This window comes from Ruegeria sp. K11, from assembly GCF_056531905.1.
In genome coordinates, this window is the sequence record NZ_JBQFMP010000003.1 from 285,129 (window position 1) to 340,301 (window position 55,173).

General features: G+C 58.7%; 62 protein-coding genes and 1 pseudogene (2 of these 63 running past the window's edge). 36 read left to right on the forward strand and 27 right to left on the reverse strand.

What is annotated here, in order from left to right:
* On the forward strand, positions 1–588 hold the 3' portion of the coding sequence (locus ACR0K4_RS06440) for a DMT family transporter (protein WP_480853292.1). The gene continues 327 nt to the left of window position 1, outside the view; 588 of the gene's 915 nt are visible here — the last part of the coding sequence; its start codon lies off the left edge, out of view; the stop codon is at positions 586–588.
* Here ACR0K4_RS06440 and ACR0K4_RS06445 read toward each other — a convergent pair.
* Entirely contained in the window at positions 533–1,240 is a 708-nt protein-coding gene (locus ACR0K4_RS06445; protein ID WP_480853293.1) for a thiamine diphosphokinase, read from the reverse strand. The two genes, ACR0K4_RS06440 and ACR0K4_RS06445, sit on opposite strands and share 56 nt — an antisense overlap.
* Positions 1,241–1,362: 122 nt before the next feature.
* Here ACR0K4_RS06445 and ACR0K4_RS06450 point away from each other — a divergent pair, with 122 nt between their 5' ends.
* Together ACR0K4_RS06450 and ACR0K4_RS06455 are read left to right on the forward strand one after the other, a co-directional pair.
* Positions 1,363–3,237, forward strand: coding sequence for a hypothetical protein (locus ACR0K4_RS06450; protein ID WP_480853294.1), 1,875 nt, complete (start codon positions 1,363–1,365; stop codon positions 3,235–3,237).
* 224 nt (positions 3,238–3,461) lie between these two features.
* Entirely contained in the window at positions 3,462–4,004 is a 543-nt protein-coding gene (locus ACR0K4_RS06455; protein WP_480853295.1) for a GNAT family N-acetyltransferase, read from the forward strand.
* Between the two features lie 191 nt (positions 4,005–4,195).
* Here ACR0K4_RS06455 and ACR0K4_RS06460 read toward each other — a convergent pair whose 3' ends face one another.
* The 5 genes from ACR0K4_RS06460 to nthA all read right to left on the reverse strand — a co-directional run bounded on the left by ACR0K4_RS06460 (position 4,196) and on the right by nthA (position 7,566).
* Positions 4,196–4,438, reverse strand: coding sequence for a DUF2842 domain-containing protein (locus ACR0K4_RS06460; protein WP_480853296.1), 243 nt, complete (start codon positions 4,436–4,438; stop codon positions 4,196–4,198).
* Entirely contained in the window at positions 4,438–5,730 is a 1,293-nt protein-coding gene (locus tag ACR0K4_RS06465) for an adenylosuccinate synthase (protein ID WP_480853297.1), read from the reverse strand. The genes ACR0K4_RS06460 and ACR0K4_RS06465 overlap by 1 nt, the downstream gene beginning before the upstream one ends.
* Positions 5,731–5,945: 215 nt before the next feature.
* On the reverse strand, positions 5,946–6,281 hold the full coding sequence (locus ACR0K4_RS06470) for a nitrile hydratase accessory protein (RefSeq protein WP_480853298.1): 336 nt from the start codon (positions 6,279–6,281) through the stop codon (positions 5,946–5,948).
* Positions 6,278–6,955, reverse strand: a complete 678-nt coding sequence (gene nthB / locus ACR0K4_RS06475) for a nitrile hydratase subunit beta (protein WP_480853299.1) — start codon at positions 6,953–6,955, stop codon at positions 6,278–6,280. The genes ACR0K4_RS06470 and nthB overlap by 4 nt, the downstream gene beginning before the upstream one ends.
* Complete coding sequence (gene nthA, locus ACR0K4_RS06480) at positions 6,952–7,566, reverse strand: nitrile hydratase subunit alpha (RefSeq protein ID WP_480853300.1); 615 nt, start codon at positions 7,564–7,566, stop codon at positions 6,952–6,954. Before nthA ends, nthB begins: the two co-directional genes overlap by 4 nt.
* A gap of 151 nt (positions 7,567–7,717) precedes the next feature.
* Between nthA and secG the strand changes: the two genes are divergently transcribed.
* The 11 genes from secG to ACR0K4_RS06535 all read left to right on the forward strand — a co-directional run bounded on the left by secG (position 7,718) and on the right by ACR0K4_RS06535 (position 16,250).
* Positions 7,718–8,083: a preprotein translocase subunit SecG gene (gene secG / locus ACR0K4_RS06485; protein ID WP_480516066.1), complete on the forward strand. Its 366-nt coding sequence runs from the start codon at positions 7,718–7,720 to the stop codon at positions 8,081–8,083.
* Between the two features lie 159 nt (positions 8,084–8,242).
* The gene (locus tag ACR0K4_RS06490; protein WP_480853301.1) at positions 8,243–9,886 is read left to right on the forward strand and encodes a CTP synthase; all 1,644 of its coding nucleotides are present in this window, start codon (positions 8,243–8,245) and stop codon (positions 9,884–9,886) included.
* A gap of 92 nt (positions 9,887–9,978) precedes the next feature.
* A complete protein-coding gene (locus ACR0K4_RS06495) occupies positions 9,979–10,755 on the forward strand; it encodes an isocitrate lyase/PEP mutase family protein (protein WP_480853302.1) in 777 nt (258 codons plus the stop codon).
* Between the two features lie 73 nt (positions 10,756–10,828).
* Positions 10,829–11,122: a DUF1330 domain-containing protein gene (locus tag ACR0K4_RS06500; RefSeq protein WP_480516063.1), complete on the forward strand. Its 294-nt coding sequence runs from the start codon at positions 10,829–10,831 to the stop codon at positions 11,120–11,122.
* Positions 11,123–11,163: 41 nt separating this feature from the next.
* On the forward strand, positions 11,164–11,613 hold the full coding sequence (locus tag ACR0K4_RS06505; protein WP_480853303.1) for a tellurite resistance TerB family protein: 450 nt from the start codon (positions 11,164–11,166) through the stop codon (positions 11,611–11,613).
* 21 nt (positions 11,614–11,634) lie between these two features.
* Positions 11,635–12,072: a tellurite resistance TerB family protein gene (locus ACR0K4_RS06510; protein ID WP_480853304.1), complete on the forward strand. Its 438-nt coding sequence runs from the start codon at positions 11,635–11,637 to the stop codon at positions 12,070–12,072.
* A 5-nt stretch (positions 12,073–12,077) separates the two neighbouring features.
* On the forward strand, positions 12,078–12,821 hold the full coding sequence (locus ACR0K4_RS06515) for a phosphate/phosphite/phosphonate ABC transporter substrate-binding protein (RefSeq protein ID WP_480853404.1): 744 nt from the start codon (positions 12,078–12,080) through the stop codon (positions 12,819–12,821).
* 125 nt (positions 12,822–12,946) lie between these two features.
* Complete coding sequence (locus ACR0K4_RS06520; protein ID WP_480853306.1) at positions 12,947–13,723, forward strand: ABC transporter ATP-binding protein; 777 nt, start codon at positions 12,947–12,949, stop codon at positions 13,721–13,723.
* A gap of 31 nt (positions 13,724–13,754) precedes the next feature.
* Positions 13,755–14,504 carry a transporter substrate-binding domain-containing protein gene (locus ACR0K4_RS06525; protein WP_480516059.1) on the forward strand — a complete coding sequence of 250 codons (750 nt, stop codon included), beginning with the start codon at positions 13,755–13,757 and terminating at the stop codon, positions 14,502–14,504.
* A 55-nt stretch (positions 14,505–14,559) separates the two neighbouring features.
* The gene (locus ACR0K4_RS06530; RefSeq protein WP_480853307.1) at positions 14,560–15,447 is read left to right on the forward strand and encodes an ABC transporter permease; all 888 of its coding nucleotides are present in this window, start codon (positions 14,560–14,562) and stop codon (positions 15,445–15,447) included.
* Complete coding sequence (locus ACR0K4_RS06535; RefSeq protein WP_480516057.1) at positions 15,444–16,250, forward strand: ABC transporter permease; 807 nt, start codon at positions 15,444–15,446, stop codon at positions 16,248–16,250. Before ACR0K4_RS06530 ends, ACR0K4_RS06535 begins: the two co-directional genes overlap by 4 nt.
* 97 nt (positions 16,251–16,347) lie before the next feature.
* Here ACR0K4_RS06535 and ACR0K4_RS06540 read toward each other — a convergent pair whose 3' ends face one another.
* A complete protein-coding gene (locus ACR0K4_RS06540; protein ID WP_480853308.1) occupies positions 16,348–17,235 on the reverse strand; it encodes a M90 family metallopeptidase in 888 nt (295 codons plus the stop codon).
* 50 nt (positions 17,236–17,285) lie between these two features.
* Here ACR0K4_RS06540 and ACR0K4_RS06545 point away from each other — a divergent pair, with 50 nt between their 5' ends.
* The 5 genes from ACR0K4_RS06545 (at position 17,286) to ACR0K4_RS06565 (ending at position 23,342) form a co-directional block, all read left to right on the forward strand.
* A complete protein-coding gene (locus tag ACR0K4_RS06545; RefSeq protein ID WP_480516055.1) occupies positions 17,286–18,605 on the forward strand; it encodes a glutamine synthetase family protein in 1,320 nt (439 codons plus the stop codon).
* A 58-nt stretch (positions 18,606–18,663) separates the two neighbouring features.
* Positions 18,664–19,344 carry a type 1 glutamine amidotransferase gene (locus ACR0K4_RS06550; RefSeq protein WP_480853309.1) on the forward strand — a complete coding sequence of 227 codons (681 nt, stop codon included), beginning with the start codon at positions 18,664–18,666 and terminating at the stop codon, positions 19,342–19,344.
* The gene (locus tag ACR0K4_RS06555) at positions 19,344–20,702 is read left to right on the forward strand and encodes a glutamine synthetase family protein (RefSeq protein WP_480853310.1); all 1,359 of its coding nucleotides are present in this window, start codon (positions 19,344–19,346) and stop codon (positions 20,700–20,702) included. The genes ACR0K4_RS06550 and ACR0K4_RS06555 overlap by 1 nt, the downstream gene beginning before the upstream one ends.
* An 8-nt stretch (positions 20,703–20,710) precedes the next feature.
* Entirely contained in the window at positions 20,711–22,015 is a 1,305-nt protein-coding gene (locus tag ACR0K4_RS06560) for an NAD(P)/FAD-dependent oxidoreductase (RefSeq protein WP_480853312.1), read from the forward strand.
* Positions 22,016–22,127: 112 nt separating this feature from the next.
* Positions 22,128–23,342 carry a DegT/DnrJ/EryC1/StrS family aminotransferase gene (locus tag ACR0K4_RS06565; RefSeq protein ID WP_480853313.1) on the forward strand — a complete coding sequence of 405 codons (1,215 nt, stop codon included), beginning with the start codon at positions 22,128–22,130 and terminating at the stop codon, positions 23,340–23,342.
* A 3-nt stretch (positions 23,343–23,345) separates the two neighbouring features.
* Here ACR0K4_RS06565 and ACR0K4_RS06570 read toward each other — a convergent pair whose 3' ends face one another.
* From ACR0K4_RS06570 to ACR0K4_RS06585, 4 genes are all read right to left on the reverse strand, one after another.
* Positions 23,346–24,104, reverse strand: coding sequence for a trypsin-like serine peptidase (locus tag ACR0K4_RS06570; RefSeq protein ID WP_480853314.1), 759 nt, complete (start codon positions 24,102–24,104; stop codon positions 23,346–23,348).
* Positions 24,105–24,113: 9 nt separating this feature from the next.
* Positions 24,114–24,668 carry a polyhydroxyalkanoate synthesis repressor PhaR gene (phaR, locus tag ACR0K4_RS06575; protein ID WP_480516049.1) on the reverse strand — a complete coding sequence of 185 codons (555 nt, stop codon included), beginning with the start codon at positions 24,666–24,668 and terminating at the stop codon, positions 24,114–24,116.
* Positions 24,669–24,804: 136 nt separating this feature from the next.
* Positions 24,805–25,251, reverse strand: a complete 447-nt coding sequence (locus ACR0K4_RS06580) for a phasin family protein (protein ID WP_480516048.1) — start codon at positions 25,249–25,251, stop codon at positions 24,805–24,807.
* Positions 25,252–25,381: 130 nt separating this feature from the next.
* Positions 25,382–27,184 (reverse strand): PHA/PHB synthase family protein, encoded by a 1,803-nt coding sequence (locus ACR0K4_RS06585; RefSeq protein WP_480853316.1) that lies wholly within the window; start codon positions 27,182–27,184, stop codon positions 25,382–25,384.
* Positions 27,185–27,295: 111 nt separating this feature from the next.
* Between ACR0K4_RS06585 and phaZ the strand changes: the two genes are divergently transcribed.
* Positions 27,296–28,567, forward strand: a complete 1,272-nt coding sequence (gene phaZ / locus ACR0K4_RS06590) for a polyhydroxyalkanoate depolymerase (protein ID WP_480853317.1) — start codon at positions 27,296–27,298, stop codon at positions 28,565–28,567.
* 125 nt (positions 28,568–28,692) lie between these two features.
* Positions 28,693–29,166: pseudogene (locus ACR0K4_RS06595) on the forward strand (DUF6151 family protein); the annotation flags it as partial.
* Between the two features lie 33 nt (positions 29,167–29,199).
* Here the strand turns inward: ACR0K4_RS06595 and ACR0K4_RS06600 are convergent.
* The 3 genes from ACR0K4_RS06600 to ACR0K4_RS06610 are packed head-to-tail and all read right to left on the reverse strand — an operon-like array spanning position 29,200 to position 31,598.
* A complete protein-coding gene (locus tag ACR0K4_RS06600; RefSeq protein WP_480853405.1) occupies positions 29,200–29,814 on the reverse strand; it encodes a hypothetical protein in 615 nt (204 codons plus the stop codon).
* Between the two features lie 42 nt (positions 29,815–29,856).
* Positions 29,857–30,849 carry an alpha/beta hydrolase gene (locus tag ACR0K4_RS06605; RefSeq protein ID WP_480853318.1) on the reverse strand — a complete coding sequence of 331 codons (993 nt, stop codon included), beginning with the start codon at positions 30,847–30,849 and terminating at the stop codon, positions 29,857–29,859.
* Positions 30,849–31,598 (reverse strand): alpha/beta fold hydrolase, encoded by a 750-nt coding sequence (locus ACR0K4_RS06610; protein WP_480853319.1) that lies wholly within the window; start codon positions 31,596–31,598, stop codon positions 30,849–30,851. The genes ACR0K4_RS06605 and ACR0K4_RS06610 overlap by 1 nt, the downstream gene beginning before the upstream one ends.
* Before the next feature lie 219 nt (positions 31,599–31,817).
* Here ACR0K4_RS06610 and thrS point away from each other — a divergent pair, with 219 nt between their 5' ends.
* The 5 genes from thrS to ACR0K4_RS06635 all read left to right on the forward strand — a co-directional run bounded on the left by thrS (position 31,818) and on the right by ACR0K4_RS06635 (position 36,535).
* The gene (thrS, locus tag ACR0K4_RS06615; RefSeq protein ID WP_480853320.1) at positions 31,818–33,809 is read left to right on the forward strand and encodes a threonine--tRNA ligase; all 1,992 of its coding nucleotides are present in this window, start codon (positions 31,818–31,820) and stop codon (positions 33,807–33,809) included.
* A gap of 222 nt (positions 33,810–34,031) precedes the next feature.
* Positions 34,032–34,334, forward strand: coding sequence for a BufA1 family periplasmic bufferin-type metallophore (locus tag ACR0K4_RS06620; protein ID WP_480516041.1), 303 nt, complete (start codon positions 34,032–34,034; stop codon positions 34,332–34,334).
* A 70-nt stretch (positions 34,335–34,404) separates the two neighbouring features.
* Complete coding sequence (bufB, locus tag ACR0K4_RS06625; RefSeq protein ID WP_480516040.1) at positions 34,405–35,262, forward strand: MNIO family bufferin maturase; 858 nt, start codon at positions 34,405–34,407, stop codon at positions 35,260–35,262.
* Positions 35,259–36,020, forward strand: a complete 762-nt coding sequence (locus ACR0K4_RS06630; RefSeq protein WP_480853321.1) for an HvfC/BufC family peptide modification chaperone — start codon at positions 35,259–35,261, stop codon at positions 36,018–36,020. The genes bufB and ACR0K4_RS06630 overlap by 4 nt, the downstream gene beginning before the upstream one ends.
* A complete protein-coding gene (locus ACR0K4_RS06635) occupies positions 36,017–36,535 on the forward strand; it encodes a hypothetical protein (RefSeq protein ID WP_480516038.1) in 519 nt (172 codons plus the stop codon). The genes ACR0K4_RS06630 and ACR0K4_RS06635 overlap by 4 nt, the downstream gene beginning before the upstream one ends.
* A 1-nt stretch (position 36,536) precedes the next feature.
* On the opposite strand, the gene ACR0K4_RS06640 is transcribed toward ACR0K4_RS06635, so the two are convergent.
* Positions 36,537–36,905, reverse strand: coding sequence for a hypothetical protein (locus ACR0K4_RS06640; protein ID WP_480853322.1), 369 nt, complete (start codon positions 36,903–36,905; stop codon positions 36,537–36,539).
* 42 nt (positions 36,906–36,947) lie between these two features.
* Positions 36,948–37,265: an ArsC/Spx/MgsR family protein gene (locus ACR0K4_RS06645; RefSeq protein ID WP_480853323.1), complete on the reverse strand. Its 318-nt coding sequence runs from the start codon at positions 37,263–37,265 to the stop codon at positions 36,948–36,950.
* 214 nt (positions 37,266–37,479) lie between these two features.
* On the opposite strand from ACR0K4_RS06645, the gene ACR0K4_RS06650 reads away from it, so the two are divergent.
* On the forward strand, positions 37,480–37,686 hold the full coding sequence (locus ACR0K4_RS06650; protein WP_170652516.1) for a cold-shock protein: 207 nt from the start codon (positions 37,480–37,482) through the stop codon (positions 37,684–37,686).
* A 417-nt stretch (positions 37,687–38,103) separates the two neighbouring features.
* Here the strand turns inward: ACR0K4_RS06650 and thyX are convergent, their stop codons facing one another.
* Entirely contained in the window at positions 38,104–39,015 is a 912-nt protein-coding gene (gene thyX, locus ACR0K4_RS06655; protein WP_480516035.1) for an FAD-dependent thymidylate synthase, read from the reverse strand.
* 191 nt (positions 39,016–39,206) lie between these two features.
* Between thyX and ACR0K4_RS06660 the strand changes: the two genes are divergently transcribed.
* The 3 genes from ACR0K4_RS06660 to ACR0K4_RS06670 are packed head-to-tail and all read left to right on the forward strand — an operon-like array spanning position 39,207 to position 41,052.
* Complete coding sequence (locus ACR0K4_RS06660) at positions 39,207–39,635, forward strand: VOC family protein (protein ID WP_480853324.1); 429 nt, start codon at positions 39,207–39,209, stop codon at positions 39,633–39,635.
* Positions 39,632–40,336, forward strand: a complete 705-nt coding sequence (locus ACR0K4_RS06665; RefSeq protein ID WP_480853325.1) for a DUF1194 domain-containing protein — start codon at positions 39,632–39,634, stop codon at positions 40,334–40,336. The genes ACR0K4_RS06660 and ACR0K4_RS06665 overlap by 4 nt, the downstream gene beginning before the upstream one ends.
* Positions 40,333–41,052 (forward strand): DUF1194 domain-containing protein, encoded by a 720-nt coding sequence (locus tag ACR0K4_RS06670; protein ID WP_480853326.1) that lies wholly within the window; start codon positions 40,333–40,335, stop codon positions 41,050–41,052. The genes ACR0K4_RS06665 and ACR0K4_RS06670 overlap by 4 nt, the downstream gene beginning before the upstream one ends.
* Here ACR0K4_RS06670 and ACR0K4_RS06675 read toward each other — a convergent pair.
* The 3 genes from ACR0K4_RS06675 to ACR0K4_RS06685 form a co-directional block, all read right to left on the reverse strand.
* Positions 41,046–41,543, reverse strand: coding sequence for a MarR family winged helix-turn-helix transcriptional regulator (locus ACR0K4_RS06675; protein WP_480516031.1), 498 nt, complete (start codon positions 41,541–41,543; stop codon positions 41,046–41,048). The two genes, ACR0K4_RS06670 and ACR0K4_RS06675, sit on opposite strands and share 7 nt — an antisense overlap.
* Before the next feature lie 78 nt (positions 41,544–41,621).
* Positions 41,622–41,879 carry a succinate dehydrogenase assembly factor 2 gene (locus ACR0K4_RS06680; protein ID WP_480853327.1) on the reverse strand — a complete coding sequence of 86 codons (258 nt, stop codon included), beginning with the start codon at positions 41,877–41,879 and terminating at the stop codon, positions 41,622–41,624.
* Positions 41,876–42,268, reverse strand: a complete 393-nt coding sequence (locus tag ACR0K4_RS06685) for a helix-turn-helix domain-containing protein (protein WP_480516029.1) — start codon at positions 42,266–42,268, stop codon at positions 41,876–41,878. Before ACR0K4_RS06685 ends, ACR0K4_RS06680 begins: the two co-directional genes overlap by 4 nt.
* A 90-nt stretch (positions 42,269–42,358) precedes the next feature.
* On the opposite strand from ACR0K4_RS06685, the gene ACR0K4_RS06690 reads away from it, so the two are divergent.
* Both ACR0K4_RS06690 and ACR0K4_RS06695 read left to right on the forward strand, forming a co-directional pair.
* Entirely contained in the window at positions 42,359–43,561 is a 1,203-nt protein-coding gene (locus ACR0K4_RS06690) for a pyridoxal phosphate-dependent aminotransferase (RefSeq protein ID WP_480853406.1), read from the forward strand.
* 13 nt (positions 43,562–43,574) lie between these two features.
* A complete protein-coding gene (locus tag ACR0K4_RS06695; protein ID WP_480853328.1) occupies positions 43,575–43,973 on the forward strand; it encodes a hypothetical protein in 399 nt (132 codons plus the stop codon).
* Between the two features lie 2 nt (positions 43,974–43,975).
* Here ACR0K4_RS06695 and ACR0K4_RS06700 read toward each other — a convergent pair whose 3' ends face one another.
* Complete coding sequence (locus ACR0K4_RS06700; protein ID WP_480516027.1) at positions 43,976–45,340, reverse strand: MATE family efflux transporter; 1,365 nt, start codon at positions 45,338–45,340, stop codon at positions 43,976–43,978.
* A 125-nt stretch (positions 45,341–45,465) separates the two neighbouring features.
* On the reverse strand, positions 45,466–46,395 hold the full coding sequence (ppk2, locus tag ACR0K4_RS06705; RefSeq protein ID WP_480516026.1) for a polyphosphate kinase 2: 930 nt from the start codon (positions 46,393–46,395) through the stop codon (positions 45,466–45,468).
* A gap of 127 nt (positions 46,396–46,522) precedes the next feature.
* Between ppk2 and ACR0K4_RS06710 the strand changes: the two genes are divergently transcribed.
* Positions 46,523–47,395, forward strand: a complete 873-nt coding sequence (locus tag ACR0K4_RS06710) for an alpha/beta fold hydrolase (RefSeq protein ID WP_480853407.1) — start codon at positions 46,523–46,525, stop codon at positions 47,393–47,395.
* 65 nt (positions 47,396–47,460) lie between these two features.
* Here ACR0K4_RS06710 and ACR0K4_RS06715 read toward each other — a convergent pair whose 3' ends face one another.
* Complete coding sequence (locus ACR0K4_RS06715; protein ID WP_480853330.1) at positions 47,461–48,069, reverse strand: carboxymuconolactone decarboxylase family protein; 609 nt, start codon at positions 48,067–48,069, stop codon at positions 47,461–47,463.
* A 154-nt stretch (positions 48,070–48,223) separates the two neighbouring features.
* On the opposite strand from ACR0K4_RS06715, the gene parE reads away from it, so the two are divergent.
* The 3 genes from parE to ACR0K4_RS06730 all read left to right on the forward strand — a co-directional run bounded on the left by parE (position 48,224) and on the right by ACR0K4_RS06730 (position 51,569).
* Complete coding sequence (parE, locus tag ACR0K4_RS06720; protein ID WP_480853331.1) at positions 48,224–50,182, forward strand: DNA topoisomerase IV subunit B; 1,959 nt, start codon at positions 48,224–48,226, stop codon at positions 50,180–50,182.
* A gap of 158 nt (positions 50,183–50,340) precedes the next feature.
* Positions 50,341–51,000 carry a hypothetical protein gene (locus ACR0K4_RS06725; RefSeq protein ID WP_480853332.1) on the forward strand — a complete coding sequence of 220 codons (660 nt, stop codon included), beginning with the start codon at positions 50,341–50,343 and terminating at the stop codon, positions 50,998–51,000.
* Between the two features lie 287 nt (positions 51,001–51,287).
* A complete protein-coding gene (locus tag ACR0K4_RS06730) occupies positions 51,288–51,569 on the forward strand; it encodes a DUF1496 domain-containing protein (protein WP_170652487.1) in 282 nt (93 codons plus the stop codon).
* 13 nt (positions 51,570–51,582) lie between these two features.
* On the opposite strand, the gene ACR0K4_RS06735 is transcribed toward ACR0K4_RS06730, so the two are convergent.
* The 4 genes from ACR0K4_RS06735 to ACR0K4_RS06750 all read right to left on the reverse strand — a co-directional run.
* On the reverse strand, positions 51,583–52,353 hold the full coding sequence (locus ACR0K4_RS06735) for an alpha/beta hydrolase (RefSeq protein WP_480516023.1): 771 nt from the start codon (positions 52,351–52,353) through the stop codon (positions 51,583–51,585).
* A gap of 58 nt (positions 52,354–52,411) precedes the next feature.
* The gene (locus ACR0K4_RS06740; protein ID WP_480853333.1) at positions 52,412–53,557 is read right to left on the reverse strand and encodes an iron-containing alcohol dehydrogenase; all 1,146 of its coding nucleotides are present in this window, start codon (positions 53,555–53,557) and stop codon (positions 52,412–52,414) included.
* A 67-nt stretch (positions 53,558–53,624) separates the two neighbouring features.
* On the reverse strand, positions 53,625–55,007 hold the full coding sequence (locus ACR0K4_RS06745) for an aldehyde dehydrogenase family protein (RefSeq protein ID WP_480853334.1): 1,383 nt from the start codon (positions 55,005–55,007) through the stop codon (positions 53,625–53,627).
* Positions 55,008–55,100: 93 nt separating this feature from the next.
* On the reverse strand, positions 55,101–55,173 hold the 3' portion of the coding sequence (locus tag ACR0K4_RS06750; protein ID WP_480853335.1) for a glutamine synthetase family protein. 1,280 nt of this gene lie beyond the right edge of the window; the window shows 73 of its 1,353 coding nt (coding positions 1,281–1,353); its start codon lies beyond the right edge, outside the window — the gene reads right to left on this strand; its stop codon occupies positions 55,101–55,103.

The window sequence follows — 55,173 nt, forward strand, 5'->3', positions numbered from 1 at the left end:
CTTCTGCTGGGTCGCTTCGTGCTGGGCGAACAGGTCGGCCCTCGCCGTCTGAGCGCCTGTATCGTCGGCTTCATCGGCACTTTGCTGGTGATCCAGCCCAGCTTTGCCGAAGTCGGAGCCCCCGCCCTGTTGCCGCTGATCGTTGCCGTGGTGTTCGCCCTATTCATGCTGGTCACGCGGCAGATCGCGAAAGAAACCGATCCGGTCGCGCTGCAAGCGGTTTCCGGCGGAATGGCAACGGTCATCCTGCTGCCGATCCTTCTGATCGGCAGCAGTGCCGGGATTGATCAGTTGTCCTTCGTTGCGCCCAGCAGGCAAACACTGTGGCTACTCTGTGCCATCGGCGTTCTGGGCACGGTGGCTCATTTGTTGATGACGTGGTCCTTGCGCTATGCGCCTTCGGCCACTCTGGCTCCGATGCAGTATCTTGAAATTCCGGTTGCCACCCTGATCGGCTGGTTCATCTTCCGAGACTTGCCCAACGGCCTCGCCGCGATCGGTATCATGATCACCATCGCCGCGGGGCTTTATGTCATTCTGCACGAGCGGGCCAACGCCCGGTCCGGCCCGACAGAAACGCCCGCATGACCTGATCCAGGGCTGTGCGCGGCACCAACACCACCATGCCCGGCCCATCCATTTCAAGCCTCACTTCAGCCACCGCTCGGTTCGAGGTTCCGACCTGCCCATCGGGCGCGAATATCAGATCATCAATCGGCCATTCCAGCCCCGCGCTGCGACCGGTTACATGCCGAAATGGAAACAATGACACGGTCGCTCCCGCTGTCAGTTTCAGACGTAACCTGGGCGGAGCGTGAAAGACCACCTCGTGCTGCCCGAGCAACACGCAAGGCCGGTCTGGCAGTCGGACCAGGCTGTTGAAAACGGCAAGTTGATGATCAACCCGTGCCCCCAGAAATCCTGCACCCAGAACCACAGGGGCCTGAATGTGCCGCAAAGCCTTGTCGAAATCCGTGGTGCTTTGTTCGGCAATTGGAAACAAACGATCTGCCGGAATTCGGACACGCTGGTCGGATTCAAGCGAATCGAAATCCCCGATAACCGCGTCAGGAATGTGGCCCGAATCGAGCAAACGGGCCGCTCCGCCATCTGCCGCCACGATCAAACTGGCGCGATCCAGCACCAGATTCACATCCTGCGGATCCAATTCCCCCCCGCCAAACAAGGCGATAGGCGATTCCGAATGAACAATCGGCTCATTTTTCTTAAGATTGACCATTTTTTCCGGTTTTGGACATATTCAGACCACAAAATGATAGACTCATAGCAACAGTTACGAGTCGCATGCCGTGGTCCAGCCCCGGCAACACGACCTGGTAGTTTGTAAAGGACGTGCGTCTGATGGTACAGAACAACAAAGTATTAACCGTTTCATACGGGACCTTTTCCTGCACATTGGAAGGCTTCGACGATTCATTTGAAACGATGAAGGCTATTGCCGAGTACTTTCGCGATCTCGCCGCAGATGACCGTTATTTCGGGTCCGAGCCTCCACAGCCGGACGCCGAAATGCTGACCCGCATCGCCCAGCGTGATATCGCACGCAAGGTCGAGGCCAGCCAGAACGATAGCGGACTGTTGCTGCGTGCCACGGAAGAGACCCCCGCCGTGGCCGCGACCCCTGTTGCGGCGATGCAGCCGCAAGCGGTGCAACCTGCGTCCGTGCAACCCGAGGTGCCGGACATGCCCATTGAAACACCCAACCTCGGCGCTGCTGCCCCCTCGGCAGCGCCACAGCCAACCGACGACAGCATAGCCGCAAAACTGCAGCGCATTCGCGCCGTCGTCTCTCATAATGACGAGGCCCCGGCCCGTCTGGCAGACGAAGAAGACGAAGAAAACGGTTTTCTTGCGACGGCCAAGCCCAAGGTCGATGCGATTTCCGCCGCCTTTGAGGCCGGTGCGCTCAGCCCCGCTGACCTGCAGGACCAGCCAGCGCCGGCGCCGCAGACCGAGGTTGAGGGGACACCGTCTCAAGAAACATTCGTCGAACCGCAACCTGTGGCAGACTCTGCGCCGCTGACGGACGTCGAAACCCCGGTTGACCCCAGCCCGGTGGTCGAGGCGGAACCGTTTGCCGAAGCACAGGACATCTCCGAACCGGAACCTTTGAGCGAGCCGCCGTTTGATGTCGATGACATGCCGGAAGCTCTTGAGTTTACCGTCGATGAACAGGCAACCGAGGACGAACCTGCCGAGGTGCAAGACCTTGATGAGGCCCTGCCGCCGCTTGTTCTGAGCGCTACTGTGCAAGATGACGACTCCGACAGTGCACCGGAAATGGACGCAGAATTGGATGTTTCAACCAATGACGTGCTGTTCTCGGAGGTCGATGACCAACCGGATGCCGATATCGATCTGGATGAAATCCAGAACATCCTGGACGCGGACGAGACGGATATGTCTGATGCGCAGGATGACGATGCGGACGCGCCGAAATTCGCGCGCAACGTCCTGAGTGTTGAAGACGAAGCCTTGCTGCTCGACGAGATCGCGCTGGTCGAAGCGGAATTGACCGCACGCGATTCAGACGAAACTCAGGACTCCACCGAAGAGCCTGCCGCCGAAGATCAGGATATTTCGCGCCTGATGGATACGGCCGGGGCGCGTATGGAAGACCCGGACACTGCGGATCAGCTGAAAACCTATTCGCATCTGCGTGCCGCAGTCGCCGCCACTCAAGCAGAGCGCGCGGACAGTGCGGGCAAGCCCGAGCAGCCCGCAGATCATCAATATCGTGGCGATCTTGAATCGGTGGTCAGCCCCCGCCGCCCCGAGGTGCACGTGACCAGTGATCGCCCGCAATCCGCGATCACGGCCCCGTTGAAACTTGTGGCGGAACAGCGCATCGATCCTGAAACCAACGATACCGCCCCGGTGATGCCGCGCCGTGTCAAGCAAGCCGAAGAAGACATGGCCGACGACGAAGGCGGGTTTGCCCATTTTGCCAAGGAACAAGGTGCGCAATCCCTTCCGGACCTGCTGGAAGCCGCTGCTGCGTATTTGTCTTTCATCGAAGGACAGGAGCAGTTTTCGCGCCCGCAATTGATGAATAAGGTCCGGTCTTTGAAGCAGGATGAGTTCAATCGCGAGGAAAGCCTGCGGTCTTTCGGTCAGTTGCTTCGTGACGGCAAGATCGAAAAGGCCGGCGGCGGTCGGTTCGCTGCATCGACGGATATCGGCTTTCGCCCCAACGACAAACGCGCTGCGGGTTAGCGCCCAAGCGCACAACACCCCCCTCGAAAATTGACAGGGCCGGAGGTGACTCCGGCCCTTTCTTTGCCGCTCAAATGAGCAAGGCAAGGCAGGAAATACACTTGGTGCCGCCACTGACGTCACGTCGTTTATGCCGCACCGCAGAATTGCGCTAGAATTACCGCACAGACCAAATGCATCGGCCTGATGGTAAAGCCCCCCGATTTTGATCTGAGGTAGCCGTTATGAATGACCTTGCGATTCGGAGACTGCGTGTGTTCGACAAATCCCTTGTTGCAACACATTTTCAGAATCTCGAACCCGAGACATTGCGATCCAGATTTGGGACAGATGTCCCGGCAGAGTATCTGAAACACTATGTCTCGACCCTGCTCGACGATGCGTCGTTGATTTACGGTGCTTTCCCGGATGCCTGTCTGCGCGGCATGGCCGAGCTGCGGTCACTTGGCGACAACCATCCCCGCATTGCCGAGGCCGCCTTCACCGTCGAAGCCCCCTGGCAGAACCGTGGCATCGGTGATGCACTGCTGTCACGCATCATTGCCGGAGCCCGCAACCGGGGTATTCGCGAAGTTCACATGCTTTGTCTGGCAACCAATCAACGAATGCGCCATCTGGCCACCAAACACAGCGCCAACCTGGACATGATGACTGGTGAGGTGGCGGCAAAATTCACCCCGTCCTGGCCCACGCCGTTCACCGTGGCGCAAGAGATTACCGGAGAATATCACGCATTCGCTCGTGCCGTATTCAGCTGGTCTGACTAGAGATTCAACACCGCTGCGAGGTTTGGGTGCGTTAAGATCAGATCAAACGCGCCAAGTCATTGACCTGCTTGTGCGCGACCAACAAGGCCAGTCACTGCCAGAGCTTTGTGTCTCATGAGCAGCTCAAACCGGTTGGCACCGAGGATGATCCGCACCCTTCTCCAAAACACGCCCCAGCGCCCTCGCCAAACTCAGTCCTGATCCTGGCCTGGATCTTCCTTTCCAACCCCACGAAACACAAACTTGAACGGCAAGGCCCAGAGAATACCCAGTGCCACATAAACCAGAAGTTCCAGCCAGATCGGTGGTCGATCCAGCCAGTTCACCACGGTCACAACCGCAACAATGTAAACCGGCAGGCCCACCAGAAGCAGCACCAGCGACCAGCGTCGCCGCGCCTTGTAGCTGAGGCCCGGTTTATCTTCCCCAGCCATCAGTCTGCGAACGGGTCAGTGACCAGAATGGTATCCTCCCGCTCCGGGCTGGTGGACAACAGCGCGACGGGGCATTCGATCAGCTCCTCTACCCGGCGCACATATTTGATCGCATTGGCGGGCAGATCGGCCCAGCTGCGCGCGCCCTCGGTAGATTCACTCCACCCCGGCATCTCTTCATAGATCGGCGTACAGCGCGCCTGCTGGTCGGCGGCGGTCGGCAGATAATCCAGGCGGCTGCCGCCCAGCTCATAGCCGACGCAAATCTTCAGCGTCTCGAACCCGTCTAGCACATCCAGCTTGGTCAGCGAAATGCCGTTCACACCGCTGGTTGCGCAGGTCTGGCGCACCAGACAGGCGTCGAACCAGCCGCACCGGCGTTTCCGTCCGGTGGTGGTGCCAAACTCGTGCCCGCGCTCACCCAGACGCTGGCCATCTGCGTCATCCAGCTCGGTCGGAAACGGACCCTCACCCACACGGGTGGTATAGGCCTTGACGATGCCGAGTACGAAATCAATGGAACCCGGCCCGATCCCCACACCAGTCGAGGCCTGCCCTGCGATGACATTGGAAGAGGTCACAAACGGATAGGTCCCGAAATCAATATCCAGCAACGCGCCCTGCGCGCCCTCAAACAAAATACGCTTACCCGCCTTGCGCTTTTCGTTCAGCACCTTCCACACAGGTGCCGCAAACGGTAGAATTTCAGGCGCGATTTCTTTCAGCTGCGCGATCAATCCATCCCGGTCAATCGGCTCCAGCCCCAGCCCGTTGCGCAATGCGTTGTGATGGACCAAAGCCCGATCCACCCGCAACGCCAGCGTCGCGTCATCCGCCAGATCAGCCACGCGGATCACCCGACGCCCCACCTTGTCCTCATAACACGGCCCGATCCCACGGCCTGTGGTGCCGATCTTGGCCACCGAATTCTGGCTCTCGCGCGCCCGGTCCAACTCACCGTGGAACGGCAGAATCAACGGTGTATTCTCGGCAATCATCAGCGTCGCGGGGGTGATATCCACACCTTGCGCCCGGATCGTCCCGATCTCCTTGATCAAATGCCACGGGTCCAGCACGACACCATTGCCGATCACACTCAGCTTGCCACCGCGCACCACACCCGAGGGCAACGCGTGCAGCTTGTAAACTTCGCCATCGATCACCAGCGTATGCCCGGCATTATGCCCGCCCTGGAAACGCGCGATGACGTCCGCCCGTTCGCTGAGCCAGTCCACGATCTTGCCTTTTCCTTCGTCACCCCATTGGGCGCCGACAACAACCACGTTGGCCATATCCGGTCCTTTTACGCTGAGTGTTCAAACCCGGCTCGTATAGCGAGGCTCAGACGGCAGGGAAACCGATAATTCGCCGCAGATCAGAACCGCGCGTGCCGCGCGGTGCCTCCGGCGGGGATATTTATAGCCAGATGAAGATCGGATCCCCTGCTTCACCTTTTTTCAAATACTCCGGGGGAGTCGCCCAAAGGGCGGCGGGGGCAGAGCCCCCTCTAACTTTCCGACAAGCGCACGGGTTTGCCGTGGGGCGTGGTCAGATACGCCTCTTCCCAAGCATTGCGCAGGGCCGCGATGTCGTCAGGGGCAGCATCGCCCTGCTCGGTCAGAAGCGACTCGAGCGTTTCAAGCCAAGCGTGAAAGTAGTCGTCACCGCCATCCAGCTCTTTGTTCAACCCATTGCGTTTCAGCGTCTGCGAAAAACGCGCGGCCCATTCGGGCCAGTCAAGACGGCCCGCTTCGTTCAGCGCCACGGTGACGGCAAAGACCTGCGCGTGCCAGGGTTCAGCAAAGACCGGCTCGGGCGCGGAATGGGTGATACACTCGCTCATGCCGGTTCCAGATAGGATTGCCACAGGTCCAGCACGACCTCATCGCGGGGGTGTTCCGGATCGGCCCAAAGCTCGGACGCGGGGAATACCACCGCGTAAAGCGGCTCGGGCGCTTCGCCCAGCCCGTGCGCGTTGGAATCGGGCAGCACATGGGTGCCGTGCAGTCGCAGGATGCGGCCCGTTGCGCCGGCGGCATAGATCGGCAGGCGGGTATGGCCGCCCTCGACCAGCCGGTTCGCGGTGGGGCGCACGGTGCGAACGGTTTGCCCGGCCTCAAACTGCACCGCGACATTCGACGGGCGATCGGCCGGGCCGCCTTTGGCCAGCGCGGTCGCCACGTTCTCGGCCCGGAGCTTGCGCGAGGCCAACGGGTGATCTGCATCCGCGGTTTCTCCACGAAGGTCATCCAGCGTCAGTACACCCTGCTGCACCAGCAGGTCCGCCAACCCGGCCATCCATTTCTCGTAGTAGGAAAACCGGGCGTAGTCCTTTGGCGACAAGCATTCGCGCGCATGGCGCGAGGCGTCGATGTTCCATTGCCCCAAAAAGCCCGAGGCCAGCGTCACCGCCAGCGCCCGTGCGTGCCAGTCTTCCGCAAAGATCGGGGCATCTTCGGCTTCGGGGTTGATCGGAGCATCGCCAAACCGTCCGCCCATATCGTGAACCCGGGTCATGAGGGCACCTTGGCCAGACCGGTGCCGATCATGCTGTCGCGGCTGACCAGCGCGGCCAGTTCATCTTCGCCCAGCCCCTCGGTGCCTTCAGGACGCATCGGAAGAACGAGGTAGCGCATCTCGGCAGTCGAATCCCAGACCCGAACCGAAGTCTCTTCCGGCAGCGTCACGCCAAACTCGGCCAGCACCTTCCGCGGCTCGCGAACCACACGAGCGCGGTAGGCATCGGACTTGTACCAACCCGGAGGAATACCAAGCAGCGGCCATGGGTAACAACTGCACAAGGTGCAAACCACCATATTGTGCTGTTCGGGCGTGTTCTCGACCACCATAATATGCTCGCCCTGACGCCCGAAATAACCCAGATCGGCAACAAGCGGCGTCGCGTCCTCTAGCAGAGCAGCCTTGAACGCAGGATCGCTCCACGCCTTGGCAACAACGCGCGCGCCGTTCTGAGGGCCGATCTTGTTCTGATAAGTGTCGATGATCTCATCCAGCGCCGCCGGATCGATCAGCCCCTTGCGGGTCAGAATCGTCTCGAGCGCTTTGACACGAAGCGCGGGTTCGGGCGGCAACAGGGCGTGCGGGTGGTCGTGATCGTCATGTGGCATAAGCCACAGCCTGCGACACGGATCACCGCTCTGTCCAGTCCCCTTAACGTGATGTGCAACATCACCAACAGTGATGCCAACTCGTCCCTTGCCCCCGGAACCAAACTTGCATAAGTACCACGCGATACACGCCACGCTGTACGGGACACCCATGGAAAACGTCGTTCTCATCATCCATCTTCTTCTGGCTCTGGGCCTGATCGCCGTCGTTCTGATGCAGCGGTCCGAAGGTGGCGGTCTTGGCATGGGCGGTGGCGGTGGCGGTGCCATGACCGGGCGCGCAGCAGCAACCGCATTGGGCAAGGTCACATGGATCCTGGCTGCGTGCTTTATCGTCACCTCGATCACGCTGACCATTTTGGCGGCGCAGAAATCTTCGGGCAGTTCGGTTATCGACCGTCTGGGCGTTCCCGCCCCGGCATCGACCGAGGAAAGCGCACCCGCGGTTCCGTCCGCGGATGACTTGCTTCCGCCAGCGCAGGGCGACAACGCGCCGCTGATCCCGCAAGCCGACTAAGCCACTACACTTAGAAACCCAAAAGAGAACTGCAACAGCATCTTGCGGTTCTCTTGCGCTTTGGGCGCGAATCCTTTATAAGTGAAGTCCCGTGGTGCAGCGGTTTTTTCGAGCCGCCGGGCAGCTGATTTTGACGTCTCACGGGAGCAGCCGAAAAACATGGCGCGATTTATTTTCATCACCGGTGGTGTGGTCTCATCCTTGGGCAAAGGACTGGCTTCGGCGGCTTTGGGCGCGCTGTTGCAGGCCCGTGGATACTCGGTGCGGCTGCGCAAGCTGGACCCTTACCTGAACGTCGACCCCGGCACCATGTCGCCGTTTGAACATGGCGAGGTTTTCGTCACAGATGATGGCGCCGAAACCGATCTGGATCTTGGTCACTATGAGCGCTTCACTGGCGTCGCTGCCCGCAAGACCGACTCGGTCAGCTCCGGGCGGATTTATTCCAATGTGCTGGAGAAAGAACGGCGCGGCGATTACCTCGGCAAGACCATTCAGGTGATCCCCCACGTCACCAACGAGATCAAGGATTTCATCGCCATTGGCGAGGATGAGGTCGATTTCATGCTCTGCGAAATCGGCGGCACCGTCGGGGACATCGAGGGCCTGCCCTTCTTTGAAGCGATCCGTCAGTTCAGCCAGGACAAACCGCGCGGTCAGTGCATGTTCATGCACCTGACGCTGCTGCCCTATATCAAGGCGAGCGGAGAGTTGAAAACCAAGCCGACCCAGCACTCAGTCAAGGAGTTGCGCTCCATCGGTCTGGCCCCCGACATTCTGGTCTGCCGGTCCGAAGGGCCGATTCCCAAGAAAGAGCGTGAAAAGCTGGCCCTGTTCTGCAACGTCCGGCCCGACAGCGTGATCGCGGCGCAGGATCTTTCCACCATCTACGACGCCCCACTGGCCTATCACCGCGAAGGTCTGGATCAGGCGGTACTGGACGCGTTCCAGATCAGTCCGGCACCGAAACCCGACCTGGCAAAATGGGAAGACGTCAGCGACCGCATCCACAATGCCGAAGGCGAGGTCAAGGTGGCCATTGTTGGCAAATACACCCAACTGGAAGACGCGTATAAGTCGATTGCCGAGGCCCTGACCCATGGCGGCATGGCCAACCGCGTCCGCGTCAAGATCGAATGGGTGGACGCCGAGGTGTTCGATACCGAAGACGCCGCCCCCTATCTGGAAGGGTTCCACGCGATCCTCGTCCCCGGCGGGTTCGGCGAGCGCGGGACAGAGGGCAAGATCAAGGCCGCCCAATATGCGCGCGAGCATAAAGTGCCCTATCTGGGCATCTGCCTTGGAATGCAGATGGCGGTGATCGAAGCAGCCCGGAATGCGGCTGGCATCACCGAGGCGGGTTCGGAAGAATTCGACCACGAAGCCGGGAAAAAGCGTTTTGAACCGGTGGTTTACCACCTCAAGGAATGGGTGCAGGGCAACCACAAGGTTGAACGCAAGGTCGGTGACGACAAGGGCGGAACCATGCGTCTGGGCGCTTATGATGCGGTTCTGGCCGATGGCTCGAAAGTGGCCGAGGTCTATGGCGGCACCGCGATCGAGGAACGCCACCGTCACCGGTACGAGGTCGATATCAAATACCGCGACAAGCTGGAAAAGGCTGGTCTGAACTTCTCGGGCATGTCGCCCGATGGTCGCCTGCCTGAGATCGTCGAATGGTCCGACCACCCGTGGTTTATCGGTGTTCAGTACCACCCGGAACTGAAATCCAAACCCTTTGAACCGCACCCACTGTTCCGCGAATTCGTGCGCGCCGCGAAAGAGACCTCGCGACTGGTTTAAGTCATCGCAAATTGAGGGCTGCTGCGAAAAAAACTGTACGCGGCGGCCCCGGACACGGTTAACTGTCAGTAACAACTGACAGGAGACCGGCCATGACGAACCAAATCACGCAGGCAGAGACCTTTGCCGCCCTTCACAAGAAAGGCGATCCGGTCGTTCTGTATAACATCTGGGACGCCGGCAGCGCCGGTGCGGTGCGTGATGCAGGGGCAAAGGCGATTGCCACCGGCAGCGCCCCGGTTGCCATGGCGCAGGGCTTCACCGACGGCCAAAACGTGCCAATGGATGCTGCGTTGGACAATGCCCGCCGGATCGTCGAGGCGGTCGACCTGCCGGTGACGCTGGATTTCGAAGGTGGTTACGCTGAATCTCCGGTCGATATCGCGACCAACGTGCAGCGCGCGCTGGAAACCGGGGTGATCGGCTTCAACTTCGAAGACCAGATCGTTGGAACCAAAGAGCTTTATGACATCGAAACCCAGGCCGCCCGCGTCGCCGCCCTGCGTGAAGGCTGCAATGTCGCGGGTGTACCAGCCTTCATCAATGCCCGCACCGACATCTTCCTCAAGGCCCATCCCGACACACATGACGAGGCGATGCTGGACGACGCCATGGCCCGCGCGCAGGCCTATGCCGACGCCGGAGCCAGTGGTTTCTTCGCGCCGGGCCTGAAAGATGAGACGATGATCAAACGCCTCTGCGACGCGACCAGCCTGCCGGTCAACATCATCGCCCTGCCCGGCACCCCCGATACGGCCACGCTGGCCGGGCTGGGCGTCGCGCGGATCAGCTATGGCCCGGTTCCTTACAGGCAAATGCTCGCCTGGCTACAGGACAAGGCCCGCGAGGCGCTGCAAAGCGGGGCCTGATCCACTTTTAGGGGATTGCATTCTGAGACATTCCTCCGCACCTTGCGTTTTGTGAACGCTGGAAGGATGCCTCATGGCCAAAGGATATTGGGTCGCCCATGTCGATGTGGACGACATTGAGACCTACAAGACCTACATCGCCGCCAATGCTGCCCCCTTTGCCGAATATGGCGGGACCTTCCTTGTGCGCGGCGGCGAGCGGGCCGAGGTCGAAGGTCAGGCCCGCGCCCGTACTGTCGTGATCGAATTCCCAAGTTACGAACAGGCGCTGGCCTGTTATGAAAGCGAGGGATATCAGGCGGCAAAAGCCCTGCGTGATCCCGTTTCGACCGGCGATCTTGTGATCATTCAAGGCTATGACGGTTAGCCGCGCTTGGCGCGCCGCAAAATACGGAATATTCTGACCACATGTTGAAAAAGTTCTTTCAGGCTCTGCGCCCGCCACAGCATGACAAGCTGCCCGACCCGGATGCAGAACTTGCGCTGGGGGCGCTGATGGTGCGCGTGGCACAGGCGGATCGCGATTATAAGCTGGAAGAAATCAGTCTGATCGACCGTATCCTTGCCCGCCTTTATCAGCATAACGCCATCGAGGCCGCCAAGGTCCGCGCCACTTGCGAGAAACTGCATGCCGCCGCCCCCGAGACCGACACGTTCGGCAAGCTGATCCGCGAGACCACCGATCTGCAGGAACGCCTGGCCGCGCTGGACGCCCTTTGGGAGGTGGTTCTGGCCGACGGCAACTCGGACGAAGGCGAAATAAAGATCGTCGAAGAAGCCCGCGCCGCGATGGGGTTGAGCTTCAACGACAGCAAAGCTGCGCGCGAACGGGTGCAAAGCAACTTGGAAGCCAACTAAGCCCCGACTATATCTGTGTTCATGTTCAGTGATTTCCTGTCCCGGCTGACAAAGCCGCAGCCCGATCCGCTTGCCGAAAACGATGCCCGCCTGGCCCTGACAGCCTTGTTGGTGCGTATTGCCCGGTCCGATAATGACTATGCCGACAGTGAAATGACCCGAATCGACCGGATTTCCGCTCAGCGCTACGGCTTGTCACCGTTCGAAGCCGCCGCACTGCGCGCCCGCGCCGAAGACCTTGAGGCCGAGGCCCCCGACACCGTGCGCTTTACCCGCGCCATCAAGGAGGCCGTCGCTTATGATGACCGCCTCGCAGTGGTGCAGGCCATGTGGTCGGTTGCGCTGGCCGACGGGCAACGCACCGGCGAAGAGGATTCTCTGCTGCGGCTGGTGGTCAGCCTGTTGGGCGTCAGCGATGTCGATTCAGCACGAGCCCGTCAAAAGGCCGCCAGATCGTGACTGCGATGTTGGGCATGTATGACATGCCCGCGCTGCAACCGGTCAATGATCGGTTCTGGACCTTGATTCGGGGCCATCTGGGTTTCGGCCCCCCGACTCTGACCCGCAACCGCGACGTCTGGGATATCTGGCAGGATCCGGCCCTTGTTCTGGCCCAGACCTGCGGGATGCCTTACCGTACACGGCTGCATGGCAAAGTCCGGCTGGTCGCCACCCCAGACTATGACCTGCCCGGTTGTCCACCGGGTCACTACCGCTCGGTTTTTGTAGCCCGCAAACAGGACGATCGCGATCTAACCGATCTGTGCAGGGGCACATTCGCCTATAACGAAGCCTTGTCTCAGTCCGGCTGGGCCGCGGCCATCACTCATCTTGCAGCGCGTTCCCTGCAACCGATCAAGCTGCTGAAAACAGGCTCACATGCTGCATCGGCGCAGGCTGTTTGTGAGGGGTTGGCGGACTATGCATCGCTGGATGCGCTCACCTGGCTTTTGCTGCAGGACACGACCAATCTGGGCCAGTCTTTGCGCATCGTTGACAGAACCGATCCCACACCGGCGCTGCCTTACATCACAGCAATGGACAACAGCCCGGTCCGGGTTTTGAATGCTCTGGCCCTTGCGGTGACCGATCTTGATGCTACGGATCGTCAGGCTCTGCATCTGCGCGGGGTGATCCATGTCCCGGAATATGAATACCTGAAGATTCCCAACCCGCCTGCGCCGCAGACAATCCGGGCGGCAAACTGACGGTTTTGATCAGGTCGTCTGGTCAAATTGATGATTTCCGGTCCTGAACTTGTCATTTGCGCATTGCATTGATGCGATTTTTCAGCCCTAGTACCGCATCAACACCAACCACTCCTGGACCGCCCGTGACAGATACCGCACCCGTCATCGAGATCAGAAACCTCCACAAAAGCTTTGGGCAGCTCGAAGTTCTGAAAGGTGTGGATATCACGGCCCATCGAGGTGACGTTGTTTCCCTGATCGGGTCGTCAGGTTCCGGTAAATCCACGCTGTTGAGATGCTGCAATCTTCTGGAAGACAGCCAACAGGGCGAGATCGTTTTCAAGGGTGAGCCTGTGCGCTGGAGCGGCAGCCAACACAGCCGCCGCCCCGCCGATCCCAAGCAGGTGCTGCGCATCCGCACCAACCTGTCGATGGTGTTCCAGCAGTTTAACTTGTGGGCTCATATGACCATCCTGCAAAACGTGATGGAAGCCCCCGTGACCGTGCTGGGCCGCGACCGGGCTGAGGTCGAAGAAAGCGCGCGCAAATACCTGGACAAGGTCGGCATCGGAGACAAATGCGACGTCTATCCGGCACAGTTGTCGGGTGGCCAGCAACAACGCGCCGCAATCGCGCGCGGGCTGTGCATGGAGCCTGAGGCGCTGTTGTTTGACGAACCCACCTCGGCGCTCGATCCAGAACTGGAACAGGAAGTGATCCGGGTGATCAAGGATCTGGCCGCCGAAGGCCGCACCATGATCATCGTGACCCATGACATGAAAATGGCGGCGGATATCTCCAGCCATGTCGTGTTCCTGCATCAAGGCCTGATCGAAGAAGAGGGCACGCCCGAAGACATCTTCACCACCCCTGAATCCAAGCGGCTTCAGGGATTTCTCTCCGCCACTCAGGCGGCATAATCAACGGACAGAACCAATAAGGGGAGCAAAAATGAAAAACCTGATTCTGACCACTGCAGCACTGGCCCTGACCGCCGGTATCGCTATGGCCGACACCGTTCGCATGGGGACCGAAGGTGCCTACCCTCCGTATAACTTCATCAACGACGCCGGCGAGATCGATGGCTTCGAGCGCGAAGTGGGCGATGAGCTGTGCAAGCGCGCCGGGCTTGAGTGCGAGTGGGTCAAGAACGACTGGGATTCGATCATTCCGAACCTGGTCTCGGGGAACTACGACACCATCATCGCGGGCATGTCGATCACCGACGAACGCGATGAGGTCATCGACTTCACGCAGAACTACTATCCGCCGACCGCCTCGGCCTATGTTGCCGCCGCCGAAGGCACTGACGTCGCCGGTGGCATCGTCGCCGCGCAGACCGCCACGATTCAGGCCGGATACGTGGCTGAAACCGGGGCAACCCTGGTCGAATTCGCCAGCCCCGAAGAAACCATCGCCGCCGTGCGCAACGGCGAGGCGGATGCGGTTCTGGCCGACTATGACTTCCTGGTCCCGATTGTCGAAGAATCGAATGGCGAGCTGGTCTTTGTCGGCGAGCTGGTTCCGCTGGGTGGTGGCATCGGCATCGGCGTGCGTGAAAGCGACGCGGAACTGCGCGGCAAATTCGACGCGGCCATTGGCTCGATGAAAGCGGATGGCACCCTGAACGAGATGCTGGTCAAATGGTTCGGCGAAGGTATCTCGACCTATAATGCTGACGGCACGGTTGTAACCAACTAAGCCCCATATCCAACGGTCCGGCGCGGCAACGCGCCGGACGCTCGAAAGACGCCTGATGTTCTCGTACTGCGCTGATCCTGACACGCTGGGCACGTTCCGCTGGTTATCGTGCTATCTGACCAACGGCGTCCACTGGTCGTTTTACGCCTCATTCCTCAAGGTGCTGGCCCTGCTGGCCGTCACCGCCCCCGTGGCGCTTGGCTTCGGCTTTGCCGGGGCCATGGCCGCGCGGTCGCATTTTCCGCCGCTCAGTTGGTTGGGAAAAGGGTATATCGCCATCGTACGCGGCGTGCCCGACATCGCGTTCTTCCTGTTCTTCGTCATCGCGCTGGATCAGGGGTTCGAATGGCTGCGCCACAAGGTCCTGTGCCCGGACTGGACCGACCCGATCCGGCAGGGCAACGATTTCATCGTCTGTCAGGCCGCCAAGCTGCCGCTCGGCACCGCCCCCGAATGGGTGCATGAAACCTACGGCTTCTTCCTTGCGGTCATCACCTTTTCCATCGTGTTCGGCGCTTTTGCTGCCAACGTCCTGTTCGGCGGTATGCGCGCCGTGCCCCACGCCCAGCTTGAGACGGCCGAAGCGTATGGCATGACCCGCCGCCAGACCTTCTGGCGCATCCTCGTGCCGCAGATGTGGGTTTACGCTCTGCCCGGCCTTTCCAACCTGTGGATGGTCCTGATCAAGGCCACGCCCCTGCTGTTCCTGTTGGGGATCGAAGATATCGTCTATTGGGCGCGCGAACTGGGGGGCACCAAAACCTCGCGCTTTACATCTTATCCGCATGGCGACTGGCGCATGTGGTATTTCCTGGCGCTGCTGATCTTCTACCTCGGCATGACCCGCGTCTCGGAGCTTGGGCTTGAGAAGCTGATGCGCCGCCTGTCCCACGGTCAGGCCACATCCGGCGGAGAGCTTTTGCGCAAGGAGACCACCGCATGAGCTGCCTCCAGACCATTCAGGATTACGGCCTGCGCTCCTTGGGTTATGGCGAACGCCTGCTGCCCAAGACCGACTTCACCCTGTGCGAGCATTTCACGCTGATCGGCTCGGGCATGATCTGGAATATCTATTTCGGCATCATGGCGATGGTCACCGGTTTTTTTCTGGCCACCGCGCTGGCGGTCGGGAAGGCATCACCGAACAAATGGCTGCGCAAACCGGCTGAGTGGTTCATTTTTCTGTTCCGAGGCTCGCCGCTGTTTATCCAGTTCTTCTTTGCCTATTTCTTCTTCCTGTCGCTGAAAAAGCCTTATCCGATGTTCGACGCCTTCACCTCGGCCTGGTTGGGGGCGCTGATTGTTCTGTTCCTGAACACCTCGGCCTATTCGGGTGAGATTTTCTATGGCGCGCTCCGGTCCATCCCCAAAGGCGATATCGAGGCTGCGGACGCTTATGGCATGTCCGGTTGGGCGCGCTTTCGGCGGATCATCTGGCCCACCATGCTGCGGCTGGCATGGCCCGCCTATACGAACGAGGCGATCTTTGTATTCCAGTCCACCACGCTGGTCTTCTTCTCGGCCTTCCCGGCCTGGCAACAACGCGGCGATGCGCTGTATTACGCTAGCTACTTTGCGGACAAGACGTTTAACCCCTTCGTCCCATACCCGATTCTGGCCTTCTATTTCATCCTTCTGACGCTGGTGATTGTATGGGGCTTCGGCATGGTCAACAAACGCCTGAACCGCCACTTGCCAGCCGAACGGAAGGCCAGGATAAAATTTCGTTTGAACGTGGCGCGCTAAGGCAATTTGATTTTTAACAGGGACAATAGCATCGAAAAGCACGTTCGACCGAACGGAGAAGCAGCGTCTCTTGATTCAAAGTGAAAGCAAAGCTGCTCTAAGCCCACGCGACCGGATTCAGGCGGAACAGCTTTGAGAGCTGCTCATAGACCTCCGGCACGTCCTGCTTCAACGCCCTCGGACGCTCGAAAAACACCTCGACCGAGACGGCAAAAAACTCTTCATGCCCCGTTGCACCATAAGGATCAATGACAGTGGGTCGTCCGTTTTCAACGGCGCTGACATGGGCGTCGTAAGCGGTCAGAAACACCTTCTCCCACTCGGCAAAGCTCTGCCCTTCGCTCAGGATCGGTACGCCGTTGGTGCCACCCGACAGGTCGTCGATCTGATGAGCGAACTCATGCAGCACCACGTTCTGCCCGTCGCGATCATCCAATGCGCCCTGCTGGCTGTGCGCCCATGACAGGATGACCGGCCCACGATCCCAGCTTTCACCGGTTCGCACGATCTCTTTCTCGGTAACGACATAACCCGAATGCCGCTGTTGCTTAGACTTGAATGCGTTGGGATAGATCAGGATCGTCGTCAAGTTGTCGTACCAAATGTCGCTGTTGATCACCAGCAGGCAGGCCTGTGCCGCAATCGAAAGCTCCATCTCCTCGGTCACTTCCAGACCGTCGCAGCCGTAGAAACTCACCTGATCCAGAAACAGGTTCACCTTGCCATCCAGATGCGCACGCAGCCCTGTCGGCAGACGCCGGATAATGGGCACCTGTCTGTCAATCACCACCCGCTGGTGGGCGCTTAGCGGGGTCGCAAGCAGCGCCGCCCGGGCCTGCTTTTTCGACCAGAAAAAATAGGCCAAACTGCCTGCGAGTATCAGAACTATGGTCAGGAAGATGAACATGGAAGGAATATAGACGCGAACCGGGTGGGCACAATCACCTGTCGCAAACTTGCCGAATTTGATCAAATTTGGTGACAAGGCACAAAGCCTCCTTTAAACCTGCAGCAACATGACCAACGGAGCCTGAAATGGACCTGAGCGCCCTGCACACCTTCCGCGTCGCCGCCTGCGATCTGAACGGTCAGATGCGCGGTAAACGCGTGCCGCCGTCCTACGCTGACAAGCTGGACAAAGGCGCGGTACGGATGCCGTTTTCGGCGCTTAATGTGGACCTGTGGGGGGCCGACATCGAGGGCAGCCCACTGGTCTTTGACAGCGGGGACGCCGACGGAGTTCTGCGCCCGACCGAGCGGGGCGCGGTTCCGATGCCTTGGCTGGATACTCCGACCGCGTTGGTCCCGATGTGTCTGTATGACGATGAAGGAACGCCCTTTGCAGGCGACCCGCGCCACGCCTTGTCGGCGGTCCTGGACCGGTATGCCGAACGTGGCTGGCAGGTGATTGCAGCGACCGAGCTGGAGTTCACCCTGCTCGACGCGTCCGGCGCGCAGCCGCAGCCCCCGCTGAACCCGATCACCGGCCGCAGGCTGAGTGACGAGGCGGTGCTTTCGATGGCGGAAATGGATGCGTTCGACGCCTTCTTCACCGATCTTTACGACGGCTGCGCCGCGATGGACATCCCTGCCCAAACTGCGATCTCGGAAAGTGGGATCGGTCAGTTCGAGATCAATCTGAACCATCAGGACGCGCTGCGTTGCGCCGATGACACGTGGCTTTTCAAAAGCTTGGTGCGTGGCATTGCGCGCAAACACGGATTCACGGCCACCTTTATGGCCAAGCCCTATCCCCAAGATGCTGGCAACGGGTTACACGTGCATTTCTCAGTCCTTGATGCAAGCGGTCAAAACGTATTCGACAATGGTGAGTCCGAGGGGACGCATCTGCTGCGATCGGCGGTGGCTGGGTGTCTGGCCGCGATGCCGGGCTGCACGCTGATCTTCGCGCCTCATGGCAATTCATACACGCGGCTGATCCCCGGCGCACATGCGCCGACCGGTGCAAGCTGGGCCTATGATAACCGCACATCTGCCATCCGCATTCCAGGCGGTGCCCCCGCTGCACGGCGGATTGAACATCGTGTTGCCGGGGGCGACATCAACCCTTACCTCATGTTGACATCGGTTCTGGGGGCCGCATTGATCGGGATCGAGGATGAGATGCAGCCGTCTGCCCCGATCACCGGCAACGCCTACGAAATCCCGGACCTTCCGCACCTGGCCCCCGACTGGTCTTCGGCTGTGGCCGCGTTCGAGACCGACCCATTGGTTGCCCGCATCTTTTCCACAGACCTGATCCGCAATCTTGCCATGACCAAGCGGCAGGAAATTGCTGGCTTTGCTGAACGCCCATCTGAAGAACACTGGCTCAGCACTCTCGAGGCCGTATGATCCTCTTGCCCGCCTACATGTGGTTGGTTAGAATAAATTTGATCAAATTTGGTGACCTATGAAAATCGGCATCCTCGTAACCGGCCATCCGCCTGATGAATTGCGTGACCAATTCGGTACGTATGATGGCATGTTTCGCACCCTGTTGGACGGAAATGGTTTTGAGTTTCAAACCTTCAACGTCGTTGACGACCAATTCCCTGACGACGCACATCAGGCCGATGGCTGGGTTATTACCGGATCGCGCCATGGCGCTTACGAAGAACATGCCTGGATTCCCAAGCTCGAACAGTTGATCCGCGATATCCGCGACACGGGAAACCCGCTGATCGGGGTGTGCTTTGGCCATCAGATCATCGCGCAGGCCCTTGGCGGCAAGGTGGAAAAATTCAAAGGCGGCTGGGCCGTCGGGCGCACCGATTACGCGTTTGGGCGCCAGACGGTCACGCTGAACGCGTGGCATCAGGATCAGGTCGTCGCGCTTCCTGAGGGCGCGACCGTGACCGGCAGCAACGACTTTTGCCAGAACGCCATGGTTAGCTATGGCGACTCGATCTGGACCGTGCAGGCGCATCCGGAATACGGCAATGGCTTTATTCACGGCCTGATGCAGACGCGCGGCAAGGGTGTTGTGCCCGACGCCCTGATGCAGGCCGCCGCCAGCCGGAGCGACGCTGCTGACGACAACGGCAAAATCGGGCGCTACATGGCGGATTTTCTGAAGAAAGCGAGGGCCTGATGGCCGATTGGAAAGATGAGCTGCCGCAGGCGGCACGAACCTATATCGACGGCCAGCGACTGGATGAGGTCGAATGCATCATCTCGGACCTTCCCGGCATTGCCCGCGGCAAGGCGGTGCCTGCATCGAAATTCGCCAAACAGACCTATTTCCACCTGCCCGACAGCATCTTCTACCAGACCATCACCGGAGATTGGGGCGAGGCAGCGGGTGAAGACGGGTTCATCGAACGCGACATGATCCTCAAGCCCGATTTCACGACGGCATCCGCCGCCCCGTGGACCGGCGACTGGACGCTGCAGGTGATCCACGATGCCTATGACCGCGACGACAAACCGATCCCGTTCAGCCCGCGCAATGTGCTGAAACGCGTTGTGCAGCTTTATCACGACAAGGGCTGGAAACCGGTTGTTGCCCCCGAGATGGAGTTCTTTCTGGTCGCCCCCAATGTCGACCCGGCGCAAGAGATCAAGCCGATGATGGGCCGCTCGGGCCGTCCGGCGGCGGCACGGCAGGCCTATTCGATGACCGCCGTGGATGAGTTCGGGCCGGTGATCGACGACATCTATGATTTCGCCGAACATCAGGGGTTCGAGATCGACGGCATCACGCAGGAAGGCGGCGCGGGCCAGCTGGAGATCAACCTGCGCCACGGCAATCCCGTGAAGCTGGCAGATGAGGTGTTCTATTTCAAACGCCTGATCCGCGAGGCCGCCTTGCGTCACAACTGTTTCGCCACCTTTATGGCCAAACCGATCGAGGATGAGCCAGGCTCGGCCATGCACATCCACCACTCGATTATCGATATCGAGACCGGCCAGAATATCTTTTCCGGCCCGCAAGGGGGTGAAACGGACGCGTTTTACAACTTCATCGCCGGGCTGCAGAACCATCTGCCTGCCGGTTTGGCGGTGATGGCGCCCTATGTGAATTCCTACCGGCGTTATGTGAAGGATCACGCCGCGCCGATCAATCTGGAATGGGCGCGCGACAATCGCACCACCGGTATCCGCGTCCCCCTGTCCGGCCCCGAGGCGCGCCGGGTGGAAAACCGTATCGCAGGCATGGACTGCAACCCCTATCTGGGTATCGCGCTGTCGCTGGCCTGCGGCTATCTGGGCCTGACCCAACAGGAACGCCCGCGCCGTCAGTTTTACGGCGACGCTTATGAGGGCGATGGCGATATTCCGCAGGTCATGGGCAACGCGCTGGATCTGTTCGACGAGGCCACTGCGCTGCACGAGGTGCTCGGTCCCGAATTCGCTCGCGTCTATGGCATCGTGAAACGAGCAGAGTATGAGGAATTCCTGCAGGTCATCTCTCCGTGGGAGCGTGAACATCTGCTGATGAACGTCTGAGCCAAGCGATGAACCTGCTCTATGCCAATGACCGCAAGGCCGAATTTCCGGCCAGCTGGTATGCCGCGACGGCCAACACCATTGATCGCTTCCCCGCGCTTACTGGGGACGTCAAGGCTGACGTTTGTGTGGTCGGCGGCGGATACACGGGCCTGTCTGCCGCCTTACATCTGGCCGAGGCCGGGTTCGATGTGGTTCTGCTCGAGGCGCATCGCGTAGGCTTTGGCGCATCAGGCCGCAACGGCGGCCAGTTGGGCAGCGCGCAGCGGATGAATCAGGAAGACCTCGAACGGCTGGTCGGGGATGATGACGCCGCCAAGCTGTGGGATTTGGCCGAGGACGCCAAGGCTCTGGTGAAATCGCTGATTTCCAAACACAAGATCGATTGTGATCTGAAACCCGGCGTCGCCGTTCTTGGGCTAAGTAGAAGTGAACAGCAAGAGCTTCACGACCACGCGGCGCATCTCTCCAACCGATATGGCTATGATCAGATGGAGATTCTGGACGAAGGCGCGGGCCATGCGCTCTGCCCCTCGCCTGCCTATCGCGGAGGGTATCTGGACAAAGGCGCGGCGCATCTGCATCCGCTGAACTACGCTTTGGGCCTGGCGCAAGCGGCGGCCAAAGCGGGTGTGCGCATCTTTGAAAGCACCGAGGTGACGGGGGTCGAGGACTCCGCGCCCGCCATCGTCCACACCGGGCAGGGCAACGTGAGTGCTGATCACCTCATTCTGGCCTGCAACGGATATCTGGGCGGGCTGAACAGCAAGGTTGCGGCGCGGGTCATGCCGATCAACAATTTCATCGCCGCGACCGAGCCTTTGGGCACAGATTCCGCCCGCGTTCTGACGCGCGACGTGGCGGTGGCCGATACCAAATTCGTGGTGAATTACTTTCGCCTCAGCGCCGACAATCGCCTGCTGTTTGGCGGCGGCGAAAGCTATGGCTATCGCTTCCCCGCCGACATCGCCGCCAAGGTTCGAAAGCCGATGGCCGAGATCTTCCCTCATCTGCGCGATGTGAAGATCGATTATGCCTGGGGCGGCACCCTGGCCATTACGATGCGGCGGATGCCATATCTGACGCGCATTGCCCCGAACATCCTGTCGGCCTCAGGCTATTCCGGCCACGGTGTGGGCACCGCAACCCACGCCGGACAGTTGATGGCGCTGGCAATTCAAGGCCAGGCCGAGGGTTTTGACACCATGGCCCGCGTGCCCGCACTGCCCTTCCCCGGAGGGCCCGCCCTGCGCAGCCCCCTGCTGGTGTTGGCGATGACATGGTTCGCGCTGCGCGACCGGCTGGGCCTCTGACCCTTTAAATCACGACAGTTTGGTGAAATTTCGCCAATGCTACGAAACAGGTCTTGGCGTGAGGAATTTATGACTTTATATTTCCCAAAGGTAAAATTCGGGATATCCAAATATGACGCTTGTACCCAACGTCCATGACGCCGAACCCATCCCCGCCGCAGCACGAGTCGCCATCGACGCCCTGATGCAATCCGGCGATCTGTTCCGCTATACCGCGCCGCAGGATGCACCGGTCGCTTTGCTTGAGGCCGAATTCGCTGCGCTGCTGGGCAGCAAGTATGCTCTGGCGGTATCGTCCTGTTCTGCCGCACTGTTCCTGTCGCTCAAGGCGCTGGACCTGCCGCGCGACGCACGGGTGCTGATACCGGGCTTTACCTTCGCTGCGGTCCCATCGTCGATCGTTCATGCGGATTGCATTCCGGTGCTTTGCGAGGTCGGCCAGAACTATCGCATCGAGCTGGAAGACTTCGCCGCCAAGTTGGACGGCGTGCAGGCGGTCATTATCAGCCATATGCGCGGACATACCTCGGATATGGACGCGATCATGGAGCTGTGTGACGCACGCGACATCCCGGTGATCGAGGACGCCGCCCATTCGCTGGGCACCACGTGGCATGGCCGAAATATCGGCACCATCGGTAAGATCGGCTGTTTCTCGTTCCAGTCTTACAAGATGATCAACGCGGGCGAAGGCGGCATTCTGATCACCGACGACGCTGATCTGGTGGCGCGCGCAGTGATCATGTCTGGCGCGTATGAGCACAACTGGAAAAAGCACAAGCCCCCGCATGGTGACAACTCGCCCGAGCTAGAACTGGCCTTCGCCCGCTGGCAAAACAAACTGCCGCTTTATAATTTGCGCATGAGCAACCTGAGCGCAGCGGTGATCCGCCCACAAATCCCCGAGCTGGCGCGGCGGGTGCATGACGGATTGACCAACCACGATTACGTGGCAGCGCGGTTGAATACTTCGCCCTTCATCGACGTCCCCGCCCCGCTGACGCCCGAGCGGCGCGCGCCGGATTCCATTCAATTCAATCTTGTCGGTCTGGATGACGCCGATATCCAAGCCTTTGCGGCCGCATCAGATTCGCGCGGTGTGAAAGTCCAGGTTTTCGGCTTGAGCGAGGACAACGCCCGCGCGTTCTGGAATTGGCAGTTTCTGCCAGAACAGGCTGAACTGCCACAAACCCGCGAAATGTTGATGCGAGCCTGCGACGTGCGCCTGCCAGTGCGTCTGACGAAAGACGAACTGGACGTGATCGCGGATATCTTGCTGGCCTCGGTCGGTGACGTGGCAGGTCCGATGCCAGTCTATGGCACCTAACGCCTAGGGGCGCGCGACGCCGAACAGGTCCACAGACAGAAACAACGCGTCGATCCCCTCGGGGGTTGGCGCAATGCGCGACAGGATGCCGGTGACGGCAAGCCCGTTTTCGGTTTGGACCAGCAGAGGCGCACCGGAGTCGCCCATCATGACCGGACAGATGGCGCGCATCAGCCCCCTTTGCAGCGGGCTGGCGTTGCAGGTTGGCGTACGGCTCAGAACATGACGACGAACACCTGGATAACCGGCCACAAACCCGCCAGCGCTTTCATCGCCAAGCGCGAAATACCCGACCTTCTGACCGATAGGCTCAGAAAGTTCCAGCACAGCCCAATCCAGATCCGGGCGATTGTCGAATTGTCCCGCCTGCCCTTGCTCCGGGTTCATCCGATAAGCCTGAACCACTGAAACCGCCGTGGCCTCTCCACGTTGATACCCGGCGGCAAAGCGGATGCTGGAGGGCGGAATCCACCGTTTGCGTGCACCGTTATACAGACAATGCGCCGCGGTCAGCACATGCCGTTCGGAAATCAGAACGCCTGTGCAATGGGATCGCTGTGACCTGCTGGCGAAATTGACCCGCCCGATGGCCTGCCAGGGCGCGGTGGACGCATCGAGTATCTCGCGCGCCCGAATGTCTGCACAACCGGCAGCGGCATCGCTGCCCAACGTGCAGACCGGCTCCCAAACAGTTGAGAATTTGCCCTGCGCAGCCGCAGCATCAGCCGAGAGCAGCGCACCAAACAGAACCAGCCGCCACACCGGCCCGGATCAGCTGAGCTTGGACAGCTTTTGCTGCAACTCGGCCAGTTGTTTCTTGATATCGTCCAGATCTTCTTTGGGCTCGGCATCCGGTTGTTCTTCACTGTCCGGTCCGGACCAGCCGCCCGACAGACCACCGGTCATCGCCTTCAGAAATGCCTGCTGCTGTGCCTGCATCGCTTCGAACCCCGGCATCTTGGTCATCGGGTTCATGGCGCTCATGTTCTCCATCATCTTGGACTGGCTTTCGCGCAACATCTCGAACGAGCTTTGCAGGAATTGTGGCATCATGCCCCCGCCGGGCACCATGTAACTGCGCACCAGATCGTTTAAAACGTTGACCGGCAGCACGTTTTCACCCCGGCTTTCGTGTTCGGCGATGATTTGAAGCAGATACTGGCGGGTCAGGTCGTCACCCGTTTTGAGGTCGATGATCTGCACCTCGCGCCCGTCGCGGATAAAACCCGCGATGTCTTCCAGCGTCACATAGTCACTGGTCTCGGTATTATAGAGCCGTCGGCTGGCGTAGCGTTTTATCAGCAACGGTTTTTCTTGTTCGGCCACCGTTTACCCTCCCCAAGGATGATGCGTTGCAGCGAAGGTTATGCGACTGCAGCACAAAAAGAAAGGGCAGGTCAAGCGACCTGCCCCAAGCGATCTGCACCATATGGGAGGATTAGGTGCGTCTCGCGGACATTACTTACTTTGCAGCGGCGGCTTTCTTGGCAGCTGCGGTAACGTCGTTTGTTGCTTTTTTGACAACGGCAGTTGCATCTTCTGCAGCTTCTTTGCCGGCAGCCATCAGCAGCTCAACAGTTTCGGTCTGAACCTTTTTCGCGATTTCTGCGAAAGCGGCCAGGTTTTCAGCAGCAACTTCGGCCGACGCGCTTGCGAAGTCGGTTGCGGCTTTTGCGTAGTCAGCAGGCTCTGCTTTGGCTTTCGACATCTCGCTCAGTTTGGCCAGAGTGTCTTTGGTCCATTTGTTCGAGATTTCAGCCGACTTTTCAGCAGCGTCCAGAGCAACACCCGACAGTTTTTCGTTCAGGGTCGCGGTCGATTTGAAGGCACCTTCCAGAGCGGTGGTGTCAACGGGGAATGCGCCCATCATTTCTTTCAGGGTCGCGGTAAAGTCTTGAGTCTTTGCCATTGTCCTAATCCTTTTGCCGAACCGGGCCCGCCCCGGTTTTCATCAGCTTGAGGACAATATGATTGCTGCATCGCAGCATTGCAAGTTTTTTCTTGCTGCGATGCAGAAAAATTCTAGTTTCAATTTGAAATCAGGCGGTTGCCTTGACCTTTACATAGGTCCCGGGCGCCGGGGCCAGCGAAGGATGGTTCGAATCGCCTGTATCGCGCGCAGGCACTTGCTTGCCGGACCGCTTTTTCAGCCAGGCCTCCCACATCGGCCACCAGGACCCGTCGTGGTAATCTGCTTCCTTCAGCCAGGTATCGGCATCCGCCTTGAGATCCGGATTGGTATAGTGACCGTATTTCTTCTTGCTGGGCGGATTCACGATTCCCGCAATGTGACCCGATTCCGAGACCACAAAAGTCTTTGACCGCGATCCTGCTTGCTGAAAACCACGATAGCAATCTTTCCACGTGGCGATGTGGTCGGTCTCGCAGGTGATCGCCATCAGGGGCACATCCACATCGCGGATATGCAGCTTGTGGCCCATCAGTTCAAATCCATCGCCGACGAAATCGTTGGCCTGACACAGACCGCGCAGATATTGCACCGCCATTTTGCCCGGCAGGTTCGCGCCGTCACCGTTCCAGTACAAAAGATCAAACGCGGGCGGTGTCTCGCCCATCATGTAATTGCGGATCGCGGGCGAATAAACCAGATCACGCGAGCGCAGGAAGGACATGGTGCGTCCCAGAATCCAGGCGTTTAGAACACCTTCCTTGGCCACGTGGTCCTCGATTCCGTCAACGAAATGGTTCTGCAGGAACGGCGTGAATTCACCCTGCTCACCGAAATCCGTCAGGGTCGTGAAGAACGTCGCCGATTTCACTGACTTGTCGCCCCGCTGCTTCAACAGGGAAAGCGTCAGGTTCAGCGTCGTGCCCGCGATGCAATAGCCAACTGCATTCACTTGTTTGACCTTGCAGATCTTCTTGGCTTCGTCGATCGCGGCCAAAAACCCGTCCTGAATATACTCTTCCATGCCGACATCTGCATAGGAGGCATCCGGGTTGATCCAGCTGACCACGAACAAGGTATATCCCTGTTCGGTAATCCACTTGATCATGCTGTTCTGGGCTTTGAGATCGAGAATATAGAATTTGTTGATCCAGGGCGGGAACAGAACAATAGGTGTTTCGTGCACTGTTTCAGTCGCGGGCTTATACTGGATCAGCTCCATCATCTTGTTGCGATACACCACGTCGCCCGGCGAGGTTGCAATGTTGCCGCCGACCTCAAAGGCACTGTCATCGGCCAATTTCACCACCAGCTCGCCATTGTTGGCTTCCAGGTCGGAGACCAGATTCTCAAGCCCCTGAATGAGCGACTGCCCCTCGGTTTCAAGCGCTTTTTCCAGCGCGTCCGGGTTAGTGGCCAGAAAATTCGTCGGGGCCATCATGTCGATGATCTGTTGCGAGAAATACTGAAGCCGCTGTCTGTCTTTGGAATCCAGGTCCTCAACCGATGCGACGGCTTGCGCAAGTGTTTCGGCATTGGTTTGGTATTGCTGGCGAATGAGGCGGAAATAGGGGTTGGTCTCCCATAGCGGATTCGAGAACCGCTTGTCTTTGACCGGCGTGCTGGTTGCTGAATCACCTTTGCTGGTCAGCGCCTTTTGCACCTCGGCGAAGTTCAGCACTGACTTGCCCCAATACTCAATTTGCTGCTCCATCAGCTTCGCAGGATTCTGCCAGGCGTCGGCCCAATAGGCCGTTGCCGCTTTTGCAAAAAGCTCTTGATTCGGAGCGTCGAGCGCCGGGGTATGGGGTTTCTTTCCCGCCATGACCTCCACCAGACGCCGTGACAGTTCTTCGACCTTAACTAAATTTTCTTTAAGCCGTTCAATATGTTCTTCGGTCATCTGAGGCGTATCGCCCTCTGTAGTTGTCATTTTAACAATTCCCACCTAGTCTCGCTGCTATGCAGAATAACGTCGTGGGCACCGGGGGGCAAAGCGACGAATGGTCCGAAATCCAAGGCTGACACTCAGGAGGCCCCTTCGATGCGCTATATGATGACCTACGACCTGATGGAGACGGTCCGCAACACCAATCAGTGGCTGGGCGCAACCGCCAGCGCAATGGCATCTTACCCGTTATTTTCGATGACGCCAAATCCGGCCTTCAATTGGATGGCCGCATGGGGCGAGGTGACTGAGCGCACGTTCCAGCGCATGATCGTCAAACCGGATTGGGGCATTCGCACCTTCACCTGCGAGGACGGCAAGGATCATCTTGTCGATATCACCACGGTGCTTGAGCGCCCCTTTGGCGATCTGATTCATTTCCGCGTCAATGGGCGCGAGGAACAACCCCGCAAGGTGCTGCTGGTTGCACCGATGTCGGGCCACTATGCCACGCTGCTGCGCTCGACCGTCAAAAGCCTGCTGGTCAATTGCGAAGTTTACATTACCGATTGGCATAACGCGCGCGACATCCCCGTGTCCGAAGGCAAGTTCGATGTCGAGGATTACACTCTCTATCTTGTCGATTTCATGAAAGAGCTGGGTCCCGACACGCATGTTGTTGCCGTTTGCCAACCCGCACCACTGACACTCGCCGCAACGGCCTATCTGGCCGAGGTGGAGCCCAAGGCCCAACCCAGCACGCTGACCCTGATCGGCGGTCCGGTTGATCCCGATGCCACGCCAACGGAAGTCACCGATTTCGGACGTCGTGTGACGATGGGGCAGTTGGAAGAAACCATGATCCAGCGCGTCGGTTTCAAGTACCGCGGCGTCGGTCGGATGGTCTATCCGGGCCTTCTGCAACTGGCCTCGTTCATGTCAATGAACGCCGAGCGTCACAGCAAGGCCTTTACCGACCAGATCCTGCGCGTGGTCCGCGATGAAGCGTCTGACCACGACGCCCATAACCGGTTTTACGATGAGTATCTGGCAGTCATGGACATGACAGCCGAATTCTACCTTTCGACGGTCGAGCGTGTGTTCAAAAACCGCGAGATTGCGCGCAACGAGTTTGTCGTGGCCGGTCACAATGTCGATATCGGCAAAATCACCGATGTCGCCGTCAAGTCGGTTGAGGGCGCGAATGACGATATCTCGGCCCCGGGTCAATGTATCGCCGCGCTGGACCTGTGCACCGGTCTGCCCGACAGCAAAAAGGCCAGCCATGTCGAGCCCGGAGCAGGTCACTATGGCATTTTCGCCGGTCGCAGCTGGCGTGACAACATCCGACCGCTTGTCATTGATTTCATGAACGAAAACAGCCGCAAGCCACGGCGACGCGCAGCCAACAAGAACAGGGTCGCCTGACGAAAATGGACAGAAAGGCGGCTTCGAATATCGCCTTTTCCTGCAGCTGTGGCACCTTACATGGACATCTCACATCAGCCGGGGTCAGGTATGGCACCCATGTCGTGTGCTAGTGCCATGATTGCCGCGCCGCCCAACTTTATTTTGGCCAACCCGATCCGGCACCGGGCCCGGTAGATGTGTTCCACACAACCCCTGATGCGATCAGGATCCACTCCGGTGCCGCGAACCTGGCGGTCATGCGGTTGAGTCCCAAGGGAATGCTACGGTGGTACGCCAAATGCTGTAACGCTCCAGTGGCAACAACGCCTGCAACGCCGACCCTCCCGTTCGCCGCTTTCATTGTGAACCGCTTGCAGGACACCACCCCTCTCGGCCCGGTAACAACGCGCGGCTTTGTTCCCGGGCCCAACGGCAAACAGACCCATGAAAAGCTGCGATATGCGCTCTTTGGCCTGCTGCACCGCACTGCCACATCGAGGCTACCCGGTCGCTGGAGGAGCACCCCGTTCTTCAACATCGAAACTGCTCAACCAGTCACAGAACCCGTCGTCCTGACCAAAGCGCAGCGCGCAACGCTCGACCGAACAGCGGATTAAGTCGAAGGCTTTTGCGAAGGCGAACTTCGCCGCCTAAGGGTATACCAGACCACGAAAATCCGGGAAATCAGCGTATCGCGCGCGCCGCTGTTCCAGTGGCTCGTGAGGCTCACCACCTGCGCGCAACAGACACCCACGCGGGGCGATATAGCTGTCGATCCGACGATGCGGCCTTGGCCTCCAAACCAGATTGAAGGCGCAGAGTTTGGGAAAGAACCAGATCTCGGAATAGTCCAGATGATCGTGCATCCACCACGCGAGATCGCGCCAGTCCCGCCCGTCAGCAAAGCGATCGGCAAACCATGGGATCACGATCGATGCGCCGGCAATTCGGGCATCACCTTCTCCGCGATCCCAGATATGGCACTCCATGGGATTGTCATTGCGGGCGCAATTCAGCTTGTTCTCGTTGCCAAATCGATTCAGGGCGGGCGACCGATATCCCGACCGCACGGCAATGCGCCCAAAGGTTTCCTCAAGCGGATCCAGCAGCGTCTGACAAAAGGCACGTCCAGTCTCGATGGCCAGATCGGGATTTTCGGGGATATTTTGCAACTGATGAAAATTGGCAATCTCGGAATAGAGGAAATCTCGCATGTAGAAATACCGGGACAGTCGCACCCGTCCCAATGTCTCCAGACTCCACATACTTCCGGGTTTACGCATCCTCGTCCCCTCGCCTTAGGGCGGTCATTCAATCCCCTGCGCTGCAAGCCAAGTCAGTATTCCGCTGACGGTCCTGTCCGTCTGCCCCGGAGACATCAGCCGGCCGGAAACCACATGCGAGTGCGGATCATCCCCTGGCCCCATGGTTACCAGCTGAACCGATGCCGGCCCGCCCCATGCCTGCGCCACTTTGTGCGTGCGCTTGGGCCGCACCACTTGGTCATCATCAGAGAACCAAAACAGGGCCGGGATATTCGCCGTCGAAAAGTCCAGCGCATAGACGGCATCGACCAGCACAGACATCGGCACCACGGCCTCCCAGGGATACACCACGGTCCAGTACTTGTTCTTTTCCGCATCCGGCCCAGGCGCGCCCCGTTCAGGTCCCATGATCATCGGCAACCAAACCCGCGCCCAGGGCAAGGACGGTATCCAGGCAGCCTTGTCATTCACGCCAAAATTCGGTGACACAAAAATCATCGCCGCCACATTTGCGCTGAGTTCCGGATCCAGAGCCGCCGCCGCTGCCAATGTCCCGCCCGTTGAGGTTGAGATGACCACCACCTGATCCCCGACAGCCCGCGCTGCTGCCAGCGCCTCGGCTGCATCCTGCATCCAACCCGAGGCCGTCGCCTCGGCCATCGCAGCCCCGTCACGGCCATGCCCGCCCAGCCGCGTATAGACCAGATTCGCCTCCAACGCCTCGGCCACACGGTCCGGGACAGGGCGAATCTCCTCAGAAGACGCGGAAAACCCATGGATATACAGAACGGAATACGGTGTTCTTTGCTCTTTGAAACCGTCGCGCCACACCACCCGCTTTTCAACACCCGGCACGATATCATCAAAGGCAGATTCGATGCTTTCGAAGTATACCTGAACCCCCTCGCCGAATTTGCGGGCCTCGAACCGAGGGTGCAATTCGACCGGTTCCCTTGGCCCAAAGACATAAACCAACGCACCAACCGCAATCAGTGCCAACAGAAATCGCCCCAAAACCCACCCGAACAATCGCATCAGGCACCCCCCATTGCATCGAGGATCGCCCGCTCGATAATCCCCAAACAGGGCCCGTCCGAAAACCGATGATCGGCATCCTTGACCAGTTCCAGGCGGATATCCGCGCCGGTCACATGTTCCAGCAACCGGACAGCAGTCTCGGTCGAAACTGCCGTATCCGCTGTGCCCTGCAGAAACCTGACAGGAAATGGCAATTCCAAAGGTGTGCGTAACACCAATTGTCGCCGTCCATCCTCGATCATGCGTCTGGTGATGATGTAGGGCTCCATGTAATCCGACGGCAGCTCGACATGGCCCACGGCCTCCAACGCGGTCTTCTGCGCATCCGAGAATGATGCCCAATACCCGTCTTCCGTAAAATCGGGCGCCGCAGCGATCGTAACCATCCCCGCGATCCGCTCAGGCATCACGCGCGCCAGCAACAATGCCTGCCAGCCCCCCATCGACGAGCCCACCACGATCAGCGGCCCATCGGTCAATGTCTCAATCGCAGCAACCGCATCCTCGTGCCAATCACCGATACACCCTTCCTCGAACCTGCCCGAGCTTTCGCCGTGACCGGAATAATCGAACCTCAGAAATCCCTGACCACGTGCCCGCGCCCAGGCCTCAAGGTGTACGGCCTTGGTGCCTTCCATATCGGACTTCAGACCGCCCAGAAAAACCACCGTCGGCCCCACCCCTTTCCTCTTGTGATACGCCAGCCGCCGTCCCTGCGCCGTTTTCAGAAATTCTGCGTGTGCCATACCATCCTCACTGCTGCTAACCTCATCATGCACGTCCGGGCATCGGCTGCAATTCCCGGCGCCCAACCCTTCATCTTTTCGAAAATACTCCGGGGAGCGCGAGGGGCTGGCCCCTCGCTCCCATACTTGACACCCGCGTCACCGCCTGCCAAACGAGCCGAACGCAAATAACCCGCAACCGGGCGTTCAGTGGGCGCCAAACCGACGAGGAGAGCCAATATGGCCCTGGATTCAAAATCCGTCTCACTCACCTTTCCCGATGGCAATGCACGATCCTATGACGCTGGCATCACGCCCGCGCAGGTGGCAGCCGACATCTCGACCTCGCTGGCCAAAAAGGCCATCTCGGCCACGGTCGACGGCAAGCACTGGGACCTGCAATGGCCCATCAACGCCGACGCGCAAATCGCCATCCACACCATGAAGGACGAGGCGCAGGCCAATGAGCTGATCCGCCACGATCTGGCCCATATCATGGCGCGCGCCGTGCAGGAAATCTGGCCCGACACCAAGGTCACCATCGGCCCCGTCATCGAAAACGGCTGGTACTATGACTTCGACCGCGCCGAACCCTTCACCCCCGAAGACCTCGGCCTGATCGAGAAAAAGATGAAGGAAATCATCAACAAGCGCGACGCCGTGACAACGGAAGTCTGGGACCGTCAACGCGCGATCGATTTCTACACCGCCAATGACGAGCCCTATAAGGTCGAACTGATCGAGGCCATCCCCGGGGATGAGCCGCTGCGCATGTATTGGCATGGCGACTGGCAGGACCTCTGCCGCGGCCCGCATCTGCAGCACACCGGTCAGCTGCCGGGTGACGCGTTCAAGCTGATGTCCATCGCCGGGGCCTACTGGCGCGGCGACAGCTCGCGCCAGATGCTGCAACGCATCTATGGCGTGGCCTTCACCGGCAAGGAAAAGCTCAAAGCTCACCTGCACATGCTGGAAGAGGCCGCCAAACGCGACCACCGCAAGCTGGGCCGCGAGATGGACCTGTTCCACATGCAGGAAGAGGCCCCCGGTCAGGTATTCTGGCACCCCAATGGCTGGACCATCTACACGCAGTTGCAGGACTATATGCGGCGCAAGCAACGTGCAGGCGGGTATAACGAGATCAACACCCCCCAGGTCGTGGACCGCAAATTGTGGGAGGCCTCGGGCCACTGGGAAAAATACCAGCACCATATGTTCCTCGTCGAAGTGGACGAAAGCCGCGACGGCGAAAACGACGATGCGAGCTCGAAAAACCGCGATCAGACCCGGATCAACGCGCTGAAGCCGATGAACTGCCCCTGCCATGTGCAGGTGTTCAATCAGGGCCTCAAAAGCTATCGCGATCTGCCGCTGCGGCTGGCGGAATTCGGATCATGCGCGCGGTTTGAACCGTCGGGGGCGCTGCACGGTATCATGCGCGTACGCGGATTCACGCAGGACGACGCCCATATCTTCTGCACCGAGGACCAAATCCAAGAGGAATGCGCCCGCTTCATCGACTTTCTGGCAAATGTCTATGACGAGCTCGGCTTCAAAGAGTTCGAGATCCGCTTTGCCACCCGCCCCGAAAAACGCGTGGGCACCGATGAAAGCTGGGATTATGTCGAAGGCGCGCTGGAAAACGCGATCAAGGCGGTGGGCCGGGATTATACGCTGGAACCCGGCGATGGCGCTTTCTACGGCCCCAAGCTGGATTTCTATCTGACCGACGCCATCGGCCGGGTCTGGCAATGCGGCACGTTCCAGGTTGATCCCAACCTGCCCGAGCGGCTGGACGCGACCTATGTCGGCGCTGATGGCGACCGGCACCGCCCCTATATGCTGCACCGCGCCTGCCTGGGCTCGTTCGAACGGTTCATCGGCATCCTGATCGAGAACTGGGAAGGCAAGCTGCCCTTCTGGCTGGCCCCGCGTCAGGTCGTGGTTGCCTCGATCACCTCTGATGCGGATGCCTACGTCAAAGACGTGGTCGACACGCTCAGGGCGGCGGGTGTGCGGGCCGAGGCCGACATTCGCAACGAAAAGATCAACTACAAGGTCCGCGAACACTCAGTTGGTAAAGTCCCCGTGATTCTCGCGGTCGGGCATCGTGAAGTGGACGACCGTACCGTCAGCGTGCGGCGTCTGGGCGAAAAACAAACGCAGGTTCAATCGCTTGAGACTGTAACAAATGAGCTGTCGCAGGCCGCGACACCGCCCGATCTGCTGTAACATTCGGCGGCAAATCGCTGAAAATCCGGCCCTGAATTCGGGGCCGGATTGAAACAATTAGCAATTTTCATTTCGAAAACAATTTGTTAACCTGCAAGAGGGCATGACAGTCTTTGACGGGGTTGTGAGACACGGGCTCGTGAATTCAACTCTGCGGCCCAAGCCACTACCTTTGTCAGTGTCACAAGCAGACATACGCAGTCAGCAAAAGGATTACTCGAGATGTCGAACACCGCAAAAACACTGGTTATCGCAAGCGCAGTTGCAGCCGCCGTTTCGGGCGTTGCCACCACAGCAAGCGCCCAAGCGAAAGAGAAATGTTATGGCGTGTCTCTGGCCGGTCAGAATGACTGTGCCGCTGGCCCCGGCACCACCTGCGCGGGCACCTCGACCGTCGATTATCAGGGCAACGCATGGACTCTGGTCGATGCCGGCACCTGTGCCGATATCGAACTGCCCAAGACAGCAGACGGCGCAGCCCGCGAAGGTTCGCTGGAGCCGCTGGATCGTGACCTGCCCGCATAAGGCTGAACATTCGAATGTCAGGGGGCGGGCAATCACGCCCGCCCCTTTGTCGTGATCAGGGAATAGGCTCATGTTGGACGATGCACTCAGGTCGAACCGTTTGCCCGCAGCTCCGGGTGTCGGCTATAAGCCTCAGCATTTCTCGCAGATACTTGACCACGCAAAACCAGTGGCCTGGCTGGAAATCCATGCCGAGAATTATATGGGTGATGGCGGACGCCCTTTGGCGCAATTGCGTCATCTGTCCGAACTTTTCCCGATCTCCGTCCACGGTGTCGGTCTGTCAATTGGCGGCGATACTCCGTTGGACGCGGATCACCTTGCGCGATTGAAACACCTTGTCGGATGGCTGAACCCGGCCAGCTTTTCCGAACATCTGGCCTGGTCGACCCATGACAGCCACTTTCTGAACGACCTGCTGCCGCTGCCCTATACCGATGCAACGCTAAGTCGCGTCTGCGATCATATTGATCAGGTACAGGAAATTGTCGGGCGGCAGATGCTTCTGGAAAACCCGTCCAGCTATCTGGCCTTTGAAGAAAGTACATGGTCCGAACCCGATTTCCTGCGCGAAATCGCGCGACGTACCGGATGCGGCCTTTTGCTGGACGTGAACAACGTCTTCGTGTCAGCGACCAATCTGGATTTCTCACCGCAGGGCTATATCGACGCCTATCCGCTGGACAAGGTCGGTGAAATCCATCTTGGCGGCCATGACGAGGATGAGGACGACCACGGCAAACCGCTGTTGATCGACAGCCATGGACGCGAGGTTGTGGACCCGGTCTGGGCGCTTCTGGATTATGTGCTGGACAAATCCGGCCCCAAACCCCTGTTGATCGAATGGGACACGGATGTTCCGGACTGGCCTGTTTTGCGGGCCGAGGCGGAACGCGCGCAAACCGCGCTCGAACGGGTTCCGGCATGAGCGTGTCGCAGACACATTTTCACACGGCCCTGCTTGACGCCAATCAACCCGTCCCTGACGGTCTGCTGGACGCCGAAAACCGACCCGCGGGTCGCAGGTTCAGCGTTTACCGCAACAACGTTGCCGTGTCGCTGACCGAAGCCATGCATCAGGCTTTTCCGGTGATCACCAAACTGCTGGGCGCGCAGAACATGGACGGGTTGTCCGGGATGTTTCTGCGGCAGAATCCACCCTCTTCACCATTGATGATGTTCTATGGTGAAAAATTCCCCGAGTTTCTGGCGGGGATGGAGCAGTTGTCGCATATTGGATATCTGGCGGATGTCGCGCGGTTGGAACTCGCCCTGCGCCGGTCCTATCACGCCGCAGACAGTCAGGGGATCGAAGCCGAAGCGCTGACGCTCTCGCCCGAGGACCTGATGCGGGCGAAACTGACCCTGGCCCCTGCGATGCAGGTCATCCGATCAGAATGGCCGATCCATGCGATCTGGTGCTTCAATTCGCAAACTGACGCTCCCAAACCGGAACCCGGCGCGCAGGATGTATTGATTACCCGCGCCGAATATGATCCCGCGCCCGATCTTCTGCCCGAGGGCGGTGCCGATTGGATCGCTCTTATCGAAGGCGGGCACAGCATCGGCGAAGCCTATGAAACCGTTGTTGCAAACGCCCCCGACTTTGACCTTGGAACCACTCTGGCACTGCTTTTACAGGGCGGTGCAATTACTTCCGTGACTATCGAAAGGCTGGACACATGACTGCCCTGATCTCAACTTACAATGAAAAAATCGAAAAGGTGGACAGCGCGTCCGGCTGGTTGACGCCGACGTTGGCCCGGCTGATTTTTATCGCTGTCTTGTTGGTCTATTACTGGAATTCGGCCACGCTGAAAATCGATGGCTCGATTTTCTCGCCCTCGGCGGGTGCGTTCGGTCAGATATTCCCCAAAGCGGCCGAAGCCGTTCTGTATGACGTCACGCAGATGAGCTTTTTTCAGCGCATCGTGATCTTCTTTGGCACCGTGGCAGAATTTGTCCTGCCTGCGCTTTTGCTGGTTGGTTTGCTGACCCGTCTGGCCGCACTTGGCATGATCGGGTTTGTCTGGGTGCAGACCATTGCTGACGTGACTGGCCACGGCGTTGCATTGGGCGGTTTGTTCAACAACTCGATCACACTGATGGATCAGCGGGTTATGTGGACCTTCCTGCTGCTGGTTATTTTCATCAACGGCGCAGGCCCACTGTCACTGGATCGCATTCTGCGCTTGAAGTAACCTAGAAATGCGCCTTGGGCTGGTCCGGTTTTCCCGCGGCCAGCCCAAGCATCCCCGCAACACCTGCGAAGGCGATTGGGAACATGGTGAAGACACCGAACCCAAACGCATAATACATCCCCGCCGCCGAAATCAGCAGCAAAATGCCCGCGATCAACGCGCGTGAATGCGCCATTGCGCCGCCCGCAATCGCAAGCAAGGGCGCGACGATCGAGGCTGTCTGAACAAGCCCAGGGTTCTCAACCTGCTCGGCGATGCCTTCGATCTCGCCAAATTGGCGGATAGCCTCGACAAACCCATATCCGAAAAAACCGACGATCATTCCGACCAAACCGGCGATGACGCCCAAAACCATGGCTGCGTTGCGCATTCGAACCTACTCCGTACCTGAGCTTGTCACATATGTGATGGATCAGACGACTCCAAGTCCCCGCCGGGTCTCATCTGTCCAGCCCAGGAACATCTGCCCCTCAATTGCAATCAATGGGCGCTTCATCAGAGTTGGGTGGGCGGCCAATAGATCCAACACGGGATGGTTGCGCTCCTCCTCGCTCAACCCACGCCAGGTTGTCGATCGGGTGTTGAGCAAAGCTTTGCCGAAAATTTCGAGGGCCTGTGAAAGCACTTCAGCAGGAACACCCTGCGCCCTGACATCCACAAACTCGGCTTGTGGAAGTGATTTCAGTGCCTTACGGCAGGTATCGCATGTTTTCAGTCCATAAAGGCGCATATTTCGATTGTTCCTGTCTTTGATACAAAATTGTGCAAAACGGTTCGTTAGCCTCGGTTATTCTTGATTTTTTACTTTACCGTGCAATGTTGAAAAAGGCGGAACACGAAACTCGCGCTGTCTTGCGTGGGTCAAATAGTGATGTGTTGCCGTCGCGCCAGCCACAGCCCCACCAATTTGTGGGACAACGTGTAAGTAGAAGGAGACACGGGAAATGCCTACCGGCACCGTGAAATGGTTTAATACCACTAAAGGCTATGGGTTTATCGCCCCCGATGAAGGCGGCAAAGACGTGTTTGTTCATATCTCAGCCGTAGAACGATCCGGTCTGACCGGACTCGCCGACAATCAGAAAGTCCAGTACGAGCTGCAGGACGGCCGTGACGGACGCCAGATGGCGGCTGATTTGAAGCCATTGTAGAAGAACCTTCGTTACATCACGAAGTGTATTAAAACGGTTAGCGGCCCAACAGACGGCCGTTGACCACTCAATTTGACGACGATATTAGCCTCGCGCCGGATCATCTGTGGCATGAGTGTCTACGGCTTTCCCCATCGCAACAGCGCAGGATATCCCGGTTGAATCGGAACAATCGTCCAGTTCCCCGGCTTGCAGATTCAGACCTGTGCCCTTCGTTGCCTTCTTTGCCCCGAATGGCGAGGCAATCGCTCAGTGAATCCGGCGTGCGGGCAAGCAATTCGGGCGGGCGATCGGCTATTTGACTTTACCGGGACAAACGGTGGCGTCGCACAAAAAGCACCCTGAATTGACGTCAAACATGTCTTGCTGTCGGCACAGAAAATCCATAACGAGCGGATGGATAAACGCCAGATGCACTCAGCCCTTCCGGATTACTGCCTCAAACTCGCGCCATTCGCGGGCGGTCATGCCGGAATTCTCCTGCGTGACAGCTTCACCAGACAGCATACGGCGCAGACAGGCCACCATTTGCGCAGACAGATTGACCGCGCCAAGGCGGTAATCCTCGAACGCGCGATAGGCAAAAGGCACCCAGTCCGCCACGATCTTGCACATGGTATCCGCATAGACACGGATTTCGTATTGCGCATGTGGATCGGCCCGCAGCCGCAGGAAATGGAACAGATTGTGCAGGTCCACCTTCCAGTACCACTGCGTATAAATGTTGGCTGGCAAGTTCATTCGCGCCAATTCGCGCGCCAGCCCCTGTTGGCCGTCCTGAGCGATCATCGCCTCGTAATTGTCGTAGCAACGCGCGCTGTCGGCCTTTAGAATCTCCAACACCCGCGCGGCCTCTTCCCCCTGCAACGTGTCGCCGCGCCCCTGATTGTTGACCTCGGACTGCGCGGCGACGTGTTCGGGCGCAGGAATATAGAATTCGCGGTCCAGAATCGAATACCGCGCCGAGTATTCGTTCACATTGGCGGTCCGGTGGCGAATCCACTGGCGCGCCACGAACACCGGCAGTTTGACATGTAACTTAATCTCGCACATCTCGAACGGGGTCGAATGCCAGTGCCGCATCAGGTAACGGATCAGCCCTTCGTCATTCTGAACCGATTTGGTGCCCTTGCCGTAAGATACGCGCGCCGCCTGACAGATCGCCGCATCATCCCCCATATAGTCGATCACGCGAACAAAACCGTGGTCCAAAACCTGATGCGCCGTATAAAGGTGGTCTTCCATACCGTCCGCGACAACACGGCGTGTCGGGCTTGCCTGCGCGCGTTGCGCTTCGATCTCGGCCAGTTGGTCAGAAGACAGCGGCATGAAATTTTCCTTTCCAGCAATGAGTCGCCCACCACTATATCTCGGTCACGCGGAGGTCGAAACTGCTATATGAAGGGTTCGTATCGTTAAATTGCACCCTGCTCGAAACCCACCGTGCCACCGCACCCCTCGACATGCCTTGTTCGCGCGCTAAGCTGCGAACAAGCACACACGAAATAAGGAAAGTCGCGATGGGACTGACATATCTGCACACTATGGTTCGCGTGAAGGATCTTGAAAAATCCATGGCGTTTTATGAGCTGCTGGGCCTGAAAGAAACCCGTCGGCATGAAAGCGAGGCCGGTCGGTTCACGTTGATTTTTCTGGCTCCTCCGGGGCAGGAAGACGCGCCGATCGAGCTGACATACAACTGGGACGGCGATGATGAACTGCCCAGCGACAGCCGCCACTTTGGTCACCTCGCCTATGGCGTCGACAATATCTATGAGACCTGCAAGATGCTGCAGGACAATGGGATTGTGATTAACCGCCCACCGCGTGACGGGCGTATGGCGTTTGTGCGCTCGCCGGACAATATTTCGATCGAGTTGCTCCAGAACGGCGACGCTCTGGAGCCTGCAGAGCCCTGGACCAGCATGGAAAGCACCGGTCACTGGTGATCCGCTGGCTGTTCTCTCTGGGGTTGACGCTTGGCGTCAGCCCCGCTTGGGCCGAACAATGTCGGCTGGCTCTTGCCCTTGCGATGGATATCTCGACCTCGGTTGACGCGACCGAGGACATGCTGCAGCGCCGCGGGTTGGCCGCCGCTCTGATCGCGCCCGAAGTTGAGGCCGCGTTCTTTGCCTCTCCGTATCCGGTTGCATTGGCGGTTTATGAGTGGTCCGGCAGCTTCAACCAGACCCTGATTGTGGATTGGCACCTGGTCGACAGCCCTGAGACTCTGATCACCATCGCGCACCGCGTCGGAACCTCGGTCCGGTCGACGATGGACTCTCCGACAGCAATGGGCCATGCACTGGCATTTGGCGCAAGGTTGATGCAAAGCGCACCTGCATGCCTGTTTCGGACCATCGATATTTCCGGCGACGGTAAGAACAATGACGGGTATGGCCCCCAGATCGCGTATAAGCATTTCCCGTTCGACAACGTCACCGTCAACGGCCTTGTAATCAATGCTGCCGACTTTGAAGGCGAGGTTGACCTGATCCCGTTCTTTAAACAGGAAGTTCTGCACGGGCCCGGAGCGTTTTTGGAGATCGCCGACGGGTTCGAGGATTTTGAACAGGCAATGCGCCGCAAGCTGGAACGCGAACTCAAAGGGCTGGAACTGAGCGAGCTGTCGATAGGCGACCGTGAATGATCCGGCTGGCATGTGTTCTGGTGTGCGTCTGGGCAGGGGCCGCTACCGCCCAATGCCGACAGGCGCTGGCGCTGGGTCTGGATGTGTCCGGATCAGTCGACAGCCGTGAATATCAGTTACAGATCAATGGATTGGCCGCAGCCTTGGGCCACTCCGAAGTGGCGCAGTTGTTGCTGTCCAACTCAGCCGCATTTGTTCGGCTTGCGGTTTTTGAGTGGAGCGAGACCGGCCATCACCGAATGTTATTGGATTGGACCGAAATTCGGTCCGCCCAGACGTTGCAGCGCGTCACACAGAACCTACGTTCGGTCACGCGCTCTGCCGCGCCGCAAGGGACAGCGGTGGGATCGGCGATGACCTTTGGAGCAAGCCTTCTGGATCAACATCCCGACTGCTGGCGGCGCACGCTGGATTTGTCGGGCGACGGCAAACACAACCTTGGCCCGCATCCGCGCGACGTCAAACAAACGCTCAGCAGGTCGGGGATCACCATCAACGGTCTGGTGATCGGTACTGACGATCCCAAACAAGGCGACAGGCGCCACGTCCAGGTCGGGGAATTATCGGCATATTATCGTGCCTGGGTCACCCTTGGGCCGAATGCGTTTGTTGAAGTTGCATTGGGCTTTGAAGCCTATGAAGAGGCCATGACGCGCAAGCTGAAACGCGAACTGGAGGGGCTGATCCTTTCAGACGCATCCCCGCACATTCAGTAGATATAGCGGATTTGGTCCGTCCAATACCGCTCGACCCGTTTCAGTGATCCGGTGATATCCTCGATCCCTTCAGCCCCCAGCACCCCGCGACTTTGGAGGCCGTCTGCATGGCGCGCAAAAAGCTGCGAAACGATGTCCCGGATTTCCCGTCCGCGTGGGGTTAAGCGCACGCGCACCGAACGGCGATCGATCTCGCAGCGCTGGTGGTGCATATACCCCATTTCGACCAGCTTTTTGAGGTTATAACTGACGTTGCTGCCCTGATAATAACCCCGGCTTTTCAATTCGCCCGCAGTCACTTCGTGATCGCCGATGTTGAACAAAAGCAACGCCTGCACAGCATTGATTTCCAGAATCCCGACCCGCTCGAACTCATCTTTGATGACATCCAGAAGCAGGCGGTGCAAACGCTCGACCAATGCCAGTGCTTCAAGATAACTGGTCATGAAGCCCCTGGCCCCCTGCCCGGAAACCTGCATTTCCATACTCATCCGATCCTCCGATTCACTCGCGCTGTTCCCTGCACGATGACGTGAATTTCCGAAAAATCAGTTAAGTCCAATTCTCTTCTATTTTTGAAAGGTTTGTGCGATTTCCGAGATCAGAGCAGCAAACTGTTCAGGCGGCGCGACCTGCTCGGTCACCCACTGGTACAGGTCCTGGTCATTCTCGTGCAAAAGCGCATCATACAAGTCCAGCCCAGAGTCATCCATCTCCGCCAGGTTGCGTTCGGCATAAGCGGACAGAATCAGATCCATCTCTTTGATCCCACGTCGCATCGAGCGCATTTTCATGCGCTTGATGCGTGTGTCACGTGTTTCGCTCACTGCTCTTGTTCCAACATCAGGCGCAGTTTTTTCTCGAGCCGTGCCGCGCGTTCTGCGCTTGCGCGCATCTCGCCCCGGATCGAGCGCAGCTCAGCGACAACGCCCGCCAATTCGACGGTATCGTCATCGGAATCGACCGGCGCATCCATGCCGTCGCCTTCGCCCGTCAACAGCCACATGATCGACACGTTCACCATACCAGCCAGCATCGACAGCCTGTTGGCGCGCGGTTCGGACAGGTCATTCTCCCAAGCTGCAATGGTGGCCTTTTTGACACCCAGACGCCGCGCCATCTGTGCCTGCGTCATCCCTGCAGCGTCCCGCGCTGCCGCCAGCCGGTCCCCGAAGGTTGCAGAATCCGGGCCGTACCAGTCGTTTTCATCTTTCATCAGGGTCTCCAAATCTCTTATTCATATCGCTTGATCGTCATTCGGGCGCACCCTATGACAGACAAGCTAAACATACAAACCGAGGCCGCCATGAGTTTCCTGTCTGCGACACTCTCTCGCGTAAAACCATCACCGACTATTGCAATGACGGCGAAAGCGACCGAGTTGAAGGCCGCCGGACGCAACGTCATCGGCCTGAGCGCAGGCGAACCGGACTTTGACACGCCCCAAAACATCAAGGACGCCGCTGTTGCGGCGATTGCGGCGGGTAAGACAAAATACACCGCGCCGGATGGCATCCCGGAACTCAAGCAAGCCGCCTGCGCCAAGATGAAACGCGATCACGGGTTGGAATACAGCCCGGCACAAATATCTGTGGGCACCGGCGGCAAGCAGACATTGTACAACGCGCTGATGGCCACGATGAACGAAGGTGACGAGGTCATCATCCCCGCGCCCTATTGGGTCAGCTACCCGGACATGGTGTTGCTGGCGGGTGGCACGCCCGTCGTGGTCGAAACCTCGTTGGAAAACAGTTTCAAACTGACCGCGGAACAGCTTGAGGCCGCGATCACGCCCAAGACCAAATGGTTCATTTTCAACTCGCCCTCAAACCCCACCGGCGCGGGTTACAGCCGTGACGAATTGAAGGCCCTGACCGACGTTCTGATGCGTCATCCGCAAGTCTGGGTCATGTCCGACGACATGTATGAGCATCTGGCTTATGACGGTTTTGAATTCTGCACACCCGCCGAAGTTGAACCCGGTCTTTATGAGCGTACGCTGACCTGCAACGGTGTGTCCAAAGCCTATGCGATGACCGGCTGGCGCATCGGTTATGCCGCGGGTCCTGTCGAGATTATTTCGGCGATGCGCAAGATACAGTCGCAATCCACGTCGAACCCCTGCTCGGTCAGTCAATGGGCCGCGGTTGAGGCGCTGAACGGCACACAGGAATTTCTGGCCCCGAACAATGTGACCTTCAAGCGCCGCCGCGATCTTGTCGTCGAGATGTTGAACGCCATCGACGGGATCACCTGTCCGGTGCCGGAAGGGGCATTTTACGTTTATCCTTCGATCGCAGGATTGATCGGCAAAACCACACCCGCAGGTACAGTGATTGACTCGGATGAGGCTTTTGCAACGGCTTTGCTGGAAGAGGCCGACGTGGCGGTTGTCTTTGGCGCGGCCTTTGGCTTATCGCCGAATTTCCGGGTCAGCTATGCGACCTCTGACGAAGCACTGAAAGAAGCCTGTACGCGCATCCAGACCTTCTGTGCCGCACTGACGTGACAGGAGACGTCTGATGTCAGACCTCCTGCCAGATTATTACTTCCGTATCCGTGAAAACGGCGCGGTGGTTTTTCGGATCGACACAGAGAACCGCCATCGCCGGATCGAGATGGAGCAGATCGCTGTCATCAACATCCGAAATGGCGAGGTCAAACCTCAGGGACCGCGTGATCTGACCGACGAAGACCGGGCCGAGATCGCACGCTGGATGCAGGAACGCACTGCCCTGCTGGCGCGCCGCGATATCGACGATATTCATCGCACCATAGACCACCTGAACCTGACTACCCAGTGGGCGCAGTCCAAAGCAACAGAGGCGCAGCTTGAGGATGTCACCGACCGGTTACTGATGGCGATGCATGATCTGCGCTCGGTACTGGTGCGTAAGAAATCGGATCGGTTGGAGAACTAAGGCTACTCGGCCGCGACCCCGACGGTGCGCACGGATTGCATCCAGAATCGCGCCATCAACAGAACCCCGGCACAAGCCAGACCGAGGACGAGACCCAGCCATACGCCGATGCCTTCCATCCCCTGAACAAAGCCAAAGTAATACGATGCGGGAATCCCCACGACCCAATAGCTAAGCGCCGCCATCACCATCGGAATTTTGGCATCCTGCAAGCCACGCAGCAGCCCAAGTGCAATCACCTGCGCCCCATCCACCAGTTGGAACAAGGCCGCCATTGCCAGCAATCCGCTGCCAATCAACAGAATCTGCGGCCGTTGCGGATCGTCGGTTTCCATGAACAAGGAAATCAGCGGCTCGGCGCAGGTCAGGAACAAAACAATCGTCAGCAAGGACATGATCAGCGACATGGCTGTCACCACGATCGCACCCTTTTCAAGATGCGCGCGGTCGCGGCGGCCCAGCGCATTTCCCGCGCGGATCGTGGCCGCGTTCGACAGGCCGAGATGCACCATGAACGTTGCCGAGGCCAGATTCAGCGCGATACCATGCGCCGCCAGGGGCACCTGTCCCAGCCATCCCATCATGACAGCCGAAGTGGCGAACAAGGACACCTCGGCCAAAGTGGTCAGGCCGATGGGAATGCCCAGGCGCAGAACGCTGTTGAACATCTCCCAATCCGGCCGCCAAAACCGCTGGAACAACCCATGTTCGGGCAAGGTGCGAACCGCATAGGCAATCACCGCCGCCAGAGACACGATATGCGTTACCACCGAGGCGATAGCGGCCCCGATCACACCCAGTTCTGGTGCCCCCCAATTGCCGAAGATCAACGCATAGTTGGTAAAAGCATTCACCACAGCCGCGACCACGGTGATCCACAACACGATCTGGGTCCGCTCCAGCGCGGCCAGATAGGATTTCAACACCATGACAAACAGTGCGGGAAACAATCCCCATCCAGCAACACGCAGGTATTGCGACGCAGTTTCAGCCACTTCGGGGTCCTGCTTCAACGCAATCAGGATCGGATAGGACCACCACAAAAGCGGCATCATCAGCGCCGCATAAAGTAGCGACAGCCACAACCCCATACGGGTAGAGCGGCGAATGCTTGTTTCATCACCTTCGGCCGCAGCGGTGGCAACCATCGGCATGACCGCCCAGCCAAAACCCGCCCCGAACAAGAACAACACGAAAAAATAACTGTTGGCCAACGTAACGGCTGCCAACGCCTCAACCCCGTACCATCCCAACATAATGGTATCGGTCAACCCGATGGCAAACTGCGCCAGATGTCCGCCGATCAACGGCAGGCCCAGCACGGCTATGGCCTGCGCATGGCCACGATATGTCATCGGATTGCTCATCCCGACAGCCTTAGGCCCGCGCCGGGACCGAGACAAGTGGGGACGCGTGAAATTTCAGCTTGAGATCAAACGGCAAACCGCCGCCCGGGCGAAAGGGCGGCGGCATCACTATTCAGCGCGGCAGGTCAGGTCGCTTTGCCATCCGGGTGCAGTGACGTGCCCAGAATATGCTCGGACCGATGAATGACATGATGCGCCTGCCCCACGATCAGCGGGTCCGGCTCACCGACCACCGAATGGTCTTTGTCCGGATAATCCACGGTCGACAGGAAATGCCGCATACAGTTCAGACGCGCACGCTTCTTGTCATTCGATTTGACGATGGTCCAGGGCGCATCTGCGGTGTCGGTATAAAAGAACATCGCCTCCTTCGCCTCGGTATAATCATCCCATTTGCTCAGACTGGCTTTGTCGATTGGCGACAGTTTCCACTGCTTCAACGGATCCGTCTCACGGCTCTTGAAGCGCCGTTGTTGTTCGGTCTGCGTGACCGAGAACCAATACTTGTAAAGCTGGATACCCGAACGGACCAGCATCCGCTCTAACTCGGGCGTCTGACGCATGAATTCCAGATACTCGTTGGGCGTACAGAACCCCATGACACGCTCGACGCCCGCGCGGTTGTACCAGGACCGGTCATAGAAAACCATCTCACCAACTGTCGGCAATTGCCGGATATACCGCTGGTAATACCACTGTCCCTTTTCTTCGTCCGTGGGCTTGTTCAGCGCAACAACGCGCGCCTGACGCGGATTCAAATGCTCCATAAACCGTTTGATCGTACCGCCTTTACCGGCGGCGTCCCTGCCCTCGAACAGCAAAACAAACCGCTGGCCGGTTTCTTGCGCCCACAACTGAACCTTCAGCAATTCAGCCTGCAACTGGGCCTTCTGGCGTTCATAGTCCGCCCGTGCCATTTTTCGATCATAAGGATATTTCCCGCTTTCAAAGGCGCGCCGAATCTTTTCCGTGCTGGGCACTGCAGTTTCGGTCCTTGCTTCAGGAACGATATTGATCTTAGGCGACTTTTCTTCCGTTTGGGCGATCGCTGCCATCCAGTTTCTCCGTTGATGTACTGTTTGGCAAACGCCTAGCAAAAACCTCGAATTGCTGCTTTGATCGGCATCAAACTGCGGTGAAATCTCTCAACTCCGCCCAAAAAGCACCCAGAAAAGGCTCATGATGAACAGCCAACGCATCACATTGGGCGGACATCCCTTCTTTATCCGCCATTGGGGTAAATCAGATCGCCCACCCTTGCTCATGCTGCACGGCTTTCCGGAATATGGCGGTGCCTGGCGCGATCTGGCACCGTATTTGGCCGACAGCTATCACTGCATCGCTCCGGATCAGCGCGGCTATGGACAAAGCTGGGCCCCGAAAGGCGTAAAAAACTATATCCTGTCACAGCTGGTCGCCGATATGAGCGCCCTGATCGACCACATCGGCAGACCGGTGACGGTCCTGGGCCAGGATTGGGGCGCATCAGTTGCCTATGGGCTGGCCATGTTTCGCCCCGAACAGGTTGACCGGCTGATCATCGCCAACGGAGTCCATCCGGTGCCATTTCAACGGGAAATGGCCGCAGGCGGCGCGCAATCCGAAGCCTCGCAATACATCAACCAACTGCGCGCACCAAATGCAGCCAAACATTTCTCGGCCAATAACTTTGCGCGACTGGAACGTTTCTTTCGCTTCGGCATGGGCCAGGACTGGCTCACGGCAGCGGAACTGCAGGACTACCGGCGCGAATGGGCGCGCCCTGCCCGGCTCGAGGCAATGTTGAACTGGTATCGCGCCTCCCCGCTCATGGTAGCCGCACCTGGACAGCCAATAACCGATATCCCTGCCCTGCCCCTGGACAGACTCCGCGTGGCCTGTCCACATCTCCTTTTATGGGGACTGCAGGATCGCGCCCTTCTGCCTCAATCCACTAGGGGGCTCGAAGACTTCGCACCGGACCTGACCCGCATCACATTGCCGGATTGCGACCACTGGCTACACCATCAAAACCCGCAAGCCGTCGCAAACGCCATCCTGTCCTGGCAACACTAGCCCCCACCTTCATCTTTTCCCAAATACTCCGGGGAGCGCGAGGGGCTGGCCCCTCGCTCCTGCCCTCACCGATGCCCCCAATCATCCGGGTTATCCGAATTGTTCGGCGACAAGCCCAAAACATCGCCCTCGGTCGAACAGCCCAACCCAAGCACCGTCCGATTGGCGTAGGAAAAATACGAACACACCTGATTGATCTCCAAAATCTCCCCATCGTCCCAACCAACGGCCCGCAACGCCTCGATATCCGCCTCAGTCAAATCCGCCGGAGCCTCGGTCAGCATCCGGGCATAACGCATCGCCGCGATCTGCGCCCTGTCCAACGGGGCGTTCTCCGGCGCCCCCGCCTCAATCGCTGCCCGGATCGCATTGCCGTGCGCCTCGTCCCCCAGCAACCGCTGCAGCCCGGCAAAATGATGCTCGACGCAATAACTGCACCGGTTCAACGCGCTGACCCATACGCCCAGCACCTCAAGAAACCACTTCGGCACCTGATTGGCCGAGTGATGCAGCACGTTCTTATAGACCGCCATATGCGCTTCCATCGTATGAGGCCGCAGCGAATGCGCCATCATGATGTTGTCCACATTGTTATCCGGCCCGGTCACCCGCTCATAGAGCGTCCTCAACCGGCCCGTCGCTTCGTCAAATGGAATTGTCCTGATCCAGCTCATAACCGCCTCCTGTTTCCTCAACCACTTGAGCCGGGTTTGCACCGGATTGCAACGCGGCAGCATCAGCAAACCACCTACAACACCTCGGGCCCCTCTTCCCCCGGACCACATCACCTGCCATAATGGGGGAAACTTGAAAACAAGAGCAGCACCCATGCCCGACGATCTTTTGACGCCCGAAAACACGACCGCCTATGACGCCTCTTCGATCGAGGTGCTCGAAGGTCTGGAACCGGTCCGCAAACGCCCCGGCATGTATATCGGCGGCACGGATGAGCGCGCTTTGCACCACATGGTCGCCGAAATCCTCGACAACTCGATGGACGAGGCGGTCGCCGGCCATGCCAACCGGATCGAGGTCGAGCTGCACGCAGATTACGCCCTGACCGTGCGTGACAACGGGCGCGGCATTCCCATCGACCCGCACCCCAAATTCCCCGACAAATCCGCGCTCGAGGTCATCCTGTGCACCCTGCACGCAGGTGGCAAGTTCTCGGGCAAGGCCTACCAGACCTCGGGCGGTTTGCACGGCGTGGGTGCGTCCGTGGTCAACGCCTTGTCCGACTCGATGGTCGTGCAGGTGGCCCGCGACAAACAATTGTTCGAACAACGCTTCTCACGCGGCATCCCTCTGGGCCCCGTGGAAAAGATCGGTGCGGCCCCCAACCGGCGCGGCACAACGGTCACCTTCCACGCCGATGCCGAGATCTTCGGCCACCACAAATTCAAACCCGCCCGCCTGTTCAAATCCATCCGCTCCAAGGCCTACCTATTCTCGGGTGTTGAGATTCGCTGGAAATCTCATATCGACGACGGCGAAACGCCCACCGAGGCCACGTTCCACTTCCCCGGCGGGCTCTCGGATTACCTCAAAGAAACGATGAACGGCTCGTCCACCTATGCCGAACAACCCTTTGCAGGAACCGTGGATTTCAACGAAAAATTCGGCACCCCCGGCAAGGTCGAATGGGCGATCAACTGGACGCCCTCTCGCGATGGGTTCATCCAATCCTACTGTAACACCGTCCCCACGCCCGAAGGCGGCACCCACGTGGCAGGCTTCTGGGCCGCCGTCCTCAAAGGCATCAAGGTGTACGGAGAGCTGATCAACAACAAGAAAGCCGGTCAGATCACCCGCGATGACCTGATCACCGGCGGCTGCGCGCTGGTGTCGTGCTTCATCTCCGAGCCCGAATTCGTCGGCCAGACCAAAGACCGCCTCGCCACGGTCGAGGCGCAACGGCTGGTCGAAAACTCGGTCCGCGACCATTTCGACAACTGGCTCGCCGCCGACACAAAATCCGCCGGCGCGATACTGGATTTCCTCATCCTAAGGGCCGAGGAACGCCTGCGCCGACGGGCCGAGAAAGAAACACAACGCAAGTCCGCCACTAAAAAACTTCGTCTTCCCGGCAAGCTGGTGGACTGTTCTTCATCAACACGCGACGGAACCGAATTATTCATCGTCGAGGGCGACTCGGCCGGTGGTTCCGCCAAAATGGGCCGTGACCGCAAAACCCAGGCCCTGCTGCCCCTGCGCGGCAAAATCCTGAACGTGCTGGGCGCGGCCAGTTCGAAACTGGGCACCAATGCCGAAATCAACGACCTGACGCAGGCCTTGGGTGTCGGCCTTGGCACCAAGTTCAACGTCGACGACCTGCGCTATGACAAGATCATCATCATGACCGACGCGGATGTCGACGGCGCGCATATCGCATCCTTGCTGATGACGTTCTTCTTCACCCAGATGCGCCCGATGATCGACGCAGGCCACCTTTACCTCGCCTGCCCGCCCCTCTACCGCCTGACCCAAGGCGCCAAACGCGTCTATTGTCTGGACGAGGCCGAGCGCGACGAATGGCTGGAAAAAGGTCTGGGCGGCAAAGGCAAGATCGACGTCTCACGCTTCAAAGGTCTGGGCGAAATGGACGCCAAAGACCTGAAAGAAACCACAATGGACCCCGCCTCGCGCAAACTGATCCGCGTCACGATTGACGAGGACGAACCCGGCGAAACCGGAGACCTCGTCGAGCGCCTGATGGGCAAGAAGCCTGAACTGCGGTTCCAGTATATCCAAGAGAACGCGCGGTTTGTGGAGGAGTTGGATGTTTGAGCCGACGGGTCTGACTCCGAGTTGAATAACAGCTAGTGCTTTGACAACAAAAACGACTCTCCCGAATGGTAGGGTATATCTGACTAGAATCAGCTTCTGGTTGGCAACTAAATTAATGGCTTGATTCCAGCTAAGTTTTGGTCAACGCAGACAAATATATGAAAACGCTACGATTAGAGATTGCAGCAATTGCATCGTCACTCATGTGGTTTAGTAGTGGGTTTGCAGTTGCTGCAGAAGACAGCGCCGTTGATAGCTGGGAGTATTGTCGCACCAACGATAGCTGCTCCATTGGATATGATCACTTAGCTAATCAAGAAACCGATCCATTCCTATTCTTAGGAAAAATCGTAGATAGACAGCATCCCCAATGGAAGAGATATCGGAAAGTCCTGAGACACTATCCAGACGTAAGGAGCTGTTTGGTTGAAAGTGAGCGCGAAAAGAAAGACCCAAACCTACTCGAATTGGATTGGGAAGAAGTCGGCACGGGCTCAGGAGCAGAAGTGTGCGTGTTTCGAATCGCAAGTAGCCTTGGGAGCGCTGATCGCACCTTGAGTTGGCTGCAATATCAAAGGTTTCGCTTTAGCGGATTGAACAGACGTTGGTCCGAGAACTTCCAACCGCATTATGAAACACAATCAATGTACCAGGTTACTGCCCGCTGGTCCGTCGACCAGTATAGAGAAGTTAATCCGTCTTGGCTCTCCGCGTTAACTGGTTATGAATTGATTTATGAGTATCGGTTGATACTGGGGTTTGACCAGCATTTCAGAATTTCTGGAGTGAGTGTCAGCACCCCTACGAAACTAAACTGACAACATTCCGACTCGATGTAGGAAGCGTAGGATGGGTGCTCGCACCCATCAAATTCTCCACATCAAGATGGGTGTAAACACCCATCCTACATCACCACAATCCCCGCGTCCGATCCCTGCCATCTCCCCGTAGGCCGGGCTTCAGCTCGGCACACCGCAAACCCCTTGCCTAACCCGTTGATCCCGTTCACACTTACTCTCAATCCGTTATCAAAGAACGACATTTGAGGTTCCGAGCGTCCAAGACCCAATGTAACTACGAACACATTTCCGAACGGGAGGACGACATGAAAACAGTAACCCTCGGGCTGGCCCTGACCCTGATGGCCTCGGCAGCCTCTGCGCAGCAGATGCTCAGCACCGCATCTCCGATTCCGGACGGGGCTGAGACGCGGTTTTGTTATTACGAAGGTATGGCCTATTCCGAGGACGCCTTTGTGGTGCTGTTCGGCGACAACACCGTGACCTCAACTGTCAACACGCGCGAAGAACACCTGTTGCGTTGTGCACGGGGCGAGGATGGTCAGCTGCGTTGGAAACCGCAAAGCAGCTTTCAGACCAGCCGGTAATGCGGTGGGCGCGCTAGCCCACCTTGTCATCCAGCCAGACGGCAATTTGCCCGGCGGGACCTTCCCAGTCGGGTTCCATGAACAGAAAATGCGCGTGGTTTTCGACGGGCATAAAGGTCGCGCGGTCTCCGTAAAGCTTCGCCAGCGCGCGGCAGGTGTTGGGGTTCACGGCCCGATCCTCGGTGCCCGAGACGATCAGAACCGGGCAGTCGACCTTGTCGATATCGACTTTCATCGCGTGGTGATCGTCGAACATCCAAAAGAACATCTCAAACATCACCCGCCCGCTTTCCGGGCCAAGCTGGTCGAATACCTCATGCTGCTGCGCCTCGGGCATCTTGTTCAGCGCAAAGGGGGCCATCAGGTCGAAATCGACGCGCATGGGCTGTTTCCAGAACGCCCCGCCTTCCATCAAAGCGCGCGGCACGGCGCGTTCGTCGTCGGTTTCGGGCAAGGTCCCCCAAGCCGCATTCGGGTTGATCAGGACAATGGCGCTGGCCAGGCCCCGAGACGCCACCTGCTGCGCCACCACCCCCGCGATGGCGTGGCCGAGCAGCACAGGCTTGCTGTCCAGGCCTTGCAAAAATGCTGCAATATCATCGGCGTAGTCCATGACGCTGGTGTCGGTCAGGCCCGGGTCAGGCTCGGCCTTTGGGTCCCCGCCATGATAGCGCAGCGCGGGGGTATGCACCGTCCAGCCCCGCGCGCGGAAGAATTCCGCGTAATCCTGCATGCACCACGGCCCGGCAAAGGCTCCGTGGATCAGAACAATCTCTTTTGTCATGAAAATCTCCCTCACCTACAGTCAGAATGTATGATGAGGGAGAATGCGCGCAAGAGGCTTAAAGGGCCGCTTTGAACAGCACGGTCAGGTTGTCTTCGGTCAGCTCAATCGGGTTGCCGCCGCAGGACGGGTCTATGATCGCGCCTTTGACCAGTTCAGGGATCGACGCCTCGGTCACGCCCAGATCGGAGAGTTTGCGCGGGATGGCGAAGCTGTCGTTGAACTCCTGCACAAAAGCGCGGAAGCCGTCAAAGCCGCCCTCAATGTCCAGATAGGCCGCGGCCTGTTGGAACCGGTCGGCGATGGCAGGGGCGTTGAAATCCAGCACAGCGGGCATACAGACCGCATTGGTGGTGCCGTGATGGGTGTTGAACACTGCGCCAACCGGGTGGCTCATCGCGTGAATCGCGCCGAGGCCCTTCTGGAACGCCGTCGCGCCCATTGCCGCCGCGCTCATCATCTGGGCGCGCGCTTCGATATCGGTTCCGTCAGCATAGGCGCGCGGCAGGTAGTCCTTGACCAACCGCATCCCTTCCAGCGCGATGCCCTGAGACATGGGATGGTAATGCGGGCTGCTGAACGCTTCGACACAATGGGCAAAGGCGTCCAGACCGGTGCCAGCGGTGATGAACTTAGGCATGCCCACCGTCAGTTCCGGGTCACAGATCACGACCGTAGGCAGAACTTTGGGGTGGAAGATGATCTTCTTGGCGTGGGTTTCCGAATTGGTAATGACACTGGCGCGCCCCACCTCAGACCCGGTCCCGGCAGTGGTCGGCACCGCGATGATGGGCGCGATGGCGTCCGCATCCGCACGGGTCCACCAGTCGCCGATATCTTCGAAGTCCCAAACCGGGCGCGTCTGGCCGCACATAAAGGCGACCATCTTACCCAGATCCAGCCCCGAACCACCGCCAAACGCAATCACCCCGTCATGACCGCCCGCATTATAGGCGGCAACCCCGGCTTCGAGGTTCTTTTCATTGGGGTTCGGATCCACGTCACTGAACAGGCCGCGGCCCAGCCCGACGGCGTCCATAATGTCCAGCGTGGCCGTGGTGATCGGCAGGTCGGCCAAACCCTTGTCCGTGACCAGCAGCGGGCGCTTCATTCCGGCGGCGGCACAGGCCTCGGGCAGTTCCTTGATCCGCCCTGCCCCGAATTTGATCGCGGTCGGATAGGACCAGTTTCCAACAAGTGTCATGTCAGATTTCCTTTTGTTTTGAAGCCTGCCCCAGTGAGGGGGTCACTCCGGGGCAGACAATTCGTCCTTAGGCCGTGACCTTCTTCAGGTGGTAGGATTTTGGACGTGTCAGATTGTGGTAGCCGATGACAGACAACCCGCCTCCGCGCCCGGTATTTTTGCAGCCGGTCCAGCACAGGCCTGGGTCCAGATAGTCTGCCCGGTTCATGAACACGGTGCCGGTTTCGATCTGATCGCCCACCCGTGCCGCACGATCCACATCGCGGGTCCAGAGGCTTGCGGTCAGGCCGAACTCACTGTCATTCATCAGCGCAATGGCTTCCTCGTCCGATGACACTTTCATGATGCCGACGACAGGCCCAAAGCTCTCATCCCGCATCACACGCATGTCATGGGTGACATTTGTCAGGATTTGCGGGGTCAGGTAAGCACCGCCATCATCTTCGGGGAAGGTGTCGATATGAGCCACCGCCCCCGCAGCGACGGCCTCATCAATCTGTGCCCGGACCTCGTCGGCAAACCGCACATTGGCCATCGGACCTATCGTTGTCTCGGCATCCAATGGATTGCCCAGCTTATAGTCCCTCACGATCTCGACCGCTTTGACAACAAACTTATCATAGAGGCTCTCATGCACGTAGATCCGTTCAATCCCGCAACAGCATTGGCCCGAGTTGAACATCGCTCCGTCGATAAGTGTGTCAACAGCGGCATCCAGATCAGCATCCTCCATGACATAGCCGGGGTCCTTGCCACCCAGTTCCGTACCAACGCCGGTAAAGGTGCCCGCCGCTGCCCGCTCCATCGCCTGCCCGCCACCAACCGATCCGGTGAAGTTCACGAAATCGAACGCGTTGCCTGCAATCAAATCACTGGTCACATCGTGGCTGAGGAACACGTTCTGAAATACGTCCTCAGGCACACCAGCCGCACGAAACGCCTGTGCCATACGCTCGCCCACCAGAAGGGTCTGCGTGGCGTGCTTAAGCACCACGCTATTGCCCGCGATCAGCGCAGGCGCTACCGTATTGATCGCCGTCATGTAAGGGTAGTTCCAGGGCGCCACCACAAACACCACCCCATGCGGAATACGTTTGATATAGCGCTGAAAGGTCTCATCCTCACCCACGGCAATATCGGCCAGCGCGTCCTCGGCAATCGCAGCCATATGGCTGGCGCGCTCATTGAAGCCACCAAACTCGCCACCATAACGCACCGGACGCCCCATCATATGCGCCAGCTCGGGCACGATTTCGTCGTTCATCGCACCCACAGCGGCCACGCCTTCCATCACAAGATCAATCCGCTCCTGCAACGGCCGCGCCGTCCACTTCGCCTGCGCCGCACCTGCCCGTGCGACGGCCGCCATTGCCGTATCCGCCGACAGCACCTCACGCTCTGCAAAAACCGATCCATCAACCGGCGAGACACATTTCAACATCTGCCCCATCTTCACTCCATCTCGAATGACAGCAGGATCCCTGCTTCATCTGGCTAAAAATATCCCGGGGAGCGCGAGGGGCTGGCCCCTCGCTCCTGTCCCTCAAGCTCGCTCAAACCCGCGAGCAATCTCCCAATCAGTCACCACCCGCTCGAACTCTTCAATCTCCACCTCA

Bases quoted from the DNA above. Each gene is read 5' to 3' on its own strand.
- ACR0K4_RS06445 (WP_480853293.1), bottom strand. From the start codon at position 1,240: ATGGTCAATCTTAAGAAAAATGAGCCGATTGTTCATTCGGAATCGCCT.
- ACR0K4_RS06450 (WP_480853294.1), top strand. From the start codon at position 1,363: ATGGTACAGAACAACAAAGTATTAACCGTTTCATACGGGACCTTTTCC.
- ACR0K4_RS06455 (WP_480853295.1), top strand. From the start codon at position 3,462: ATGAATGACCTTGCGATTCGGAGACTGCGTGTGTTCGACAAATCCCTT.
- ACR0K4_RS06460 (WP_480853296.1), bottom strand. From the start codon at position 4,438: ATGGCTGGGGAAGATAAACCGGGCCTCAGCTACAAGGCGCGGCGACGC.
- ACR0K4_RS06465 (WP_480853297.1), bottom strand. From the start codon at position 5,730: ATGGCCAACGTGGTTGTTGTCGGCGCCCAATGGGGTGACGAAGGAAAA.
- ACR0K4_RS06470 (WP_480853298.1), bottom strand. From the start codon at position 6,281: ATGAGCGAGTGTATCACCCATTCCGCGCCCGAGCCGGTCTTTGCTGAA.
- nthB (WP_480853299.1), bottom strand. From the start codon at position 6,955: ATGACCCGGGTTCACGATATGGGCGGACGGTTTGGCGATGCTCCGATC.
- nthA (WP_480853300.1), bottom strand. From the start codon at position 7,566: ATGCCACATGACGATCACGACCACCCGCACGCCCTGTTGCCGCCCGAA.
- secG (WP_480516066.1), top strand. From the start codon at position 7,718: ATGGAAAACGTCGTTCTCATCATCCATCTTCTTCTGGCTCTGGGCCTG.
- ACR0K4_RS06490 (WP_480853301.1), top strand. From the start codon at position 8,243: ATGGCGCGATTTATTTTCATCACCGGTGGTGTGGTCTCATCCTTGGGC.
- ACR0K4_RS06495 (WP_480853302.1), top strand. From the start codon at position 9,979: ATGACGAACCAAATCACGCAGGCAGAGACCTTTGCCGCCCTTCACAAG.
- ACR0K4_RS06500 (WP_480516063.1), top strand. From the start codon at position 10,829: ATGGCCAAAGGATATTGGGTCGCCCATGTCGATGTGGACGACATTGAG.
- ACR0K4_RS06505 (WP_480853303.1), top strand. From the start codon at position 11,164: ATGTTGAAAAAGTTCTTTCAGGCTCTGCGCCCGCCACAGCATGACAAG.
- ACR0K4_RS06510 (WP_480853304.1), top strand. From the start codon at position 11,635: ATGTTCAGTGATTTCCTGTCCCGGCTGACAAAGCCGCAGCCCGATCCG.
- ACR0K4_RS06515 (WP_480853404.1), top strand. From the start codon at position 12,078: ATGTTGGGCATGTATGACATGCCCGCGCTGCAACCGGTCAATGATCGG.
- ACR0K4_RS06525 (WP_480516059.1), top strand. From the start codon at position 13,755: ATGAAAAACCTGATTCTGACCACTGCAGCACTGGCCCTGACCGCCGGT.
- ACR0K4_RS06530 (WP_480853307.1), top strand. From the start codon at position 14,560: ATGTTCTCGTACTGCGCTGATCCTGACACGCTGGGCACGTTCCGCTGG.
- ACR0K4_RS06535 (WP_480516057.1), top strand. From the start codon at position 15,444: ATGAGCTGCCTCCAGACCATTCAGGATTACGGCCTGCGCTCCTTGGGT.
- ACR0K4_RS06545 (WP_480516055.1), top strand. From the start codon at position 17,286: ATGGACCTGAGCGCCCTGCACACCTTCCGCGTCGCCGCCTGCGATCTG.
- ACR0K4_RS06550 (WP_480853309.1), top strand. From the start codon at position 18,664: ATGAAAATCGGCATCCTCGTAACCGGCCATCCGCCTGATGAATTGCGT.
- ACR0K4_RS06555 (WP_480853310.1), top strand. From the start codon at position 19,344: ATGGCCGATTGGAAAGATGAGCTGCCGCAGGCGGCACGAACCTATATC.
- ACR0K4_RS06560 (WP_480853312.1), top strand. From the start codon at position 20,711: ATGAACCTGCTCTATGCCAATGACCGCAAGGCCGAATTTCCGGCCAGC.
- ACR0K4_RS06565 (WP_480853313.1), top strand. From the start codon at position 22,128: ATGACGCTTGTACCCAACGTCCATGACGCCGAACCCATCCCCGCCGCA.
- ACR0K4_RS06580 (WP_480516048.1), bottom strand. From the start codon at position 25,251: ATGGCAAAGACTCAAGACTTTACCGCGACCCTGAAAGAAATGATGGGC.
- ACR0K4_RS06585 (WP_480853316.1), bottom strand. From the start codon at position 27,184: ATGACAACTACAGAGGGCGATACGCCTCAGATGACCGAAGAACATATT.
- phaZ (WP_480853317.1), top strand. From the start codon at position 27,296: ATGCGCTATATGATGACCTACGACCTGATGGAGACGGTCCGCAACACC.
- ACR0K4_RS06600 (WP_480853405.1), bottom strand. From the start codon at position 29,814: ATGTGGAGTCTGGAGACATTGGGACGGGTGCGACTGTCCCGGTATTTC.
- ACR0K4_RS06605 (WP_480853318.1), bottom strand. From the start codon at position 30,849: ATGCGATTGTTCGGGTGGGTTTTGGGGCGATTTCTGTTGGCACTGATT.
- ACR0K4_RS06610 (WP_480853319.1), bottom strand. From the start codon at position 31,598: ATGGCACACGCAGAATTTCTGAAAACGGCGCAGGGACGGCGGCTGGCG.
- thrS (WP_480853320.1), top strand. From the start codon at position 31,818: ATGGCCCTGGATTCAAAATCCGTCTCACTCACCTTTCCCGATGGCAAT.
- ACR0K4_RS06620 (WP_480516041.1), top strand. From the start codon at position 34,032: ATGTCGAACACCGCAAAAACACTGGTTATCGCAAGCGCAGTTGCAGCC.
- bufB (WP_480516040.1), top strand. From the start codon at position 34,405: ATGTTGGACGATGCACTCAGGTCGAACCGTTTGCCCGCAGCTCCGGGT.
- ACR0K4_RS06630 (WP_480853321.1), top strand. From the start codon at position 35,259: ATGAGCGTGTCGCAGACACATTTTCACACGGCCCTGCTTGACGCCAAT.
- ACR0K4_RS06635 (WP_480516038.1), top strand. From the start codon at position 36,017: ATGACTGCCCTGATCTCAACTTACAATGAAAAAATCGAAAAGGTGGAC.
- ACR0K4_RS06640 (WP_480853322.1), bottom strand. From the start codon at position 36,905: ATGCGCAACGCAGCCATGGTTTTGGGCGTCATCGCCGGTTTGGTCGGA.
- ACR0K4_RS06645 (WP_480853323.1), bottom strand. From the start codon at position 37,265: ATGCGCCTTTATGGACTGAAAACATGCGATACCTGCCGTAAGGCACTG.
- ACR0K4_RS06650 (WP_170652516.1), top strand. From the start codon at position 37,480: ATGCCTACCGGCACCGTGAAATGGTTTAATACCACTAAAGGCTATGGG.
- thyX (WP_480516035.1), bottom strand. From the start codon at position 39,015: ATGCCGCTGTCTTCTGACCAACTGGCCGAGATCGAAGCGCAACGCGCG.
- ACR0K4_RS06660 (WP_480853324.1), top strand. From the start codon at position 39,207: ATGGGACTGACATATCTGCACACTATGGTTCGCGTGAAGGATCTTGAA.
- ACR0K4_RS06670 (WP_480853326.1), top strand. From the start codon at position 40,333: ATGATCCGGCTGGCATGTGTTCTGGTGTGCGTCTGGGCAGGGGCCGCT.
- ACR0K4_RS06675 (WP_480516031.1), bottom strand. From the start codon at position 41,543: ATGAGTATGGAAATGCAGGTTTCCGGGCAGGGGGCCAGGGGCTTCATG.
- ACR0K4_RS06685 (WP_480516029.1), bottom strand. From the start codon at position 42,268: ATGAAAGATGAAAACGACTGGTACGGCCCGGATTCTGCAACCTTCGGG.
- ACR0K4_RS06690 (WP_480853406.1), top strand. From the start codon at position 42,359: ATGAGTTTCCTGTCTGCGACACTCTCTCGCGTAAAACCATCACCGACT.
- ACR0K4_RS06695 (WP_480853328.1), top strand. From the start codon at position 43,575: ATGTCAGACCTCCTGCCAGATTATTACTTCCGTATCCGTGAAAACGGC.
- ACR0K4_RS06700 (WP_480516027.1), bottom strand. From the start codon at position 45,340: ATGAGCAATCCGATGACATATCGTGGCCATGCGCAGGCCATAGCCGTG.
- ppk2 (WP_480516026.1), bottom strand. From the start codon at position 46,395: ATGGCAGCGATCGCCCAAACGGAAGAAAAGTCGCCTAAGATCAATATC.
- ACR0K4_RS06710 (WP_480853407.1), top strand. From the start codon at position 46,523: ATGAACAGCCAACGCATCACATTGGGCGGACATCCCTTCTTTATCCGC.
- ACR0K4_RS06715 (WP_480853330.1), bottom strand. From the start codon at position 48,069: ATGAGCTGGATCAGGACAATTCCATTTGACGAAGCGACGGGCCGGTTG.
- parE (WP_480853331.1), top strand. From the start codon at position 48,224: ATGCCCGACGATCTTTTGACGCCCGAAAACACGACCGCCTATGACGCC.
- ACR0K4_RS06725 (WP_480853332.1), top strand. From the start codon at position 50,341: ATGAAAACGCTACGATTAGAGATTGCAGCAATTGCATCGTCACTCATG.
- ACR0K4_RS06730 (WP_170652487.1), top strand. From the start codon at position 51,288: ATGAAAACAGTAACCCTCGGGCTGGCCCTGACCCTGATGGCCTCGGCA.
- ACR0K4_RS06735 (WP_480516023.1), bottom strand. From the start codon at position 52,353: ATGACAAAAGAGATTGTTCTGATCCACGGAGCCTTTGCCGGGCCGTGG.
- ACR0K4_RS06740 (WP_480853333.1), bottom strand. From the start codon at position 53,557: ATGACACTTGTTGGAAACTGGTCCTATCCGACCGCGATCAAATTCGGG.
- ACR0K4_RS06745 (WP_480853334.1), bottom strand. From the start codon at position 55,007: ATGGGGCAGATGTTGAAATGTGTCTCGCCGGTTGATGGATCGGTTTTT.